This is a genomic window from Blautia sp. ZXY-1-B12, assembly GCF_056339915.1.
On record NZ_JBWJVP010000197.1, the window covers coordinates 1 to 57,671 of the forward strand.

The 57,671-nt window shown below is 41.7% G+C and carries 51 protein-coding genes and 2 pseudogenes (1 of these 53 running past the window's edge); 9 read left to right on the forward strand and 44 right to left on the reverse strand.

Translation table 11 applies throughout. The features are described from left to right. The 12 genes and pseudogenes from AC075L_RS11765 to AC075L_RS11820 form a co-directional block, all read right to left on the reverse strand. Positions 1–824: pseudogene (locus AC075L_RS11765) on the reverse strand (aldo/keto reductase); the annotation flags it as partial. A gap of 231 nt (positions 825–1,055) precedes the next feature. Then, positions 1,056–1,439 (reverse strand): beta-galactosidase small subunit-related protein, encoded by a 384-nt coding sequence (locus AC075L_RS11770; protein WP_476387706.1) that lies wholly within the window; start codon positions 1,437–1,439, stop codon positions 1,056–1,058. Continuing rightward, positions 1,393–4,239: a beta-galactosidase, LacZ type gene (gene lacZ / locus AC075L_RS11775; protein WP_476387707.1), complete on the reverse strand. Its 2,847-nt coding sequence runs from the start codon at positions 4,237–4,239 to the stop codon at positions 1,393–1,395. Before lacZ ends, AC075L_RS11770 begins: the two co-directional genes overlap by 47 nt. 396 nt (positions 4,240–4,635) lie before the next feature. Beyond that, entirely contained in the window at positions 4,636–4,941 is a 306-nt protein-coding gene (locus AC075L_RS11780; protein ID WP_008706557.1) for a YerC/YecD family TrpR-related protein, read from the reverse strand. Positions 4,942–5,178: 237 nt separating this feature from the next. Then, a complete protein-coding gene (locus AC075L_RS11785) occupies positions 5,179–5,901 on the reverse strand; it encodes a phosphatase (RefSeq protein ID WP_173697565.1) in 723 nt (240 codons plus the stop codon). Between the two features lie 479 nt (positions 5,902–6,380). Beyond that, positions 6,381–7,553, reverse strand: coding sequence for a multiple monosaccharide ABC transporter permease (mmsB, locus tag AC075L_RS11790; protein ID WP_025578094.1), 1,173 nt, complete (start codon positions 7,551–7,553; stop codon positions 6,381–6,383). Positions 7,554–7,558: 5 nt separating this feature from the next. Beyond that, complete coding sequence (gene mmsA, locus AC075L_RS11795) at positions 7,559–9,097, reverse strand: multiple monosaccharide ABC transporter ATP-binding protein (protein WP_025578092.1); 1,539 nt, start codon at positions 9,095–9,097, stop codon at positions 7,559–7,561. 143 nt (positions 9,098–9,240) lie between these two features. Beyond that, the gene (chvE, locus tag AC075L_RS11800; RefSeq protein ID WP_420313643.1) at positions 9,241–10,257 is read right to left on the reverse strand and encodes a multiple monosaccharide ABC transporter substrate-binding protein; all 1,017 of its coding nucleotides are present in this window, start codon (positions 10,255–10,257) and stop codon (positions 9,241–9,243) included. A gap of 268 nt (positions 10,258–10,525) precedes the next feature. Then, a complete protein-coding gene (locus AC075L_RS11805; RefSeq protein WP_020993603.1) occupies positions 10,526–11,623 on the reverse strand; it encodes a sugar ABC transporter substrate-binding protein in 1,098 nt (365 codons plus the stop codon). Beyond that, the gene (locus AC075L_RS11810; RefSeq protein ID WP_055052672.1) at positions 11,623–13,218 is read right to left on the reverse strand and encodes a helix-turn-helix domain-containing protein; all 1,596 of its coding nucleotides are present in this window, start codon (positions 13,216–13,218) and stop codon (positions 11,623–11,625) included. Before AC075L_RS11810 ends, AC075L_RS11805 begins: the two co-directional genes overlap by 1 nt. A gap of 26 nt (positions 13,219–13,244) precedes the next feature. Continuing rightward, the gene (locus AC075L_RS11815; RefSeq protein ID WP_055059352.1) at positions 13,245–14,726 is read right to left on the reverse strand and encodes a sensor histidine kinase; all 1,482 of its coding nucleotides are present in this window, start codon (positions 14,724–14,726) and stop codon (positions 13,245–13,247) included. Continuing rightward, positions 14,723–15,874 (reverse strand): sugar ABC transporter substrate-binding protein, encoded by a 1,152-nt coding sequence (locus AC075L_RS11820; RefSeq protein WP_476387708.1) that lies wholly within the window; start codon positions 15,872–15,874, stop codon positions 14,723–14,725. Before AC075L_RS11820 ends, AC075L_RS11815 begins: the two co-directional genes overlap by 4 nt. Positions 15,875–15,933: 59 nt before the next feature. On the opposite strand from AC075L_RS11820, the gene AC075L_RS11825 reads away from it, so the two are divergent. The 6 genes from AC075L_RS11825 to AC075L_RS11850 all read left to right on the forward strand — a co-directional run bounded on the left by AC075L_RS11825 (position 15,934) and on the right by AC075L_RS11850 (position 20,511). Next, positions 15,934–16,236 carry a hypothetical protein gene (locus AC075L_RS11825; protein WP_476387709.1) on the forward strand — a complete coding sequence of 101 codons (303 nt, stop codon included), beginning with the start codon at positions 15,934–15,936 and terminating at the stop codon, positions 16,234–16,236. Then, a complete protein-coding gene (locus tag AC075L_RS11830) occupies positions 16,236–16,334 on the forward strand; it encodes a polysaccharide deacetylase family protein (RefSeq protein ID WP_476387713.1) in 99 nt (32 codons plus the stop codon). The genes AC075L_RS11825 and AC075L_RS11830 overlap by 1 nt, the downstream gene beginning before the upstream one ends. Positions 16,335–16,810: 476 nt before the next feature. After that, positions 16,811–17,518 (forward strand): YesL family protein, encoded by a 708-nt coding sequence (locus AC075L_RS11835; protein WP_055052675.1) that lies wholly within the window; start codon positions 16,811–16,813, stop codon positions 17,516–17,518. After that, entirely contained in the window at positions 17,515–18,441 is a 927-nt protein-coding gene (gene mnmL, locus AC075L_RS11840) for a tRNA modification radical SAM protein MnmL/YtqA (RefSeq protein WP_118408387.1), read from the forward strand. Before AC075L_RS11835 ends, mnmL begins: the two co-directional genes overlap by 4 nt. Positions 18,442–18,477: 36 nt before the next feature. Continuing rightward, the gene (locus tag AC075L_RS11845) at positions 18,478–18,990 is read left to right on the forward strand and encodes a DUF4364 family protein (protein ID WP_008706534.1); all 513 of its coding nucleotides are present in this window, start codon (positions 18,478–18,480) and stop codon (positions 18,988–18,990) included. A 201-nt stretch (positions 18,991–19,191) separates the two neighbouring features. Further along, positions 19,192–20,511 (forward strand): replication-associated recombination protein A, encoded by a 1,320-nt coding sequence (locus tag AC075L_RS11850; RefSeq protein ID WP_368222182.1) that lies wholly within the window; start codon positions 19,192–19,194, stop codon positions 20,509–20,511. 41 nt (positions 20,512–20,552) lie between these two features. Here AC075L_RS11850 and AC075L_RS11855 read toward each other — a convergent pair whose 3' ends face one another. From AC075L_RS11855 to infC, 9 genes are all read right to left on the reverse strand, one after another. Continuing rightward, positions 20,553–21,176 (reverse strand): cytidylate kinase-like family protein, encoded by a 624-nt coding sequence (locus AC075L_RS11855; RefSeq protein ID WP_008706532.1) that lies wholly within the window; start codon positions 21,174–21,176, stop codon positions 20,553–20,555. Between the two features lie 14 nt (positions 21,177–21,190). After that, a complete protein-coding gene (locus AC075L_RS11860) occupies positions 21,191–21,901 on the reverse strand; it encodes an ABC transporter ATP-binding protein (RefSeq protein ID WP_020993607.1) in 711 nt (236 codons plus the stop codon). Positions 21,902–21,913: 12 nt separating this feature from the next. Continuing rightward, a complete protein-coding gene (locus tag AC075L_RS11865; protein ID WP_020993608.1) occupies positions 21,914–22,672 on the reverse strand; it encodes an ABC transporter ATP-binding protein in 759 nt (252 codons plus the stop codon). A 3-nt stretch (positions 22,673–22,675) separates the two neighbouring features. Continuing rightward, positions 22,676–23,731, reverse strand: a complete 1,056-nt coding sequence (locus AC075L_RS11870) for a branched-chain amino acid ABC transporter permease (RefSeq protein ID WP_020993609.1) — start codon at positions 23,729–23,731, stop codon at positions 22,676–22,678. A gap of 10 nt (positions 23,732–23,741) precedes the next feature. Further along, entirely contained in the window at positions 23,742–24,629 is an 888-nt protein-coding gene (locus AC075L_RS11875) for a branched-chain amino acid ABC transporter permease (RefSeq protein WP_008706530.1), read from the reverse strand. A 248-nt stretch (positions 24,630–24,877) separates the two neighbouring features. After that, positions 24,878–26,032 carry an ABC transporter substrate-binding protein gene (locus tag AC075L_RS11880; RefSeq protein WP_025578071.1) on the reverse strand — a complete coding sequence of 385 codons (1,155 nt, stop codon included), beginning with the start codon at positions 26,030–26,032 and terminating at the stop codon, positions 24,878–24,880. A 429-nt stretch (positions 26,033–26,461) separates the two neighbouring features. Beyond that, positions 26,462–26,818: a 50S ribosomal protein L20 gene (gene rplT, locus AC075L_RS11885; protein WP_022380175.1), complete on the reverse strand. Its 357-nt coding sequence runs from the start codon at positions 26,816–26,818 to the stop codon at positions 26,462–26,464. A gap of 47 nt (positions 26,819–26,865) precedes the next feature. After that, positions 26,866–27,063, reverse strand: coding sequence for a 50S ribosomal protein L35 (gene rpmI, locus AC075L_RS11890; protein ID WP_008706525.1), 198 nt, complete (start codon positions 27,061–27,063; stop codon positions 26,866–26,868). A gap of 35 nt (positions 27,064–27,098) precedes the next feature. Further along, on the reverse strand, positions 27,099–27,593 hold the full coding sequence (gene infC / locus AC075L_RS11895; RefSeq protein ID WP_008706524.1) for a translation initiation factor IF-3: 495 nt from the start codon (positions 27,591–27,593) through the stop codon (positions 27,099–27,101). A 604-nt stretch (positions 27,594–28,197) separates the two neighbouring features. On the opposite strand from infC, the gene AC075L_RS11900 reads away from it, so the two are divergent. Then, positions 28,198–28,527 (forward strand): DUF1540 domain-containing protein, encoded by a 330-nt coding sequence (locus tag AC075L_RS11900; RefSeq protein WP_008706523.1) that lies wholly within the window; start codon positions 28,198–28,200, stop codon positions 28,525–28,527. 146 nt (positions 28,528–28,673) lie between these two features. Here AC075L_RS11900 and ftsZ read toward each other — a convergent pair whose 3' ends face one another. From ftsZ to AC075L_RS12005, 21 genes and pseudogenes are all read right to left on the reverse strand, one after another. Next, the gene (ftsZ, locus tag AC075L_RS11905; protein ID WP_008706522.1) at positions 28,674–29,852 is read right to left on the reverse strand and encodes a cell division protein FtsZ; all 1,179 of its coding nucleotides are present in this window, start codon (positions 29,850–29,852) and stop codon (positions 28,674–28,676) included. A 217-nt stretch (positions 29,853–30,069) separates the two neighbouring features. Continuing rightward, complete coding sequence (locus tag AC075L_RS11910; protein WP_026648241.1) at positions 30,070–31,209, reverse strand: cell division protein FtsQ/DivIB; 1,140 nt, start codon at positions 31,207–31,209, stop codon at positions 30,070–30,072. A gap of 19 nt (positions 31,210–31,228) precedes the next feature. Then, positions 31,229–32,512 carry a UDP-N-acetylglucosamine 1-carboxyvinyltransferase gene (murA, locus tag AC075L_RS11915; RefSeq protein ID WP_020993613.1) on the reverse strand — a complete coding sequence of 428 codons (1,284 nt, stop codon included), beginning with the start codon at positions 32,510–32,512 and terminating at the stop codon, positions 31,229–31,231. 80 nt (positions 32,513–32,592) lie between these two features. After that, positions 32,593–33,690, reverse strand: coding sequence for an FtsW/RodA/SpoVE family cell cycle protein (locus tag AC075L_RS11920; protein WP_118330168.1), 1,098 nt, complete (start codon positions 33,688–33,690; stop codon positions 32,593–32,595). A gap of 86 nt (positions 33,691–33,776) precedes the next feature. Further along, positions 33,777–35,132 carry a UDP-N-acetylmuramoyl-L-alanine--D-glutamate ligase gene (murD, locus tag AC075L_RS11925; RefSeq protein ID WP_118616765.1) on the reverse strand — a complete coding sequence of 452 codons (1,356 nt, stop codon included), beginning with the start codon at positions 35,130–35,132 and terminating at the stop codon, positions 33,777–33,779. A gap of 54 nt (positions 35,133–35,186) precedes the next feature. Next, a complete protein-coding gene (gene mraY, locus AC075L_RS11930; protein WP_025578129.1) occupies positions 35,187–36,143 on the reverse strand; it encodes a phospho-N-acetylmuramoyl-pentapeptide-transferase in 957 nt (318 codons plus the stop codon). Between the two features lie 108 nt (positions 36,144–36,251). Further along, positions 36,252–38,087: a peptidoglycan D,D-transpeptidase FtsI family protein gene (locus AC075L_RS11935; RefSeq protein WP_118616766.1), complete on the reverse strand. Its 1,836-nt coding sequence runs from the start codon at positions 38,085–38,087 to the stop codon at positions 36,252–36,254. A 69-nt stretch (positions 38,088–38,156) separates the two neighbouring features. Then, positions 38,157–40,340: a peptidoglycan D,D-transpeptidase FtsI family protein gene (locus AC075L_RS11940; RefSeq protein WP_055149537.1), complete on the reverse strand. Its 2,184-nt coding sequence runs from the start codon at positions 40,338–40,340 to the stop codon at positions 38,157–38,159. Between the two features lie 65 nt (positions 40,341–40,405). Beyond that, positions 40,406–40,984 (reverse strand): FtsB/FtsL family cell division protein, encoded by a 579-nt coding sequence (locus tag AC075L_RS11945; RefSeq protein ID WP_055052683.1) that lies wholly within the window; start codon positions 40,982–40,984, stop codon positions 40,406–40,408. 15 nt (positions 40,985–40,999) lie between these two features. Beyond that, positions 41,000–41,935 (reverse strand): 16S rRNA (cytosine(1402)-N(4))-methyltransferase RsmH, encoded by a 936-nt coding sequence (gene rsmH / locus AC075L_RS11950; protein WP_055058148.1) that lies wholly within the window; start codon positions 41,933–41,935, stop codon positions 41,000–41,002. Positions 41,936–41,985: 50 nt separating this feature from the next. Then, positions 41,986–42,417, reverse strand: coding sequence for a division/cell wall cluster transcriptional repressor MraZ (mraZ, locus tag AC075L_RS11955; protein ID WP_020993618.1), 432 nt, complete (start codon positions 42,415–42,417; stop codon positions 41,986–41,988). Between the two features lie 293 nt (positions 42,418–42,710). Beyond that, entirely contained in the window at positions 42,711–43,739 is a 1,029-nt protein-coding gene (gene lgt, locus AC075L_RS11960) for a prolipoprotein diacylglyceryl transferase (protein WP_118569027.1), read from the reverse strand. A gap of 14 nt (positions 43,740–43,753) precedes the next feature. Continuing rightward, a complete protein-coding gene (gene ychF / locus AC075L_RS11965; RefSeq protein WP_008706507.1) occupies positions 43,754–44,851 on the reverse strand; it encodes a redox-regulated ATPase YchF in 1,098 nt (365 codons plus the stop codon). A 138-nt stretch (positions 44,852–44,989) separates the two neighbouring features. Continuing rightward, a complete protein-coding gene (locus tag AC075L_RS11970; RefSeq protein ID WP_156331169.1) occupies positions 44,990–45,163 on the reverse strand; it encodes a hypothetical protein in 174 nt (57 codons plus the stop codon). 184 nt (positions 45,164–45,347) lie between these two features. After that, on the reverse strand, positions 45,348–45,944 hold the full coding sequence (locus AC075L_RS11975) for a hypothetical protein (RefSeq protein WP_055059339.1): 597 nt from the start codon (positions 45,942–45,944) through the stop codon (positions 45,348–45,350). After that, positions 45,941–48,379 (reverse strand): glycoside hydrolase family 3 C-terminal domain-containing protein, encoded by a 2,439-nt coding sequence (locus tag AC075L_RS11980; protein ID WP_196049191.1) that lies wholly within the window; start codon positions 48,377–48,379, stop codon positions 45,941–45,943. Before AC075L_RS11980 ends, AC075L_RS11975 begins: the two co-directional genes overlap by 4 nt. Before the next feature lie 26 nt (positions 48,380–48,405). After that, positions 48,406–51,268 (reverse strand): annotated as a pseudogene (locus AC075L_RS11985) (glycoside hydrolase family 3 C-terminal domain-containing protein). A 132-nt stretch (positions 51,269–51,400) separates the two neighbouring features. Further along, entirely contained in the window at positions 51,401–52,708 is a 1,308-nt protein-coding gene (locus AC075L_RS11990) for an ATP-binding protein (protein WP_044996326.1), read from the reverse strand. A gap of 23 nt (positions 52,709–52,731) precedes the next feature. Beyond that, positions 52,732–53,436 carry a LytR/AlgR family response regulator transcription factor gene (locus tag AC075L_RS11995; RefSeq protein ID WP_025578142.1) on the reverse strand — a complete coding sequence of 235 codons (705 nt, stop codon included), beginning with the start codon at positions 53,434–53,436 and terminating at the stop codon, positions 52,732–52,734. A gap of 146 nt (positions 53,437–53,582) precedes the next feature. Then, a complete protein-coding gene (locus tag AC075L_RS12000) occupies positions 53,583–53,759 on the reverse strand; it encodes a hypothetical protein (protein ID WP_155512369.1) in 177 nt (58 codons plus the stop codon). A 113-nt stretch (positions 53,760–53,872) separates the two neighbouring features. Next, positions 53,873–54,643, reverse strand: coding sequence for an ATP-binding protein (locus tag AC075L_RS12005; RefSeq protein ID WP_025578143.1), 771 nt, complete (start codon positions 54,641–54,643; stop codon positions 53,873–53,875). 168 nt (positions 54,644–54,811) lie between these two features. On the opposite strand from AC075L_RS12005, the gene AC075L_RS12010 reads away from it, so the two are divergent. Continuing rightward, positions 54,812–55,459: a TetR/AcrR family transcriptional regulator gene (locus tag AC075L_RS12010; RefSeq protein ID WP_025578144.1), complete on the forward strand. Its 648-nt coding sequence runs from the start codon at positions 54,812–54,814 to the stop codon at positions 55,457–55,459. Here AC075L_RS12010 and AC075L_RS12015 read toward each other — a convergent pair. Beyond that, the gene (locus AC075L_RS12015) at positions 55,381–56,007 is read right to left on the reverse strand and encodes a DUF3786 domain-containing protein (RefSeq protein WP_025578146.1); all 627 of its coding nucleotides are present in this window, start codon (positions 56,005–56,007) and stop codon (positions 55,381–55,383) included. The two genes, AC075L_RS12010 and AC075L_RS12015, sit on opposite strands and share 79 nt — an antisense overlap. Before the next feature lie 229 nt (positions 56,008–56,236). Here AC075L_RS12015 and AC075L_RS12020 point away from each other — a divergent pair, with 229 nt between their 5' ends. Beyond that, on the forward strand, positions 56,237–56,686 hold the full coding sequence (locus AC075L_RS12020; protein ID WP_055059332.1) for an Rrf2 family transcriptional regulator: 450 nt from the start codon (positions 56,237–56,239) through the stop codon (positions 56,684–56,686). 263 nt (positions 56,687–56,949) lie between these two features. Here the strand turns inward: AC075L_RS12020 and AC075L_RS12025 are convergent, their stop codons facing one another. Continuing rightward, positions 56,950–57,671, reverse strand: the 3' portion of a protein-coding gene (locus AC075L_RS12025) for a thiamine diphosphokinase (protein WP_195277520.1). Its footprint extends 10 nt past the window's final position; only the last 722 of its 732 coding nucleotides appear in the window; its start codon lies off the right edge, out of view — the gene reads right to left on this strand; it ends in the stop codon at positions 56,950–56,952.

Consider the following 57,671-nt stretch of genomic DNA (forward strand, 5'->3'; position numbering starts at 1 on the left):
CGCCTCTCTCTGCTGCAATTGCATTCAGACTGCGGATACTGTTAAGACGTTCCTCACTGAACTGGTCTGCATGGAGAAAACGTCCGTCTGTGTTGACACGGCTGTCTTTTGGGATTCCATTCAGGTATCGGTCTGTGAGCATTCCCTGCGCCAGAGGACTGAAAGAAATAATCCCCTTTCTCTTCTCTGCAGCAGCCTGCTTCAGACCATTTTTCTCAATCGTTCTGTTAAAAATATTATATGAATTCTGATTAATGATAAACGGACAGTGCAGTTCCTCCAGAATATCTGCGGCGCGTTTCATTGTCTCACCATCATAGTTGGAAATTCCAACATACAATGCCTTTCCGCTTCTGACAATCTGTGCCAGAGCCTCCATGGTCTCCTCAAGAGGAGTCTCCGGATCCATTCTGTGATGATAGAAGATATCTACATAATCCAGACCAAGACGTTTCAGGCTCTGGTCAAGACTGGCGATCAGATACTTACGGCTTCCCCAGTTTCCATAAGGTCCCGGCCACATATCATAGCCTGCCTTTGTGCTGACGATCAGCTCATCTCTGTATGCAGAAAATTCCTCTCTTCAGGATTTTTCCAAAATTTTCCTCCGCACTTCCAGGCTGTGGGCCATAGTTGTTTGCAAGGTCAAAATGTGTAATTCCATTATCAAATGCTGTGAAGCACATCTGCTTCATATTCTCATAAACACCGGTGTCTCCGAAATTATGCCATAAACCCAGAGATAACTCCGGCAGCATCAGTCCACTGGCACCACAACGGTGATATTTCATAGTTTCATAACGTTTTTCATTTGCCTGATACATAAGATAATTTCCCCTTTTCGTACAGTATGTCAAATCTGAATATTATTGTTACTATTCTCTATCTAAATAGCTCGTCTACGCAATTAACACAGTTATTTACGCAACAATGCATTTGATTTATTCTTTCTCTGTAATCATACATCCTGTTCCACTTATTTTCAACAAATGTATCAGCATTATTTAAAAAGCCACTTTCTGACTGAAAATGGCTTTTTTAACAAATAAACTATATTAAATTCCTTTAAAGCTAAAGGAGAACTCCATCTTTCCGTCTGCATTCAGCAGATATTCCTGATGGGTATATGCTCCCCAGCTGTCGTCACCGCCGATTCCCATCTGGCCTTTGGCTACGCGTACTACTGTGTAATGAATCTGTGGGCGTTCATATGGATGCATGGCATTTTCCATCTCATGTGGAGTGTATGGGAGTGCAGAGAACATCATTGATTCTCTATCCATTTCAAAGTACATTCCTCTGCCCTTGCGATCTGTGACTTTCGCCCAGCGTACTTCCTCTTTTGCTCCACATTCCTGCGGTACCATGTATCTTGCTATGTTGTCCACAATTTTATTCTGGTAAATGCCCAGTTTTCGCACCTTTTTTGCGATCTGCATAGGTCTCAGCTTCACCCAGTCCATACCACTGAACATTGTCGTAATCTGCATTGAATTTGAAAATCACCCCAAATTCCGGCATATCACCAAGTTCTTTTACAGGATCATAAGTTAAAGTTGTCTTCACTTTTCCATCGCCGAATACTTCGTAGGTGAGCTGACACTCACTGGCTGGTGTGGTTGGCATCAGATAGGTAAATGTTACTTTTACAGAGTGGTCTGTTTCTTCTGCCTGTGGTAAATTGGATGGGCCATATGCACCTTTTCTGTATTCTTTGTGGCTTAAATACATGCTGGCGACTTTCCACTGTGCGTAGCGCATCTGCATAAGATTTCCACAGTCATTATCTGTTGGTGCACGCCAGAAGTTTGGTTTCGGGATTGCTTCGATCATCTCTTTGCCCGCATATTTGTAAGAAACCAGACCACCATTGAGGACGGAGAACATTACTTCAAAGTGCTCGCCGCGGACACCAATGTTGTGTGTGCTTCGGATGATCTGTGGCTTCTTTACAAACGCATCTGATACACATACATCTTTTTCCGCTGTAATCGCTGTTTCTGCTGAATCTGATTTTCCATCCGGAACATCCTCTTTCACCTGATATACATACTGTCCAAATGCGATCTCATGGCCTGCAGATGCCCACACTTTTTCCTCTTTCAGATGGAAGGAAACAGTGACTGTATATTCTCCGACTGCTTCAGCCTTTCCAAAAGGCAGTTTATATTCTTTCGTACTCAATGGCTCAACTGCTGTTTCCAGTGCTTCTGTACAAATCACTTTTCCATTCTTTGCAAGTATTACCTTACAGTCAAAAGTATTTGTGTTTACAAAGAGGTTCTTGTTAAGCACTTTTACTGTATCAGCTGTCACCTCTGCTGTAATATTCTGATAATTAAATTTCACTTCCTGCATCTTCGGAGATGGCTCTCTGTCACCGCCATATGCGATTCCGTTACCACTGAAATTATAGTCTGTAGGGCGTTCTCCGAAATCGCCGCCGTATGCCTGGAACTCTTTTCCATAGCGGTCTTTCTTATAAATAGACTGGTCAATATAATCCCAGATAAATCCACCCTGATATTTGGGCTCTGTATCTGTCAGGTCAGTATATTTGTGCATGGCACCGCAGGAATTTCCCATGGCATGTGTGTATTCACAGCAGATAAACGGTTTGCTGTCATCCTTTGCCAGGAACTCTTTGATTGCTTCTACCGATGGATACATCTGGCTTTCCATATCACTGGTATCATTATAACTGCGGTCATGGAAAAGTCCTTCATAATGTACCAGACGGGTAGGATCATTCTTACGGAAAAGCTGAGACATTTCATAGATATCTTTTCCGCCAAAAGATTCATTTCCACAGGACCAGATCAGGATTGCCGGATGATTCTTGTCTCTCTGATACATGGAGTTGGCACGGTCAAGCATCATATCCAGCCATTCCGGTTTGTTGTGAGGAACAACATGCGTATAATCCTTTGTAAATTCCGCCACATCCCAGGAACCATGGGATTCCAGGTTTGTCTCATCGATCATATAAATACCATATTCATCACAAAGCTGATAGATCAGTGATGTATCCGGATAATGACAAGTACGGATGGCATTGATATTATTCTGCTTCATAATGCGAAGATCCTTGCGGAGTTCTTCCTCTGATACATGTCTGCCGCTGACAGAACTGAATTCATGACGGTTTACGCCCTTAAACACGATACGCTTTCCGTTCAGAGTCATAATGCCGTTCTTCATCTCGAAACGGCGGAATCCAACCTTCTGAGGAATCACTTCCTGAATATTTCCTGCTTCGTCATAAAGTTCAATTGTAAGATCATAAAGCTGCGGATCTTCTGCACTCCATAATTTGGGATTATTGATTTTCCATGCAAAGCTGTTCTGTACAGTCTTGCTGCTATTTGTTTTCTGAATATAAAATGCCTCTGCATCGGCTTCTTCATTTCCAGCTTCTGTAAGAGATTTTTTCTCTTCCAGCACACATTCTCCATCTTGCTCAAGTCTGAAAGCAATGCTTCCTTTTCCCCATGTCTTTACCTTAATTTCAAGATCTGCTACATCCAGATTCTCTTCCGGGATTGCACGGATTTGGAGATCATATGCATGGGTATCCGGAACTGTATAAAGATACACATCTCTGTAAATTCCGGAGAAACGGAAGAAGTCCTGATCCTCACACCAGCTGCTGGAAGTCCATTTGAATACCTGTGCTGCCAGCTTATTCTGTCCATCTTTAAGATAATCTGTCAGTTCAAATTCAGATGGGGTGAAAGAATCCTCACTGTAGCCAACAAAGGCTCCGTTCAGCCACAGTGCAAGTCCGCTCTCTGCTCCCTGGAAAGAAATAAACAACCTCTTTCCCTTCATATGTTCCGGCACTGTAAAATATTTCACATAGCTTGCAACCGGATTAAATCTCTCCGGAATCTGACCCGGATAAATTTCCTCATGTCCTTCCCATGGATACTGGACATTAGCATACTGGGGTGCATCATATCCTTCCATCTGGATATGTGCAGGTACATGAATGTCATCCCAGTCATAACAGCAGTAGTCCTCTTTCTCAAATCCCTGAACTGCACTTTTGTAATTGCGCGCATAATGAAACTTCCATAAACCGTTCAGACTATAGCGAAAAGAAGTTTCCGTCCCATCCTGCACAGCAGTCTGCATTTCATTCCCATCTCTATAATATACATGATCTGAATGAGCTTCCATTCGGTTATCGCAGAAATACTGTGGATCTTTTACCAGTGAATAATCAAATGCCTTCATACTCTTATGTTCTCCTCATGATTTGTTGTTTTATAACTTTTCTCTCTGCCTGCAATATTACATTTCGCCATGCATTTGTAAAATACTTCCAGCAAAATACTTTATATATGACTTTTTTCATAAAAATATCTTATACGATATTGCCAACAGCCAGTTATCTTTCATAAGCAAAATTATAACATTATACCAATCCGCATAGTTTGCATATTTGACTATATAATATTCATTTTCGACTTTTATAGATTGATCCTTCGCAGCATTTTCTCAGCCTGCACAACACTCTCCCAGAAGAGGAATAATCGGACTTCTCTTTTATCCGAAAACTCCCTATACAAAAAGGCAGGTGATCTTCACCTGCCCCACAATAGCACTGCATTTATTCAGCCTTCCGCTATCTTATTCCCCTTTAGTTTCCTTCTCTGCCATTCTTGAAAAAACCATCTCATATCCGTCATTTCCATAATTCAATGAACGATTCACACGACTGATCGTTGCTGTGGAAGCTCCGGTTTTCTCCGAAATATCAAGATAGGTTCTCTTGTCCATCAGCATCTTGGCAACCTCAAAACGCTGTGATAAGGAAAGAAGTTCATTGATCGTGCATACATCTTCAAAGAAAGTATAACACTCTTCTTTATCCTTCAGACATAAAATCGCTTCAAAAAGCTGATCTACAGCCTCTGTTCTGATTTTTTTACTCATTTTCATGCTCCTTTTAGAACTCTGTACTTCACTGGGCGGACATTTGTCTTTAAAATGTCCGTGTTATATTTCTAACAGTGATATTTTACCACGTTAAATTATAGGAAGCAAGCCTTTAACCTAAAAGAAATTACAGATTTTTTTATTTTCTCACAAAAACCTCTTTCGAAGAGTAAGGCAGATAAAATCATCCTCTTTGTGACGCAGCTCTACACCAAATAACTGCTTCTCAGTTTATCAGAATTTACGATTCACATACTTCCTTATTGCATCCACAGACCGATTAAGAACCAGCTCTTCCGGAAAATCCAGTTTTTCCAGCAGATCTCTCGCCCGATCAAACTCCCCGATCAGAAGATCAAAATGAGCATCACTGTCCATCACCACCGGAACCTGATATTTCTTACACAGATTCAGCATCACAGTATCATTCTCCACAGCATTCTGCCGGTTACAGTCCGGATCCATAGAATGATTATTCAGTTCCAAAACCTTCCCATATTCCTTCGCACCCTGAACCAGTGCCTCATAATCGATTTCATATCTCCCATCATCCGGATGCCCGATAATATTTACATACGGATTCTTCATCACATTCAGATAGCTTTCTGTATTCTCCAGCTTAGATCCCGGCTTCATGCATGGCATATGCAGACTGGCGATCACCACATCCATCCTCTCCAACGTCCGCTGCACCAGATCCACAGTCCCCTGGGCATCCAGAATATTCACCTCAGACCCCAGAAGAAGCTGAATCCCATACATCTCCCTGGGCACAATTTTCAGATTCTCAAAATAATACTTATGACAGGTCCCCGGCATAGCAGGCGCATGCTCCGTAATCCCCAGAACCTCCAGTCCCTTATCTGCAGCCGCTTTCGCCATCTCCCTCAGAGAACAATATGCATGACCACTCACCAAAGTATGTGTATGCAGATCCAACACTGAATTATATCTCATAACAACCCACTCCTCACTTCGTACAATATTCCCCCTCATTATACGACCATCCTTCTACCTCCACAAGCAAATTTTCCGTCCACCCATTTTTATCGTCCATTTTTACTCAATCCAATACCCCAAAAATCGCCAGCAGCCAGCGCAGAAAAATAGTGTGTTTGATGTGCATTTGCAGGTATCTTAGATATTCTTAGGTCAAAAAAATCTGCGTTATGAGCCGGCTGCATCACTGTCTGAGCGGAGTCTGCGACGGAGCGAGTTTGAGAAGCCGGCTCATGCCTTTAGCAGATTTTCTTGGCCTTAGAATATCTTAGATGCCGAAACCGCACATCAAACACACTATTTTTCTGCGCGTCCCCTGTCAAGTCAAACAGATATTCGCAATTAAAGCAGGAGACTTACTTGATTCGGTAAAAAAACAGGGCCTGCACCCTGCAAGCCCTGCAAAAAATTTCCATTTAAGAATGAATATACAATTTTTATTTTACGATAAAAGATTTTCTCTTACTAACAACATCAAAGATAACCGCTGCCAGCAGAACCAGACCTTTAACAACCTTCTGCAGGTTCTGGTCAATACCCATGATACTCATACCTAAGTTCAGAACACCCATCAGCAATGCACCAATGATAACCCCCGGAACTGTACCGGTTCCGCCATAAGCAGAAGCACCACCAATAAAACAAGCACCGATAGCATCCATCTCAAAGTTTGTACCTGCCTGAGGATTGGCCGAATTCAGACGGGCCATAGTAACCATACCTGCAATAGCAGCCAGAAGACCCATATTCAGATAAGCAAGGAAATAAACCTTATTTGTATTAATACCGGAAAGCTTTGTAGCCTTCTCATTACCGCCAACTGCATAGAAATAACGTCCTGTAGTTGTCTTGGAAGCAATATATGTATAGATTGCAATAATCACAGCTACCCAGATCAGAGAATTCGGAATACCTTTATACTGAGCCAGACGGAACATAAAAGCAATAACAACTGCACAAATCAGAATCATCTTAACTGCAACGCCACCAAAAGCATCTACACTGTACCCTTTCTTCACACGATCTGCACGATTCTTCAGAACAAGCAACACATATACAATACAGACAATAATACCAACTACAAAACAGATAAGATTAAATCCCTCTTTCCCAAATGGATCCGGAATATAATTGTTAAACAGTGCCAGGTAAGAATCAGGCATTGGTGCCAGTGTCTGTCCCTGTAAAACTACGTTTGAAAGACCACGGAACGCAAGCATACCAGCCAGAGTTACAATAAACGGTGGGATTCTTACATATGCAATCCAGAATCCCTGCCATGCACCGATGGCAATACCTGTAAGCAACATAACCAGCATTGTAAGATATGGGTTCATACTGTTGAGAACCATCATCTTACCGCCAACTGCTGCTACAAAACATACAACAGAACCAACAGAAAGGTCAATATTACCACCAGTCAGAATACAGAACAACATACCTGTTGCAAGGATAAATACATACGCATTCTGGGCTACAAGGTTATTCACATTCTGAGGAAGAAGCATAACCCCCTTTGTATTTACAGCAAACATGATGACTACCAGAACAAGAACAAGCACCATGGTATATTTCTTTAATATCTCTGAAAAACTAATCTTTTTTTCCATCTTCTTTACGCTCCTTTTCCTGATTTTACGATCTTGGACATGATCAGTTCTGATGTGGCCTCTTCTTTGCCGACCTCACCTACGAACTTGCCCTCATTCATGATATAGATTCTATCTGACATTCCAAGTACTTCCGGAAGTTCAGAAGAAATCATGATAACAGATTTTCCTGCTGCTACCAGATCGTTAATAATACAGTAAATTTCGTATTTCGCACCTACGTCAATACCACGGGTAGGCTCATCAAGGATCAGAATATCCGGTTCTGTAAACATCCATTTTGCAAGAAGGACTTTCTGCTGGTTACCACCACTTAAGTTGCCTACATTCTGCTCGACAGACGGACATTTTGTTTTCAACTTCTTTCTGTAATCCTCTGCCACCGCATATTCTTTATCTGCGTCAATAACCTTTCCATTACTGACTCCCTTCATATTTGCAAGAGAAGTATTCATCTTAATGGATTTGGAAAGTATCAGACCATTTCCTTTTCTGTCCTCTGTAACATAAGCAAGCTTGTTATCGATTGCTTCCTGTACAGTATTCAGCTTCACTTCTTTTCCGTTCATGAATACCTGACCGGAAATCTTAGTTCCATAACTTTTTCCAAAAATACTCATTGCAAGCTCTGTACGTCCTGCACCCATAAGTCCGGAGATACCTACTACTTCTCCCTTATGCACCTTAAATGATACATTATCTACTACTTTTCGCTCTGAGTACAGCGGATGATAGACATTCCAGTTCTTAACTTCCATGGAAACATCCCCGATCTTTACATCCGGACGTTTCGGGAATCGATCTGTCATCTCACGACCTACCATACCCTGAATAATACGCTGCTCGGAAAAGTCATCTTTTTTCTTATCCAGAGTCTCGATAGTAGAACCATCACGGATAACTGTAATCTTATCCGCAACATAAGAAATTTCATTTAATTTATGGGAAATGATAATAGATGTCATTCCCTGTTTTTTGAACTTCAGAAGCAATTCCAGCAGAGCCTGAGAATCATCCTCATTTAAAGATGCTGTCGGCTCGTCCAGGATCAGAAGCTTGGCATTTTTTGCCAGTGCCTTGGCGATTTCTACCAGCTGCTGTTTACCTACACCAATATCCTTGATTAAAGTTCTGGAGGATTCTTCAAGTCCTACTATTTTCAGATATTTATCTGCTTCTCCGTAGGTTTCATTCCAGTTAATAGATAATGAACTTCCTCTTTCATTACCCAGATACATATTTTCACCGATCGTCATATATGGGATCAGCGCCAGTTCCTGGTGAATGATTACAATTCCTTTTTCTTCACTGTCTTTAATTGTATTAAATTTACAGATTTCACCGTTATAAATAATATTACCATCGTATGTTCCATACGGATAAATACCACTTAATACATTCATCAGGGTAGATTTACCGGCTCCATTTTCACCGACCAGAGCGTGGATCTCGCCCTCTTCCACCTGAAGATTAACGTTATCCAGTGCTTTTACACCTGGGAAAGTTTTGGTAATATTTTTCATTTCCAGAAGTATCTTAGCCAATTTTGTTTCCCTCCCTTTTATAAATCATGCCTGCGACGGGCAGCCCTATAGCAATCCCAGGAAATACTGAATTACATTATTTTCTGGGATTGCTATAGATTAACACAGGCGGGTGGTATTCCCGCCTGTATGATCAATTTTTATTACTTAATCTGATCTTCTGTATAGTATCCGGAATCGATCAGCATTTCTTTGTAATTGTCAACCGTGACAACAACCGGATCGCAAAGGTATGTCGGGATAACACCTGTGCCATTATCATAGGATTCTGTATCATTAATTTCCGGTTCTTCACCTTTCATGATGGAATCAACCATTCCAACAACTGCTGTTGCAAGAGCACGTGTATCCTTGAATACGGACATAGCCTGTTTTCCTGCTACAAGGTTCTTAACATTTGGTGTATCACAGTCCTGACCTGTGATGATCGGATATTCTCCTGTGTAGGAAGCTGCAAGAGCATTTTCTACGCCAAGTGCTGTAGAGTCATTGGAGCAGAGAACTGCGTCAAGGTTGGAGCCATCTGAGTAGTTACCTGCAATAATTGTATCCATTCTGTCCTGAGCCTTTGCACTGTCCCAGTTAGCAGTTGCAACCTGCTCAAATTCTGTCTGTCCGGATTTAACTACCAGCTTACCTTCGTCAATATATTTCTGAAGTACATCCATTGCTCCGCCGAAGAAGAAGTTACAGTTATTGTCACCAGGATCACCTGTGAACAGCTCAATATTAAACGGTCCGTCCTGATTGTCGAGATCAAGTGCATCTACTAAATATTCGCCCTGTTTCTGACCTACCTTGTAATTATCAAATGTTGCATAATAAGTAACTGCATCTGAGTTCATAAGCAGACGGTCATAGGAAATAACCGGGATTCCTGCTTCTTTAGCCTGTTTCAGCGGCTCACCAAGACTGCTTCCGTCGATAGATGCCACAACCAGAAGATCACATCCGTTTGCAACCTGATTCTCAAGCTGTGAAACCTGTGTGCTTACATCGTTGGATGCATACTGAAGGTCTACTTCATAGCCGGCTGCTTCCAGCTCTTTCTTCATGTTCTCGCCATCCTGATTCCATCTCTGAAGATCTTTTGTAGGCATTGTAACACCGATCAGTTTCTTGTCATCCGCTTTAACAGCTACTCCCGGGATAACTACCATTCCAGCTACCATTGATGCACAAAGAATTGCAGATACGACTTTCTTTCTCATTGTAAAAATCCTCCATTTCTTTTTACGTTTCTCACGTTTTCTTGATGATGTTACTATAACACAGGGCAATCTGGACATGGTTGGCAAGAAACAAGACATTTTAAGAAAAACAAAAAATGCCCTGCACAGGACAGGACATTTTTGTTGCAAGATAATGCTATATGCTGATTTACTCTTACATCTGCAAAAGCAGCCGGATAATCTCTGAATATTTTATTTAACTGTAATCCGCATTCAGATAAACTTCATCTCTGCGGTGGAAACCTCCTTCAATGATCACCTTATCTATATTCTCTTTTGTCACTGCAGTTGGTTCAAGGATGCAGGAAGGAATCTCATAAGTTCCGTCATTTACTGTTTCTGTCACATCTTCCAGTTCTGCAACTCCCTTTCCACTACCCATTTCCACTGCATATTTCGCTGCTTTTCTTGCCAGATCTTCAATTGGTTTAAAAGCAGTCATATACTGTGTTCCTTCTACTATTCTCTGACAGGCTGCAAGATCTCCATCCTGACCTACAACAACCACATTTCCGGCAAGCTGATTCTCTGCCAGTACCTGTACGACCTGACTGGCAATGTCATCATTTCCGCACATAATTCCCTTAACATGAGGATATTTTTCCAGGGCTTCCTCCACATATCCGGCAGCCAGTTCTGCTGTCCAGCCATCACAGTTAGCTTCATAAACCACATGCAGATCTGTGTCTGCAAGCATATCATCAAACCCCTGTTTCACCATCTGGACATTATTATCTGAAGAGGATCCCTGTATCATAAAGACATCTCCTCCCTGAGGAAGTGCATTGACAAGTGCCTGTGCCATGATCTCACCCACCTTACGGTTATCAAAGGAAATGTACAAATCTGTATTGGCATTATTGACCATTCTGTCATAGGAAATAACCGGAATTCCCGCACTCTGTGCCTTCTGTATGGCATCTGAAAGTGCTCCACAGTCTCTTGCGATCACAACGATCACATCCACCTGCTTATTTATAAAGTATTCAATCTGACTGATCTGCTCTTTGACATCTGCACCTGCATCCTGCACATTTACCTCTGCTCCCAGTTCTCTGGCAGTCGCCACAAATACATCTCTGTCGCGGATCCATCTTTCTATAACAAAAGAATCCACTGTAAGTCCGATCTGAACCTTATCCTCTTCCTTATTCTCTTCTGCTGTTTCTTCATTCTTATTCTGTTTTTGTTCTGAAGAGGAACCACATCCTGTCAGCAGTATCATCCCTGTACAAAATGCCAGTATTCCAAGCAGCAGCTTTCCGCAATTCTTTTTTGTCTTATATAATTTCATCAGCCTAACCTCTCTCTGAACTCACTAGGCGTAACTCCTTCATACTTCTTGAAAATCCTGCTGAAGTAATTGGGATCACTGTATCCTGACTGTGCACATATTTCCTTAATGGAAAGTCTGGAATCCTGCAGAAGTTCTCTGGCATTTTTCAGACGTATTTCTGTAAGATATTCAATAAAGTTCTTACCTGTTTCCTGTTTAAAAAGTTTACTGAAATAATACGGACTGATATCTACCTCTCTTGAAACATCATCCAGAGAAATATCCCTGCGGAAATTTTCATTGATATATTCCTTTGCTCTGTCAATAATACTGCCAGCTTCTTTTTCCTTGGAATTCTCCAGTTTCGTACAGATTTCTCTCGTCTTATCCAGAAACCACTTCTTCAGATTTTCTATATCCGTACAGGACTGAAGCTCCCGGATATAGCTTCTCCTGCTGTTAACATTATATTTCAAAGTTCCTGCAAAGAATGCCCTGCGTTCCGCATTCATCACCATCTCCAGGATTTTAATCTCAATGTCTTCTCTTGTGACGGCCTGCTGACTGTGCATCCATTCAAAAAATCCCTCTGCGCAGTTCATCGCTCCCGCAGCATCCTTCTCAAGGATCCTCTTCTGATATCTGATTTCCAGGTCTCTTGGATATTCCCCGTCATATTTCTGTGCCGCCGGTACATCCTCGATATGCACTACATGACTGATGCTCTCTCTCAGTGCGACCACCGCTTCCTTAAAAGATTCCTTCACGCTTCCAAGTTCTTTGACTCTTCCGATTCCACAGCGGAACATACTGTCGATCCGGTTTTCAAATTTATGTACCATATTTCTGGCTCTTGTGACAATTGCAACTCTGTCTTCGTAATCTTCTTTCGCATTTTCATAAGGAACAAGCAGTACGATCCTGTTTCCCATAATAGGACCTACAAGGCATTCAAAGAATCCCTGTGCGATTTCACGAAAAGTAGAATAAAATTTGTTTGCCTTTACACTTGCACCTACTGCATTACTGAGCACCCCATTTTCCATAGAATCTCCAAATTCTATGACCATCATATAACCGTATTTCTGACGGATATCAAGAAGCTGTGTATAATTATCCTGATAAGTAACAAAATCATCCTGCAGAAGAATATTATTGATATATCCACTCTCAATCATAGGTACCACTGTCTCCAGTTTCTCTCTGATCAGGAGATCATCGCTTCTCTTCTGCCGTATCTGATCTACCTTTGTCATCATCTTCGCGCAGGTTTCCAGAATTACTTTCTTATTTACAGGCTTTGTGAGAAACTCCTGAACTCCCAGGTTCACTGCTTCTTTTGCATAATTAAACTTATCATATGCAGTTATGATCACAAAAACTGCTGAGCTGTTAAATTTCTGAATTTCCCTGATTGCCTGGATTCCGCTTATTCCCGGCATCTGGATATCCATAAAACAGATATCCGGCGGATATGCCTGTGCCATCTCCACCACAACTCTGCCTGACTTTGCACAGTGAATTTCACATTCATTTCCATATTCAGTTTCAATAATTTTCTTTAATGATTCCAGCATGATACCTTCATCATCTGCCAGCAAAATTCTATACATCTTCTCTCACTCCCATAATACTTCTCTTAGTTTTCATGCACAGGTATATAGATTACTGCTTCTGTGCCTTTTCCTTCACCTTCACTGTTAATCTCCATAAGCCCTGATTCCTCATAATAAAGTTCCAGACGACTGATCACATTATTCATACCGATTCCTGTAGAATCACCTTCTTCATTTCTGCGCTCTCTGTTTCCTGACAGAACACCCTCTATCTGTTCCTGCGTCATTCCCTTTCCATTATCTTTCACGCTGATACGTATATAATCTGCATCTCCTGTAACTGTGAGATGTATTTTTCCTTCCCATTCAATGTCACGTATTCCATGATTGACTGCATTTTCCACAACCGGCTGCAAGATCATACTTGGCATACGCACATTCTCCAGTGATTCATCCACCTCCTTGCTGAAATGGATATCTCCGGCGAACCGGACATTCAGAATATAAATATAGTTATCAACAGCCTCCAGTTCTTCTCCCAATGTGGCGTCTTCCTGTCCTTTTTTTACATTATAGCGAAAAAAATCCGCCATTTTCTCTACAAAAATCCCGGTCTGCTCTGCATCCTCCATCATTGCAAGCTGTGCTCCTGCATTCAGGGAATTAAACAGAAAGTGCGGATTGATCTGTGACTGAAGATATTTCAGCTGTGCTTCTTTCAGATGATTTTCCATAAGAAGCTCCCTCTCCATCATCTGCTGCTCTTTCTCCATACTTGCTTTCGTCCTTGCCATATACAGATCAAGATTCTCTACCATTGTATTAAACGCTCTGGTTACTGTTCCCAGTTCATCCTGTGCATCTGTATCGTGCATCTTTACATGGAAATTTCCCTGACCTACCAGTTGTGCTGTCTCTGCCATATTTGAAAGGGGAACAAACATATTTCTGGTGGCCTGGATGAGCAGAAGCATTCCACCGGCTACAATTATGATCATAATAACTGAATTGCTTATCTCCAGATATCTCATCACTGCACGAAGTACTGCATAAGTACTGGAGTTCTCCTGAAACATCAGGTTATTCAGTTCGTCAATAGATGACTGGATATATCTGTAAAGCTTTGTTGCATCATCATATTTACGCTTATACTGCTCAACGTTCCTTCCTCGTTTGGCAGCTACCGTTTCCGCAGTACAGTCCAGATATGTTTCCGACATTTTCCGGATATTCCGTTCCAGAAGCTTTACGGGATCATTGATATTATCTTCATTAAGTTTCTCAAGTTCATTTCTGTATTTTGCCTCATTCTGATAATAATCAAGAAGTGTCTGAGAATTCTTAACCTTAAGATACTTATACATATTATCCTGTACTTTCTCAAATACCTGTGAAAGTTCGGTAAGCTCTGCATTACTGGCATAAACATTATCCATCTTTTGCATGGAATTATTGATCCGCACATAAAAAAGCATATTCATGGCAAAAAGAAGGACAGCGATCATACCCACCTCTATAACGATTTTACTGACCAGTGAAAAATCTTTCCAGCGCAGCTGCTTCATCCGGACACCCCCTTCCTTCTCATTTCCCGTACTGCATTTTTGTCCAGGAAATTAATATCTACATTATAATAGGAATTGGTCCTTCCATCCTTCTGATATGCTGTCAGAGCTTCTATACTGTATCTGCCAAGCTGCTCTGTATCCACATCACAGGTAACAGAGATTACTCCCTTTTCCACTGCTGTAAGAATATCTTCGGAACTGTAATATCCTATGATCGTAACCTTTCCTGCAAGATTAAAGTCCAGTACTGCCTGACGTGCGCATTCTGTAGTTTCCTCATCCATACACACAAGAATATCCGGTACTTTATCTCTCTGCTGAAAAATATCTGTTACCGCTTCTTCTGTCTCAAAAGTCCCTGTTAAGCGAAGATTTTTTCCTGTTATCTGGATATTTTGCGAAGGACCCGCCTTTGCCTGGACTGCGTTGCTAATCTGTGTATATATCTGGCTCTGGTTCATATCATCAATATTTTTCTTCAACAGAATAAGAATACTTTCCGTATCCTCAGTCACATATTCCGCTACCTTTTCGCCATAGACACTTCCAAGCTGATAATCACTGACACCCACGAAACTCTGACGCTTGCTGTGAACTGCATCTCCCATTACAGTAACAACCGGAATTCCTTTCTGAACAGCCTCATTTATCTTCGCTTCCAGTCCCTGCTCCCCACTGTATTGCAGGATGATCCCGTCTGAATTTGAAGCAATACTCATATTCATATAATCAAGCTTACTGTAATCACTCTCCCTTCCACTGCCTCTCAGTTCAAGAATTGCATCATTCTTCTGCGCCCATTCCTGTGCACAATCATAAACTGCTTGCCAGAAAGAAGAATTCGGACTGTCTACGATCATATCGTATTTATATCTACACATAACTTCATTCTTCTCTTTCAGACTACTCCCCCCGGACAGTCCCTCACAATAAGACTCTCCTATCATATAAAAAAGCACTAAAATTCCTGCCAGTGCAAAGAAAATCAGCAGTTTTGTCCGTTTCTTTTTCATCTCAATCTCCGTAAATTCTTTCTTCGATATTTTGCAGAATCTATTATACAATAAATCGGTATGAATTGCTTTCTTTTTTTCATATACTGTAATGATTACATCTGCCACCTGCTGTTTCTTTCGTTCTGACACAGATATTCATACTCTGTGTTCCGGAATCAGAGAGATATTTTTATGAGGAGTATCTTTGCATGAAGCGGACTTTAATATTTTTTGAAATATTATGCATGATTTTTTTTCTGCTTTTTTCTTCTGTTTACAGACGCACACAGTTCCTTACTTCACTGGCAGGTCCCGGTATGCTTTCCCTTGTAAAACAGGCATCTGCAAAAGCTACAGCTTTTGAGGATTTTTCAACTGACACCATTGCCGGGATTCCCGTTGAAGAACCTCCCAGAATCGCATTGACCTTTGATGACGGTCCTAATGCCCGGTATACCCCCATGCTTCTGGATGGATTAAAAAAAGAAACATCAGGGCATCTTTCTTTCTAATAGGCGAGAACATTGAAGGAAACGAAGACATACTCCTGCAAATGCGAAAAGACGGACATCTTATCGGAAATCACACCTGGGATGCATGTACAGCTTGACAAGATACCGGCGGAGAAAGCCAGACTGGAAATTGAAAAAACAAATAACAGAATCTATGAAGCTTCCGGAATTTACCCTTCTTATGTGCGACCGCCTTTCGGCGCATGGATCAAGGATATGGAACTTTCTGTCACCATGCTTCCCGTATTCTGGGATGTAGACACCCTGGACTGGAAAAGCAAAAACATCGATTCTATCCTGTCTATCGCCCAGAAACAGGTGCATGACGGTTCTATCATCCTGATGCATGACGGCTATCAGACATCTGTGGATGCAGCCCTGAAAATCGCTGATCTTTTTACTGAAAAAGGCTATGTTTTTGTCACTGCAGACCAGCTCCTGCTCACATAAAAGATTTGCTTTTTCCTGCCTGATTCGTTATACTGTTATACAAAGCTTGTACAGATTTCTCTGTAGCAGGATTATTCACAGAGTATGCTGTACATCATTATATACAAAAGGAGTAATTAAACGAATGGACAGACTATTTAACATGGACAACAAATTCTTCACCGTCATGGGACGCGTGGCTGATCTTATTATGCTTAATGTGGTCTTTCTGATCTGTTGTCTGCCAATCGTGACTATTGGTGCGTCACTGACTGCACTCCACTATGTCACACTGAAAATGACACGTAACGAAGAATCTTATATTATCAGAAGCTTCTTCAAATCCTTTAAGCAGAACTTCAAACAGGCAACTGTCATCAATCTTATCATGCTTGCAGTTGCAGCTATCCTTTACATGGATCTGCGTATTGTAGGTAATATCGGCGGAACAATGTCTCAGGTATTGTATATCGTTTTCTTTGCATTTGGTATCCTTTATATGATGGTATTTCTGTATATTTATCCGGTGCTTGCCAAATTCTACAACTCCATCAAAAACACCTTCCGCAATGCATTCCTGATGGCTATCCGTCATCTTCCGTATACAGTCCTGATGGCAGTCATCACTCTGTTACCTGCAGGCGTGTTTTTTATCAAAAGTTTCCGCATACAGTCCATGGCCATCATGCTCCTGTGCATGTTTGGATTTGCACTGGAGGCATTTATCAACGGACATTTTCTGGTAAAGATTTTTGATAATTATATTCCGGCTGATGCAGATACCCAGGATACAGACCTTCAGAACGGAAACTCTGCTGAAACTTCATCAACAGAAAATGATCACACAGTATGACCAAATGGGGAGAGAAACCATACCACTCTCTGGACTATATGCTGAGAGAGCGGTTTGGAGAAAAGGTTTATAAGGTCACGCTAAATGGCGGCATGTCCTGTCCCAACAGGGACGGTAAGATTGGAACCCGCGGCTGCATCTTCTGCAGCGCAGGAGGAAGCGGAGATTTCGCTGCAGATGCCGCACTTTCCATCACTGACCAGATAGAAAGCCAGATCAGTATCCTTTCACAGAAACGTCCGATTCATAAATATATTGCCTATTTCCAGGCGTACACAAATACCTACGCACCTGTGGAATATCTGGAGAAAATTTTTACAGGAGCAATCTCTCATCCAAAGATAGTTGCTCTTTCCATCGGCACCAGACCAGACTGCCTCAGTCCTGAAATCGTGGCACTTTTGTCCCGGTTAAATAAACAGAAACCTGTCTGGATTGAACTTGGACTTCAGACGATCCATGAGTCCACTGCCAGGTATATCCGAAGGGGATATCCTCTCTGCGTTTTTGATGATGCCGTAAAACGCCTGCGAAAAGAAAATATCGAAGTAATCGTGCATACAATCCTCGGATTGCCCGGTGAAAACACAGCAGATATTCTGGACACTATGAAATACCTCAACCATATGGATATTCAGGGAATCAAACTGCAGTTACTTCATGTGCTTCGCGGCACTGATCTAGCAGCAGATTACGAGAAAGGACTGTTTCAGACTTACGAACGGGATGAATACATCTCTCTCCTTATAAACTGTCTGGAACATCTCAGACCGGATATGGTTATACACCGCATCACAGGCGACGGCCCCAAAGATCTGCTGATCGCACCACTGTGGGCAAGCCGTAAACGTGAGGTATTAAATATGCTGCATCACAGGATGAAAGAAGAACAAAGCTACCAGGGAAGACTGTTTTCACACTAAAAGATTCTCTGCTACTCTATGCAAAGGAGGGATAAAATGGCAACACCATTCACAGTTTACAAATTAATCGTATTATACATGCTTCAGAATACCGAAAATACCCTGACAAATTCGCAGATTTCGGAATTTATCCTGGACCGGGAATATACAAACTATTTCCATCTCCAGCAGGCAATCTCAGAACTGGTAGAAGCAGAACTGATCACCATGGACACCCGTTCCAATGTCTCCCATTACCGGATTACCGAAGATGGCATAAAGACTCTCTCCTTTTTCCAGAAAGATCTCTCTCCTGAGATCAAACAGGAAGTCAGGGAATACCTGAAATCCACCGGCTTCAAAGCCCAGGAGCGAATCGTCACTCCTGCCGATTATTACATCACCAAACAGGGAACCTATTCTGTAAGATGCCAGCTCATCGAAAAGGGCAACTCCCTCATCGACCTGAACATCGCAGCTCCTAACCTTGAGGCAGCACAGTCGATCTGTAAAAAATGGTCCACACATTACCAGGAAATATACGGTAAAATAATGGAAGAGCTCTTATAATGCTCTTCCTTTTTATTTCCTAATCTTTACAAAAAAACAGGGATACGTTATACTAAAACAAATATACGTTCTATAGCACTCCTCGTAAATAATGTATATTGATTAAGAGACTTGCTATAATTTGTCAGAAATACTTTATGTTACTATAAACACGAAATGAAATGTGACTGTTTTATCATCATATTCTATGGAGAAAAAACTATGGATTTATTTGAATACGCCAAATCAAAAACTCTGGACCGGGAATCCCCTCTGGCATCCAGACTGCGCCCCTCAACCCTGGATGAAGTTGTAGGGCAGCAACACATCATCGGAAAAAATACCTTATTATACAGGGCTATCAAAGCTGACAAGCTGACCTCCGTCATCTTCTACGGTCCTCCCGGAACCGGCAAGACCACCCTGGCAAAAGTAATCGCCAACACTACCAGTGCAGAATTCACCCAGATCAACGCCACTGTAGCAGGCAAAAAAGATATGGAAGCAGTTGTAAAAGAAGCCCAGCAAAACCTGGGTATGTACGGCAAAAAAACAATCCTCTTCATAGACGAGATCCACCGCTTCAACAAAGGCCAGCAGGACTATCTCCTCCCATTCGTAGAAGACGGAACCATCATCCTCATCGGTGCCACAACAGAGAATCCATACTTCGAAGTCAACGCTGCTTTAATCTCCCGTTCCATCATCTTCGAACTGAAATCCCTGGAGATCTCCGAAGTCAAAGAACTCATCCTTCGCGCAGTCAACGACAAAACAAAAGGAATGGGAAACTATAAAGCCCGGATAGATGAAGACGCCCTCGACTTCCTTGCAGACATGGCAGGCGGCGACGCCAGAAATGCCCTCAATGCCATCGAACTGGGCATCCTCACTACCCCCCGTAGCGAAGACGGTCTCATCCACATCACCCTGGATGTGGCATCTCAGTGCATCCAGAAACGCGTCGTCCGCTACGACAAAAACGGAGACAACCACTACGACATCATCTCCGCCTTCATCAAAAGCATGCGTGGCTCAGACCCTGACGCAGCAGTCTACTACCTTGCAAAAATGCTCTACGCCGGAGAAGACGTCAAATTCATAGCCCGAAGAATCATGATCCTCGCCTCCGAAGACATCGGAAACGCCGATCCACAGGCCCTCTGCGTAGCAGTCGCCGCAGCCCAGGCAGTAGAACGCGTAGGAATGCCCGAGTCCCAGATCATCCTCTCCCAGGCAGTCACCTACATGGCCTGCGCCCCCAAAAGCAACTCCGCAGTCAACGCCATCTTCGCTGCCATGGACTCCGTCAAACGCACAAAAACCACAGTCCCGCCACACCTCCAGGACGCCCACTACGGCGGCCACGAAAAACTGGGCCACGGCATCGGCTACAAATACGCCCACGACTACCCAAACCACTACGTACACCAACAATACCTCCCCACCGAAATCCAGGGAGAACACTTCTATGAACTCTCAGAAATGGGCTACGAGAAAACCTTAAAAGAATACCAGAACAAAATCAAATCCCAGTCTTAATCCAAAAAAGGGCAGCCTCCAAAGAGAGACTGCCCTTTTCATCATTTAATTCCCATAACGTTCATCTGCGCCAAAATCGCATCCACACATTTCTCAAATCCAAGCTTTCCTGCATTCAGACACAGATCATAATTCGTCGCATCACTCCAGTCCCCACCGGCAAATTTGCGATAATAATCCTGCTTTCTCTTATCATCCCTGCGAAGAAACTTCTCAATCTCCTCATCACTGCCGCTGATCTTCTCTCTGGACTTCTCCACACGAAACTCCCAGGGTGCATGAACAAACACTCTCAAAGTATTCGGTCTGTCCTTAAACACATAATTCACACAACGCCCAACGATCACACAGGATTCCTTCTCTGCCAGATCCGTTGCAATCTTCGCCTGATAATTAAAAATATTCTCATCAGAAACAAACCCCTTCTGATCCGGTGCGATCAGATCTCCTTTATATAACCCTGTCTTATTAAACAGAGATGCCTTCACACTGGAGCCTTCTTCCACCTGTCCAAAAAGCTTCACATCAATCCCGCTCTCATCAGAAGCCATCTGAATGATCTGCTTGTCATAGAAAGAAACTCCCAGTTTCTCTGCCAGCATCTTACCGACGGTACGTCCGCCGCTTCCATACTGTCTCGCAATGGTAATTACAAAATTCTCCATAAAATCCCTCCTGTTTACTCTCCAAGATAAGCTTTCTGAACAGATTCATCATGAAGAAGATCACTTGCCTTACCTTCCAGTGTAATCCTTCCGGTCTCAAGGACATAAGCTCTGTCAGCAATAGAAAGAGCCTTCTTCGCATTCTGCTCAACCAGAAGAACCGTTGTTCCACTCTCACTTACCTCTTTAATGATATCAAAGATCTCATTTACAAAGATCGGTGAAAGGCCCATGGACGGCTCGTCCATCAGAATGATCTTCGGCTGGCTCATCAGCGCACGTCCCATGGCGAGCATCTGCTGCTCACCACCACTTAAGGTACCTGCAGTCTGATTCTGACGTTCCTTCAGACGCGGAAAACGTTTATATACTTTCTCAATGGTCGCATCAATCTCATTTTTATCAGATCTTGTAAAAGCACCCATCTTCAGATTCTGAAGAACCGTCATATTTGCAAACACACGTCTTCCTTCCGGAACATGTGCCATACCCATTGTTACGATCTTGTGAGGCGGAACCTTTGTGATATCCTGTCCGTCATAAATAATATGTCCTGATTTTGCACGAAGAAGCCCTGTCACTGTATGCAGAGTAGTAGTTTTACCGGCACCATTGGCACCGATCAGAGCAATAACTTCACCTTCATTTACAGAGAAAGAAACACCCTTCAATGCCTGAATCATTCCATAATAAACCTGTATGTCCTGTACTTCCAGTAATGCCATCTGTCTCTCCTCCTATTCTCCAAGATATGCCTTGATAACTTCCGGATCATGGAGCACCTCTGAAGTCTTGCCCTGTCTCAGAACATGACCGAAGTTCAGTACAGTCAGCTCCTCACAGATACCTGAAACCAGCTTCATATCATGCTCGATCAGAAGAATGGTCATATCAAAGTTATCACGAACAAAACGAATGGTATCCATCAGTTCCTCAGTTTCATTGGGGTTCATACCTGCAGCCGGCTCATCCAGAAGAAGAAGCTTCGGCTTTGTTGCCAGTGCTCTGGCAATCTCCAGCTTTCTCTGTTTACCATAAGGAAGGTTGGATGCAAGGATATCTGCCTCTTTGTCCAGATCAAACACTTTAAGAAGCTTCATTGCTTCCTCATTCATGGTTTTCTCAACCTTAAAGTATTTCGGAGTATGTACAATACTTGTAAAAAGGTTGTATTTATCATGATTGTGAAGTCCTGCCTTTACATTGTCCAGCACACTCATCTGATGGAACAGACGGATATTCTGGAATGTTCTGGCGATTCCTGCCTTGTTGATATCAATGGTACTCTTTCCGGTGATATCCTGTCCGTCCAGATTGATGATTCCCTCGTCCGGCTTATACACACCTGTAAGAAGGTTAAAGATTGTAGTCTTACCGGCACCATTCGGACCGATCAGACCATAAAGCTGTCCTTTCTCGATGGAGACATGGAAATCATCCACTGCATGAAGACCGCCGAATGAAATATTTAAATGATTTACTTCCAGCAATGCCATAGCTTATGCCTCCTTTTTCTTAAATTTACTGAAAAGACGCTCTCTCATCTCGATTGCCTTAGGTGCCCAGTTGATCAGCATCATTACGATCAGCACGATTGCATAGAACAGCATACGGTAATCACTGAGTCCACGCAGAAGCTCAGGAAGAAGGTTCAGAATCACTGCCGCAATAATAGAACCACGCATATTTCCAATTCCACCGAGAACTACGAATACCAGGAACATGATAGACATGTTATAACCGAAGTTCTTCGGAAGTGCTGTTAAAGTTGCAAGATTATGAGCATAAAGCACACCGCCGATACCGGCTAATGCTGCTGAGATTGCAAATGCTTTCAGTTTATACTTTGTGATATCAATACCAATTGATTCCGCTGCAATACGGTTATCACGGATTGCCATGATCGCACGTCCGTCTCTGGAATTGATCAGGTTCAGAACTACGAATAAAGTAACCAGGATCAGAATCACACCTATAGTAAAGGTTGACTGTCTCGGTGTACCTGTGATACCCATGGCACCACTGATGATCATTTTTCCACCAGGCTCCATTCCAAGAGACATCTGGTCTTTCATGGAAAAATGGATTCCGTTGCTGTCAATTCCTACATAAAGCACATTGATGATATTCTTAATGATCTCACCAAATGCCAGTGTTACGATAGCAAGGTAGTCACCTTTCAGACGAAGTACAGGAATACCGATCAGGAATCCAAAGATACCTGCACATACAGCTCCGATGATCAGAGCAACGAAGAAACGAAGTCCTGCATTTGTAAATGTATCCATAGTTGCCTTTGTAAATGCTGCACTGGTGAAAGCACCGATACACATAAATCCGGCATGTCCAAGACTTAACTCACCCAGAATACCAACCGTTAGGTTCAGGGAAAGAGCCAGGATAATATATACACAAAGAGGCACCAGAAGACCCTGCATCAGGTTGGAAAGCAGATTCCCTGCGATCATTCCCTGTACGATCAGATATGCTGCAAGAACCATTCCGTATGTAATGAGATTGCTTTTTGTTGTTTTGTTTAATTTCTTCTTTTCCATGTCTGCCACCTCACACTTTCTCCTGAATGTTCTTACCAAGAATACCGGTAGGTTTCACAACCAGAACTACGATCAGAACACCGAATACAATGGCATCAGCCATCTGTGAAGAGATATAAGCTTTACCAAAAATCTCCAGGATACCCAGAACAACACCTCCGATAAAGGCTCCCGGGATAGATCCGATACCGCCAAATACAGCTGCAACGAATGCTTTGATACCAGGCATAGCACCTGTATATGGTGTCAAAGACGGGTATGCAGAGCAGAGAAGCACACCTGCGATTGCTGCAAGTCCGGAACCGATTGCAAAAGTAATGGAGATTGTTTTGTTTACGTTAATACCCATTAACTGGGCAGCGCCTTTATCCTCAGATACGGCAAGCATTGCCTGCCCTGTTTTTGTCTTGCTGATAAAGAGCATCAGACCTGCCATAATCAGGATACCACCGATAATGGTTACGATGGTTACACCAGTGATCACGATAGAACCACCTGCAAGTTTCAGGGATGGAAGACTGATCACGTTACTGAATGATTTGGTATCTGCTCCCCAGATCAGAAGGGCCACGTTCTGAAGCAGGTAGCTGACACCAATTGCTGTGATCAGAACAGCCAGAGGTGAAGCTGCATTACGCAGTGGTCGATACGCAACGCCTTCGATCACAACGCCCATGAGTGTACAGATGATAATGGACAGCAGGATGGCTAAAATCGGATTTAATCCCATGCCGCTGACTGCGACATAAACTACATAAGAGCCGACCATGATAACATCTCCATGAGCGAAGTTCAGCATTTTAGCGATTCCGTATACCATGGTATAACCAAGAGCGATGATCGCATATACACTTCCGAGGCTGATACCACTGATAAGATATGATATAAAACTACTCATAGAAGTCTTTCCTTTCTTATATTTAAATAATTTTATTGTGTGTAAAACTGGCAGATTTGCCTTTAGCGAAATCTGTCTTGTTTATTTTGCCAAAAGTAAATCTGTCATTAACGCATTAATGTAATAACGTATTAGGCAACAGGGCTGTCTGCATAATTCAGACAGCCCCGTTGGCATGCAACCATTGTCCACTCCAGGAACAATCGCATTTTATTTCTTATGAAATCTTTTCAGTTATTTCAATTTCATTATTCCATTGCTGCGTAAGCACCATCTTTGATTTCTACAGCTTTCGGAGCTTTGTTCGGCTCACCGTCTTCTGTCCATGTGATCTCGTCACCTGTAACACCTTCAAGTGTGATCTCGGTCATGCCTTTTTCAAGTGCTGCACAGATATCTGCAACATCCATGTCTGCTTTTACATCTTCTTTTTCTGCTGCTGCTTTGACTGCGTATACTGCATCATAAGCATCTGCTGCGAACTGGTTTGGTGTGTCTTTGTAAGCATCTTTGTATGCTTTTACAAAGTTCTGGGTTTTCTCATCTGTAGAATCTGCTGCAAATGGTGTAAGAAGCATCAGCCCCTCTGCAAGAGATGTATCAAAGTTTTCTACACCAAGGATACCGTCCATACCGTCGCATCCGAAGAATTTAGTTTCAAATCCCATGCTGTCTGCCTGTGCAAGGATCAGGGAAGCTTCTGTATAATAAATCGGAAGGAATACTAATTCAGCACCACCGTCTTTTGCTTTCTGAAGCTGTACGGAGAAGTCTTTATTGTTATCAGCAGTAAATGCTTCGGAAGATACGATTTCAATACCCTGATTAGCTGCTTCTGCTGTGAAGTTCTGTGTGATACCTGATGAATATACATCAGAGCTATCGTAGATAATAGCTACTTTTGTAGCAAGTTTATGCTCTCCAATGTACTGAGCTGCTGCAGTACCCTGGTTCGGGTCAGAGAAGCATACACGGAATACGTTCGGATTAGCAACACACTCTGTTGCAGATCCGGATGGAGTAAGCTGGAACATATTGTCTGCTGCTGTTTCATTTGCTACAGCTACACAAGGTGTAGAAGTAACTGTACCAACCAGGACGTTCATTCCCCAGTCTTTTAATGCGTTGTAAGCGTTCAGGGTTTTCTCAGCATCGTTTTCATCATCTTCAAATTTGAACTCTACCTGATATCCGTTGATTCCGCCGTCTTCGTTTACTTCATTGATTGCAAGCTCTGTTGCATTCTTTACAGCCTGTCCATAGATTGCTGCTGCTCCGGTTACAGGTCCGATTCCACCGATCTTAAATGTAGCATCGTCTGCAAATACAGATACAGGTGCAACTGTTGACATTACCATTGCTGCTGCCGCAGTAACACTGATGATTTTTTTCAGGTTTTTCATAATAAATCCTCCTTATATTTTGTCAGTCCTTTCGTCCCTCTTACGGCTCATAAGATTAGCTTCCGTTACCATTCATTCCACCCGGTATATCATTTTCACCAGATTCCGCAAGTTCATTTATTATGTAGAGGAACTGAAAAGTAACAAAAAGCCAACTGGGTTCCCAGCCGGCTTTGGCTTCCACTGACACTTTAATATGTTGCTGTTTTGAATTATATCACCATATATTTGACCATGCAAGAAAAACTTTATGGAAATTTAAGATTTTTCCGTCTTTCATGGACACTTGACCGTACCGCGCACGCAATTTTATCCCATTCATCGAAAAATGCATTAAAAAAGGTACACATAGAAACCGTAACAATTTCTATGTGTACCTCAAAATTCTGATTTAATTTATCAAATCTTATGTCTCTCTAAAACCGACAATTATGCAATTGCTTTTTTAGCGATCTCAGCAAGTGCTGTAAATCCTTCTGCATCGTTTACTGCAAGTTCAGCAAGCATCTTTCTGTTGATGTCGATGTTTGCAACTTTCAGTCCGTGCATCAGTTTGCTGTAGGATAATCCGTTCATTCTTGCTGCTGCGTTGATACGAGCGATCCAGAGCTGTCTGAACTGACGTTTTTTCTGCTTTCTTCCTGCATAGGAGCTAGCAAGTGCTCTCATTACAGACTGTTTAGCAACTCTATACTGTTTGGAACGGGCTCCTCTGTAGCCTTTTGCCAGTTTTAATGTACGATTATGTTTTTTCTTTGCGTTTAATCCGCCTTTAATTCTTGCCATTTCTTAAATTTCCTCCTGTTTGTCTATCTTCAATGAATAAATGCTTCTTATAAATATGGTAATGCTTTCTTCATGCTCTTAACATTAGTAGCATCAACAACAGTAGATTTTCTCAGATTTCTTTTTCTTTTCTGAGATTTCTTTGTTAAGATATGGCTCTTATAAGCTTTATTTCTTACTAATTTTCCTGTACCTGTTTTTTTGAAACGCTTTGCTGCTGCTCTGCAAGTTTTAATTTTTGGCATTGTTAATTCCTCCTTAAACTGTATCTCTATTATATTTAACGTTTTTCCGTTAAAAACATGGTCATGCTTCTGCCTTCAACCTTCGGTGCCTTCTCCACTGTTGCCACATCTGCAAGCTGCTTTGCAAAATCATCAAGCACATGTCTGCTGCTTGCCATATGTGCCATTTCTCTTCCGCGGAAACGTAATGTTACCTTTACTCTGTCACCCTTGGAGAGGAACTTTCTGGCGGCGTTGACTTTCGTATTCAGGTCATTGGTATCAATGTTTGGAGAAAGTCGCACTTCTTTGACATCGATGGTCTTCTGCTTCTTCTTGGCTTCTTTTTCTTTTCTTGCAAGCTCATAACGGTATTTACCATAATCGATGATCTTACATACCGGCGGTTTCGCCTGCGGGGCAATTTTTACCAGGTCAAGCCCTGCCTCCTGAGCTTTGAACATTGCTTCTTTCGCGGACATGATTCCAAGCTGTTCTCCGTCCGAACCGATTAAGCGTACCTCTTTGTCTCTGATCTGTTCGTTAATCATTAAATTGCTAATTGTAGTGCACCTCCATACCTGTTAGATAGATTCTAATGACTTCTCGTCGCCCTCATTTACATAAAAAAAGCGTGGACAAAATCCACACTCCGCTATCACACTGCTGATATCTTTTCTTCTTAATCTGCGGAACAATCTCCTTATTCCTGCCAACCTTAAATATCAGCCTTCTCTGTGCAATATAAACCCAAGCCGCTAAACTAAATGCGCTGAGGTGAGAGTGGAACTCTGCTTTGTTTTCTTACGTACTTGTATAAGATACCATGTTCAGTCTGCTATGTCAAGTACTTTTTACATTTTCTTTATTTTTTTAGATCTCATGTTACTGTTCACACACCACTATTCCGCGAGGTGTTTTGGCATGAATATGCCAAAATCCCGAGACATACAAGCCAAAATTCCATTGCCGCAGGCAATCTGGAATGAATTTTGGCTACGTTACTGTGAACGGAGTGAACAGTAACGATCTCATGTATATTTTCTCTCAAACTGCACATCCTATCTCCGAAACTTATTCAATGTAACTGTTCAGTACTCTTGCACTACAGCAGTATTGAATAGTTATCTCAGATTTTTTCAGGAGGGTAACTCTATGACAATTCTTAAATGTTCAGCAATGACCTGTGTTTACAACAAAGAACAGCTCTGTTCAAAGGGTGATATTGACGTGACAGGCGAAAATGCTACTTCTGCAAATGAGACAAGCTGCGGCAGTTTCCGAGAGAGAACCGGCAGTTCCATGAAAGACAGCTATACAGATGACTGTGGCTGCGACAAAATCCAGATCGACTGCAAAGCCCATAACTGTACCTATAATGATAACTGCAAATGTACAGCATCCTCCATTCAGGTAGACGGCTCTAATGCACATGCATCTTCCGATACAAGATGTGACACCTTCCAGTGCCATTGTGGCGCATAATATCAACACCATGGCAACAGGATTTTCACCCGTATATCAGGGATAATGAACTTCCCTGATCCGATCAAAAAAAGAGACATGTCCATCTATATGGAATATGTCTCTTTTGTCTGTCTGTAAATTATTTCACTGCAAAACAGATAATCCTATCTGTTTCTTAAGAAATCCGGAATCTGGATATCCTTCTTCTGAACAGTGCTTGACGGAGTCTTAGATGCTCCAAATGGTGTGGCATTCATAGTTGGAAGGCTGAAGCTAGGCATGTTCATACCGCTTCCTGCTGCAGTTCCGGCTGTTGCTGTACCTGTCGTTGCTGTGGAAGAAGGTCTTCTTGCACCAAAGGAAGAAGCTGTGCTTCTTTTTCCGAAAGGGGTCTGCTGAAGGTTATCATCATTCAGACCTGTTGCGATCACTGTGATTCTGCAGTAGTCAGCAACTGTATCATCATACATGGCACCAAAGATGATGTTTGCTTCCTCACCTGTAAGCTCCTGTACATAGCTTGCAGCATCATTGGCATCCATAAGAGAAATATCTCCGGAAATATTAATGATAACATGTGTAGCACCTTTGATGGTTGTCTCAAGAAGTGGAGAAGATACGGCCTGCTGTACAGCTTCCATAGCTTTGTCGTCTCCTCTTGCTTCACCGATACCGATATGGGCAATTCCCTTGTCTGTCATTACAGTCTGAACGTCTGCAAAGTCAAGGTTAATCAAAGCCGGCAGATTGATCAGGTCTGTAATGCCCTGTACTGCCTGCTGCAGAACTTCATCAGCCTTCTTCAGAGCTTCCGGCATGGTTGTTCTGCGATCTACAACTTCCAGTAATTTATCATTCGGGATAACGATTAATGTATCCACTGCTTTCTTCAGATTCTCAATGCCTGCAAGTGCATTATTCATACGAGTTCTTGCTTCAAAACGGAAAGGTTTTGTAACAACGCCAACTGTAAGGATACCCATTTCTTTCGCTGCTGCTGCGATAACAGGTGCAGCTCCGGTTCCGGTTCCGCCTCCCATACCACAGGTAACGAATACCATATCCGCACCTTCCATTAACTGTTTTACTTCTTCAATGCTCTCCTCTGCTGCTTTCTGTCCAACCTCAGGCTGGGCTCCTGCACCAAGACCTTTGGTAATCTTCTCGCCAATCTGAAGTACAGTTGGAGCTTTGCACAGAGTTAAAGCCTGCTTATCAGTATTAACACCTACAAACTCTACTCCGCCGATGGCCTCTTCCACCATTCTGTTTACTGCATTATTTCCGGCTCCACCTACACCGATCACTATGATCTTGGCAGATGATTCAGCCTCGTTTGACATAATCTCTAACAACGTACTTCCTCCTTTATTTATACCTGATATCCTTTTCAGTGATTTATATCAAAGTTACATATAGATATATCATATATTTTTTTTGAGAATTAATCAACCATTAATTTTGTTTTTTTATACTTTTTTCACTCTTTTTCGGCAATTCCGGTAAATATGTTGTATCAGTGTACGGAGCCTTCTCTGATCTCAAAGTTTCCATATACTATCAATATCCCTCAGAATCATCCCCCTGATAATCACTGTTATCTTCTGTATAATCACCATATCCATCTGAATCATCTGAGTTTCCGTCGTCATATGATGAATCACTTTCTCCATCTTCTGAAGTTTCAGAACTCTGGTCATCTGCGGAACTTTCATCTCCTGAACCGTCTCCCGACTCATCAGATGCCGCATCCAGAGATTCCTGTGTAGGCTTCGGTCCCACATAATTACCGGATTCGTCATACTCACCTGCTCCGGTATAATCCCCTTCCTCATCATAACCGCCATTCCAGTTCTCAATTGCTTCCTCAAGAGCAGTCTTCGGTTTTGCACCTACATAATTACCATCCTCGTCATACTCGCCGTCTCCGGTATAATTGCCATCTTCATCATAACCGCCATTCCAGTTCTCAGCAGTAACTTCTTCCTGTTCCAGTTCTTCTTCAAAGGTATTGGACTCCGTAGCCACACTCTCCATATGAAGAATGCCTTTTTTTCCCTGAATTTTGGGCAGAATCGCTATCACTCGGTTCATCTTCTCTTCCAGATCAGCATCTTTTCCAAGCTGAACAGTTATATCCCCATAGATGAGGCTGATAGAATAGCTGCTGTCAAACTGGATATGATCGGGGATCATATCATTTTTCTGAAAGATTGTAGACAATGCTACAGCTGTATTCAGTACAGTATCTCCTTTAATATCCAGTTTCTCATCCATCACGATGCTGTTCACCTGAATTCCGTCAAAATACGGAACCGTCTCATCTCTGTTCTGAGAACCCTCCACAAAAATGCCATTTCTGTCAAAATAAATGTAACTGTCAAGATATCGGATGCATCCGACTGTTTTTTTCTCTTTTACGCTGATACAGATGGTATTTCGGTTCAGCTGGGTAACTTTAAATGCATCTACATATGCAATGTCCTCTGTATTTGTAGTGCTGTAGAGCAGTGGTGCAAGGACCGAATTGGAAGCCATCGGTCCCCGAAGCACCATATTCTTTACTTCTTCGTCTGTATAATGGGAAGTTCCCCTCACCTCAACAGTATCTACTTTATAATAGGAAAAAAATACTATCACAGCGACCATAACTCCGGCGCCTATCATACCTGCCAGCATCTTCTTCGTCCTTTTACTCATAGGAGGTCTTTTCCCATAATTACTTTCTCTCATAAATCCTCAAATCCTCTGTCCCCGGCTGCCAGATTCTGCAGCCCAAAGTCCGTAAATCTTCACAGATATGCTCATAGCCCCTGCTGATAAACCCGGCTCCTGTAACACAGGTTTCTCCCTCTGCCATAAGTGCGGCAATGAGCAGGGCTGCACCACCTCTGAGATCTCCTGCCTGTACCTGTGTTCCCTTAAGAGTTTTTCCCCCTCTTATGATTGCCTGGTTTCCGCTTACGGAAATATCTGCGCCCATTTTTTTCATCTGAAAAGCACTGCCAAATCTCCGGTCAAAAATATTTTCCCGTATGGTACTCTGTCCCTGCGCACCTGTCAGCACCGCCATCAACGGAGCCTGCAGATCTGTGGGAAAACCCGGATAAATTTCTGTTTCTACTAAAACAGCCGGTCTGACAGCATTCTTTCCATTGACCTCTAGTGTACCACCATTTACTTGATATTGTCCACCTATTTTCCGATATACTTCCATAAACGACTGCAACTCCTCCACAGGTACATCATGAAGAATAATCTTACTTCTTGCTGCCGCAGCCGCACACAGATAGGTACCTGCAACAATACGATCCGGAGGAATACGGTAGTCTCCGCCTTTCAGTTCATCCACTCCTCTGATCGTAATTTCACCGGTTTCTTCTCCTTCTATCAGTGCTCCCATTGTTTTCAGATATCTGCAGAGCCAGAAAACCTCCGGTTCTTTCGCACAATTATAAAGATGTGTTACACCTTTTGCAAGAACTGCTGCCAGTATTGCCTGTTGAGCAGCTCCCACACTCGATTTCGGAAACACAATATCCTGCCCTTCAAATCTGACACATTCTCCATCCAGGCCTGATGCATTTTCCCGGACATCCGCGCCAAGTGCTCTCAGTGCCATAAGATGGAAATCTATTGGTCTTTTCCCGATCGTACATCCGCCCGGATACCCTATCCTGCATTTTCTATTTCTTGCAAGCACCGCACCTGCCAGAATGATCGAAGAACGCATTCTGCCTGTATAGACTGCAGGAATTTCTGTTCCGTCTGCGCAGGAACAATCCAGATAAAGATCATGATCGTCCCACCAGGTCACTGCACCAAGACTTTTCAAAATCTCTTCCATACAGAAAACATCTGAAATTCTGGGGCATCCCCTCAGAATGCTTAGTCCTCTGTGCATCAGAGATGCGGCTATCATTGGAAGTGCTGCATTTTTAGATCCCTGTATAAAAATCTCTCCGCTGAGAGAAGCTTTACCTGTTACATGGATTTCATCCAACCTTTTGCTCCCAAAGAGTCTCTTACTTTACAGTTTATGGCTTTTTCTATTATATGTTACGTCATTCTGAAACCTGTAATTCAATTTATCCTGTCACATTTCCCAACATTCATCGCAAGTCCCATTTCCCCAAGAAGAAACACTGCCGAAGTTCCTCCATAGCTGATAAAAGGCAGCGTAATGCCTGTATTGGGGATTGTATTGGTCACCACTGCAATATTCAAAATAACCTGAAGAGCCAGATGCCCCATAATCCCGCAACAGATAAGAGCTCCGGCCAGATCTTTTGCATGCATGGCAGCCACACCCAGCCGCCACAGAAGCATTGCAAACAGAAAAATCAGAAAGATAGCTCCGGCTGCTCCCATTTCCTCACATATAATCGAAAAAATCATATCATTCTGCGCTTCCGGAACAAATCCAAGTTTCTGCAGACTGTTTCCAAATCCTCTGCCGAATATTCCGCCGCTGCCGATGGCATACAGTCCCTGGATCGTCTGAAATCCTTTTTCATATTTCTCCGGATTTCTCCAGATTGCAAGACGTTCCAGACGATAACTCTCTGCAGCAAGAAAAACAGCTATGAAACCTGCACCTGCGCTGCCAAGCCCGATAAATTCCAGATATCCCGGATTGGATACAAAAATCAGAATTCCACCGATACCCAGAATAATGATCGCTGTACTCAGATTATTTGAACCTACAAGACCAATGATCGGCAGCAGGGTCAATATTGTCCTGCACATAAATCCAAAGCCCTTGGTTGCTTTTTTTGTACGCTCGATCTGCCATGCAAGAAAAAGGATTACAGCAACTTTCGCAAACTCTGAAGGCTGAAAAGATAAAGGTCCAAGATTCAGCCATCTTTTTGAGCCGTTGATCTCCTGACCTACAAAAAGTACTGCGCCGGACAAAAACATTGAAATCAGATATGCCACTGGTCCCAGCCTCAGAAAAAAATGATAATCAATGGAAGAAACCATATACATCACTCCCATACCCAATGCTGTTGCAAATAACTGTTTCTTAAAATAACAGGCAGAGTCGCCGAAACGTACTCTGCCATTATATTCACTGGAGCTGAATAATACTGCCAGGCCAAAAATCACAAGCAGTACAATCAGTACCAGCATCGTCATATCTGTTTTTGATAAATCTGTCGCTCTTTTTCGCGCCATCTGTTTCTCCGCAAAATTATCTATAGCCGGTCACTGCAGCTTCGTCTTTCTCTGCCGGACAGCTATAATTCTTACTTATAGATATTCTACAGATTTCTTACATATTCCTTGAACATATCTCCACGCTGTTCATAGTTATCAAACTGTCCCCAGCTTGCACATGCGGGAGAAAGCAAAACAGCATCTCCAGGCTGTGCTTTCTCCTCACATACCTTTACTGCCTCTTTCAGATCTTCGCAGAGGATGATGTCATGGAAACCATGTTTCTCAGCAGCTTCTTTGATTTTCTCCTTTGTCTGACCGATCAGCACCAGATAACGTACCTTTCCGTCAAATGCCTCAATCCATTCATCATAACCGGACTGTTTATCATAACCGCCGCCGATCAGAAGTGTCGGACGGTTCATTGCCTGGATTCCTTTAATTGCCGCATCCGGGTTAGTTCCTTTGGAATCATTATAATATACAACGCCTTTTTTCTCTGTCACATATTCGATTCTGTGTGCAACAGCTGTAAATTCACAGATGCTCTTACGGATGCTGTCCAAGGATACTCCATCGTAGTAAGCCATTGCAACTGCGGCCATAACATTCTCAAAATTGTGTTTTCCAAGAAGCTTCAGATCTTCTGTTTTAACTACTTCGATTTCTTTTTCTCCGTCCTTCAGGATGATTTTGTTTCCATCCAGATAAATTCCCTCATCCAGTTTACGTCCGCTGGAGAAATATACCACTCGTGGAGTCAGATGTTTTCCAAACTCACGCAAAACCTCATCTTCATAATTCAGCACGCATACATCTTCTGTGCCCTGATTCTCAGTGATCAGTTCTTTCACACGTATATACTCTTCCATTGTATGATGACGGTTCAGATGGTCCTCTGTAATATTCAGGATTGCAGATACCTTTGGTGCAAACTCATCAATCGTTTCCAGCTGAAAACTGCTGATTTCTGCAACAGTTACAGAGTTTTGCTTCATCTCCAGTGCTTTGGAAGTATATGGGGTTCCGATATTGCCGACTACAAAAACAGACTCACGTGCATCCTGCATAATTTTTCCAAGAAGTGCTGTTGTAGTAGTTTTTCCGTTTGTTCCTGTGATGGCAAGTACTTCGCCGTCACCTACTCTGTATGCCAGTTCTACCTCTCCCCATACCGGAAGCCCCTGCTCATAAAAACTCTTTACAAGTGGAAGATCTGTCGGCACTCCGGGGCTTAAAACTACCAGATCAAGACTGTCCTGTACTTCTTTCGGAAGTTCTCCTGCATATACAGTGACCGGATATGTCCCATCTGTTTTATGTACAACTGCGTCTTTATCTGTTTCGGCATTTCCGTCATAGATAACCGGAAATGCTCCTACCTTTGCCAGAAGGTCAGATGCTCCGATTCCGCTTTTTCCGGAACCGAATACAAGTACCTTTTTTCCCTGTAATTCCATAATAATTTTCCTCCCTTTTATCAGCATAACGCTGAAATCTGCTTAGCCAAAATCTTACAGTGCCAGCAATGCGACCATACACATAACCGCTGTAATAACCGAGAATACCGCAACTACACGTGTTTCAGACCATCCGCATAACTCAAAATGATGATGGATCGGTGCCATCTTAAAGATACGCTTTCCATGTGTTGCCTTGAAATAAGTTACCTGAATGATAACGGAAAGTACTTCGATCAGATAGATCAGACCCACGATCAGGATAAATAACGGCATCTGCATCACATAAGCCGTACCTGCAACAAAACCACCCAGTGCCAGAGAACCTGTGTCTCCCATAAACACTTTTGCCGGATATACATTAAACAACAGAAATCCCATCAGACCTCCCACAACTGCACCTGTGATCGGCTCGATCCCGGATTTCATTCCAATAGAAACCACTGTAAAAAATACTGCAACGATCAGAGTTACACTGGAAGCAAGACCATCCAGACCATCCGTAAAGTTAACTCCATTCACAGTACCGATCACAGCAAAGAAAAGGACCGGAACTGCCAGCCATCCAAGATTCAGGAAATGTCCGCTCCAGAATGGGATCCTCATAGTCAGTGAGATGTCTGTATACTTAACAATATAAAATACAAAAATTGCAGTCAGAACTACCTGAAGTAAAAATTTCTGCCATGGCAGCAGTCCGTCTGAGCGTTTCAGCACAACCTTCAGATAATCATCCAGAAATCCGATAATTCCAAATCCAAGAGTCAGGAACAGTACCGGAATGATCTTCGGATAATCCCCTACATAAAATAATGCAGTTATCGCTGTGGCGATCAGAAAGATCACTCCACCCATTGTAGGTGTTCCTGCTTTCTTTAAATGGGACTGTACGCCCTCTGTTCTTTCTGTCTGGCCCATCTTCAGTCTCCGGAGAAAAGGAATGATGACCGGTCCTAATACAACGCTGATTGCAAAAGAAATCAGCACAGGGATTACAACTTGAAATTCCATCTTACACCTCGTTCATTCTTTCGTTTTTTCCTGAAAGTTTTTTACTTTCAGATTTCTTTTAGTATAAGGCTTTTTTGCTTATTTATCAACCCTGCCTGCGGAATTTCCCTAATTGCCTTCTGCAGAAAAATCAGAAATATTACTTTTTTCAATTCCAAGATATGGCAGGATATTCTCAAAGATACCACGTATCACAGGTGCAGCTACTGTCCCACCATAATAGATTCCTTTCGGATCATGAATAATGCACAGTCCCAGTATCTGCGGATTTTCTGCAGGTGCAAATCCCAAAAAAGAGGAAATATAACGGTTTGCACTTCTTGGCAGTGTCTGAGAAGTGGCAGTTTTCCCTCCGATGGCATATCCTTCAATTTTTGCATTTTTTCCGGAGCCCTGAGATACTACTGTTTCCAGGATTTCTCTTATTTCCTTCGAAGTTTCTTCAGAAACAATTCCTTCCTTTACCGGAAAAGTCAGTTTCTCACCCTCTGTTCTGTCAGGATTTAACACTGCGACTCCAAAATGCGGTGTCACCCGTCTACCTCCGTTTATAAGTGAACTTACTGTTGCAGCCAGCTGAACAGGCGTAATCTGAAAAGACTGTCCAAAAGAAACCGTTGCCAGTTCCACTTCTCCCATATTTTTCTTCTGATGCATAATAGTTCCTGCCTCTCCCGGAAGATCTGTCCCGGTTTTATCCAGAAGTCCAAACTGTCTGAAATACTTATAATAACGTTCTATCCCAAGGCGAAGCCCCACCTCTATAAACACAGGATTACAGGAATTCTGTGCACCTTCCACAAAATTCTGGGATCCATGTCCTGTTCTTTTTGCACAGTGGATTCTGCGATCCTCCACCACTTTATATCCAGGACAATAAAAACGGTCCCCAGGTGAAACAACACCAGCCTCCAGTCCGGCTGCCATGGTGATGATTTTAAATGTGGAGCCCGGTTCATAAGTATCATTCAGGCAGGGATTTCTCCACATCTGATTCAGTAATTCCTGCTTTCTTTCTGTATTTGTTTTTCCTGATGCTGTCTGCACTGCCAGTTCACTTTGTTCATTGTGATCTTCCGACGGTATTGTTATCCCGGATTCATTTAACTGCATATTCAGATCATCTGTCAGGGTAAAAGGATCATTCAGGTCAAATTCCGGCACATTGACACATGCATATATTTCGCCGTTCTGTGGATTCATCAGCAGGATAGATACACGTTCTGCCTGCTTTTCCTCCATTACTTTCAAAGCTGACTGCTGCGCAAATTCCTGAATATTTACATCAAGGCTGATTATCAGGCTTTTCCCCTCTATCGGTTTTTCCCTTGTCTCACCCAATTTATCAATTTCCACACCCCTGGCATCTGTTGTTGTCAGGATTTTACCCGGCTGTCCCCTCAGGATTTCTTCATATTTCACTTCCAGACCGATAATTCCCTGATTATCACCTCCCGTAAAGCCAATGACTTTTGAAGCCAGACTTCCACATGGATAGTAACGCTTATAATCCTCATCAACTTTCACCCCTGCCAGACTGCACTCTCTTATCTCATCACCTGTACTTTTTTCCACATTTGTCTTTACTATTTCTATGGAAGAGATTTTCTCCACTCTTTTTCTCACTTCTGCCTCATCTATTTTCAGTTTTTCAGACAGCAGGGCGATTACTTTTTCAGGTTCTTTAATCTGACTGTGGATCACAGAGATTGTACATACCGTCCTGTTTGATGCCAGAACTTTTCCCCTTGCATCCAGAATCTCCCCTCTGGCCGCTTTGATCTCTCTCTCTCTTTCGTGAAGTTCTTTTGCTTTCTTATAATAATAGTCTGATCTGAAACACATAAGATATACCAGTCTTCCGATAAGGCCTGTCATCATTAAAATACAGCAGAGTAATACCACCCATATTTTTCTCTTGTGAAACGTCATATTTTTTTTCATAAAAAAAGCTCCGCAGAGATTGTCATAACAATATATGACCATTCTCTGCGGAGCTATAACTATACGTTTTTATTCCAGACCTGCTTCTTCATTGGTAATACCGTCTGTCTCTTCGTCATTATCCTCAGTCGTCTCAGCTTCATCATCCTCCAGAGGTGCAGGTGCATCAGGATTGGATACTGCATCTCCTGAAGAATCTGCATCCGTACTTCCCGAAGCACTGACAAGATTTGTAGACATCTTATAATTGCCTTCCTCATCCAATATGTGATCTCCATTGGCATCCAGCAGATATCCGTTTTCATCAATCCGGTTTCCATCCCAGTCTATCAGATTGCCATCTGCATCCACCAGATTACCGTCACTGTCAAGTTCGCTGTCCGATATGGAAGTACTCTTTAAATGTCCCTTAAACCCTTCCCACAATTCTGTCTCCGGCACTGTTCCATCTTCAGATTCATCCGGCACTACATTCAGATACGGAAGAAGCTCCGAAAGGATTCCCTGTGCAATATACTGCGGATAAGTACTGTTTGCCTGATCCTCTACATTCGGTTCATCTACAACTACATAAATTACCACAGCCGGGTCATCTACAGGAGCAAATCCAATAAAAGAAACCAGATATTTTCCGTTTCCTCGCGGGTATTTCTCCGCTGTACCTGTTTTACCGCCTGAACTGTAACCCTGCACTTTGGAATGACGGCTGGTACCCTGCTGTACACTCAATGCCATATAGCTTCTGATATCACTGGAAATCCTGGAGGAAATCGTCTGCTTCAGAAGTATCGGCGAGATTGTTTTTACAGTTCCGCCATTACTGTCAAGAACCTTTGTCACAAGATGCGGCTGATAATAATATCCGCCATTGATAACGGAACTCATCGCATTGATTTCCTGGATCATGGTACAGGTAAAACCCTGTCCAAAAGCAGAACATGCAAGTTCTGTTTCCCCCATACTGTCCTTAGTATGGATAATACCTGCGCCTTCATTCGGCAGGTCAATCCCTGTCCTTGTTCCGAAATTAAACAGACTCTGTGCTTTGATAAACTGAGTAGCTCCCATCTTGGCACCAATCTGCATCATTGCATCATTACAGGAGTTTGCAATTACCTCTCCCAGTGTCTCTGTGCCATGTGCGCTCGGATAAACCGCACACTTGATCATAGTATCTCCAAAAGTCTGCGATCCATCGCATACAAATGTATCTGTTTCCTGTATCGCACCCTTTTCCAATGCAGAAGCCATGACGATCGGCTTTACAACAGATCCCGGCTCATAGGCATCTGTGACGCAGAAATTACTCCACATACCATTCAGAGCCTCCACTGTTTCCACATCATTCATCGCTTTGATTTCATCTTCTGTATATACAGCGGAAAGATCTCTCGGATTATTCAGATCATAACGGTCACCACCATCCATGGCAATAATCTCACCGGTGGACGGATTTTCAACAATGACACCTATATTCTTGGCCCCCATTGCCTCTTTAAATCCATTAACATATTTCTCAACAATCTGCTGTGCACCGATGTCAATGCTGGTCTGAATGCTTTTTCCATTCACCGCAGCAATAATGGTCTGCTCCACATCTGAATCATCATTGATATACCCATACTGTCTTCCGTCTACGCCTGTCAGTGTGCTGTTATAGTACCCTTCCAGTCCGATATCTGCCACATCTCTGTCCAGTGCAAAACCAATTGTATCGCATGCTGTTTCATTAAACGGGTAACTTCTCAGATAATCCTCTTCAAACCAGACGCCTTTGATATTTGCCCGTTCCTTTGCCTGCGCTTTAGTAAGACCGGAATCTTCATCCTCTGCCTTATATTTTTCAAATTCTTTCTTTTTGTCCATAGACAGCTGTTTTGTCAGTACCTGATACTGACTCTGGCTGGTTCTTGAATCGGCCAAAAGAGAACGCACTGTTTCTTCATCAATCCCCAACACCTCATTTAAGGCACGTATTGTTGGCTCTACATAGTCCTCATCTGAATTTACAGTTTTACAGTCCAGGATCACATTATAAACTTTATTGCTGGTAGCCAGTATATTTCCGTTCTTGTCATAAATATCGCCTCTCTTTGCCGGCAGTACCTGGCTCTCATATTTCTGCTGTGCCTGACTTAACACCTGTTTTTTGTATTTGCTTCCACTGGTAGCATTAATATAAGTAATTCTCAGCACTAATATTACCAGAAGCAGTAACACAATTCCAAACAATATCAGCAGCTTTTCTTTCATGTTTTGATTTATTTTTCTCTGTGGTCTTCTTCGACTCTTTCTTCCCGTATTGCTCAATTAATCACCTACTTTGAATCTGGTATATCCTGATACTGTCTTACATAGCTGTTACCCGATGTAGAATAGGTTACTGTCTGATCATCTGACGGATATTTCATTCCCAGTCTCCCCAATGCGATCTGCTTGATCTTATTCAGATCCACATTTGATGTCACCTGGCTGTAATATGCATCATTGTCTTCTTTTAAATCTGCCAGTTCCTCCTCAAGAGATGCAACTGTACTCATCTTTGCGGTAATCTCTGATTTGTAACGAAGATATTTCACAGAGCAGAATAATATCGCCACACATACAACTGCCAGAAACGCTACAAATCCCCAGTTCATTGCAGTCGCCTTCTGCCTGTTCTTCTGTGCTTCTTTACTCAACTGATGTTTCTGCCTTGGTACCTGCGCAGGACTCGCCTGCACTCTTCGGTTTCGATTGATCTGCTGCCTTCCCGGATTCTGTCTTCCCGGCTGCCTCTTTCTCTCCGGAACTTCTGCAAGACGTCTGACCGTATTTCCGTCAACATACATTCCTCTGTTTGTTCTGGCACTGGTTCTGCTTCTTCTTGCTGTTTCACTCCTGGTCGTTCTCGCCATTTCATGCCTCTCTAATTATAATACTCTCTCAAAAATCCGAAGCTTTGCACTTTTGGAACGCGGATTCTCTTCCATCTCTGTCTCCCCCGGAAGAATCGGCTTTCTTGTGATCACTTTTCCTTTAGATTTCTTCCCGCATACGCATACAGGAAAATCTGAAGGGCAGGTACACGGATTCTCATTTTTTCTGAAAATCGTCTTTACAATTCTGTCCTCCAGAGAATGAAACGTGATAATGCAAAGTCTTCCGCCATCATCAAGGATATCGATCATTCCATCCAGAGAATCCCGCAGCACATCGAGCTCTCTGTTAAGCTCAATACGGATTGCCTGAAAAGTTCTCTTGGCCGGATGTCCTGACTTCACCTGCATCTTCATGGGAATGGATTCTCTGATGATTTCTGTCAGTTCTCCGGTGGTTGTGATCGGTTTCACCTGTCTGGCGGCAACAATATGTTTTGCAATATTTTTTGCAAATTTATCTTCACCGTAATCACGAATAATACGGTATAATTCTTTTTCTTCATAGCCATTGACAATATCGCCGGCTGTCTGCGTCTGGCGCTGATCCATGCGCATATCGAGCGGTGCATCTACCCTGTAGGTAAAACCGCGTTCTTCATTGTCAAGCTGATAGGAAGATACTCCAAGATCAAGGAGAATCCCGTCGACTTTATAGATGCCTCTTGCTGCCAGTTCCTGTACCATGTAACAATAATTGCTGCGAATGATCGTCGCCTGTTTATAGGGGGCTAACCTCTCACTCGCAGCAATTATCGCATCCTGGTCTTGATCTATGCCAATAAATCTCCCCTTGGCAGAAAGTTTCCTGCATACCTCACCGGCATGCCCTGCACCTCCTAAAGTACCATCCACGTAGATTCCGTCCGGTTTGATATTCAAACCTTCAATGGTCTCTTCCAGTAATACAGATTTGTGTTTAAATTCCATCTCCGTCTCCTGTCTGGATTTACTTTGCAAGATACTTCAAACGAGACCTGTCAGATTGTAATTCCCATGTCCTGCATGCTCTCCGCAATGCTGTCCATGTCATCATAATCACAGATCTCATTCCATTTTTCTTTGCTCCAAACTTCAATTCTGTTCAGATTACCTGTCAGAACCACATCTTTCTCCAGACCGGCAAATTCGCGCAGTGTCTGCGGTACAAGGATTCGTCCCTGCCTGTCCAGTTCACATGTAGTTGCTCCAGCTACAAAGAATCGTGAAAAAGTTCTGGCATTTTTATTTGTAAGTGGTAAAGATCTGAGCTTCATTTCAAAGGATTCCCATTCATCCATCGGATAAATGTAAAGACAGCCATCAAGCCCTCTTGTCAGAACAAACTCTTCCCCTAAGAGTTCCCTGAATTTAGAAGGAATGATCAGACGCCCCTTCGCGTCGATCGTGTGGTTATACTCTCCCATGAACATGTTACTCACCTACTCTCGCAAAATCTGAATCTCCCCTTCAGATTTCTCAGGTGGTAATGGACTCTGCCGTTATTCCCCACTCACCACCACTATTCACCACTTTCTACCACTTATGTGCTTATTCTAAACTATTTAGGCTGAAAAAACAAGGGGGAGAAAAAGATTTTTAAAATTTAGAACTCTGTTAACATTTATGAAACAACCTTATTTTTACGAGAAAAATGGGCTTTTATACACAAAAAGTGGGCTGAATTTCCACTTTCAACCCACTTATCTTTCAGATATATGTTTTTTTACTGTTCTTCTTTTGAATTTGTGGGAGAATTTCCCACATCTGGCTTTACCTGTTCATCCATCTCCGGCCGGATTTCCGGTTCCGGTTTCATTTCAGAAGTCTCAGGAAACATCTGTTTTTCTTTCACTGACTCATCCAGAAATCTTTTTTTCCTCTGCTGGCGTATAGTATCTCTTTTCTGTGCCATCACTCTGCGTACGATCACTACAGGCATAAAAACAGCAAATAACATAGCGGAAATCACCAGCGAAATCCCCACTTTTGTCCCCGGAATATAAAGCTTATCTGTTCTGAGCCATTCAAAGAAAAACCTTCCCAGACCATAACCTGCCAGATAGATCATAAACAATTCGCCTTCATATTTCTTTTTTCGGCGCATGGTCATCAACAGCAGAAATAACAGCAGACACCACAGACTTTCATAAAGAAAAACCGGCTGAACCTGAATATATGAAATCCCATTTATGGTCAGCAGATTATCTCTCATTGCTCCCGAAACTTCTCCTGACCGTACAGCTGAAACCGGTATCTGCATTGCCCATGGCAGATTTGTATATTCTCCGAAAGACTCTCTGTTAAAAAAGTTGCCCCAGCGTCCTATAGCCTGTCCCAGAAGTATTCCGGGACACGCAATATCGGCACTCTGCCAGAATGACGTTTGGGTAATCCTGCAAAATACCGCTGCCGCAAGAAATCCAAAGAGCAGACCACCATATAAAGCGTAACCGCCATTTCGAAAGTCCAGTATGGCATTCAGATTTTCTTTATAAAATCCCCATGAAAAAGCCACATAAAATAATCTGGAACCTGCCACTGAAACTAGCAGGGAGATAAGCATCATATCGAGATACCTGTTCTGATCTTCCCCATTTCGTTTCGCTTCAAGTGTCACAAGTCCCATTCCAAGAAGAGCACCCACAGCAATCAGTACTCCATATATGGTGAATTCCATTCCAAATATCTGAAATGAGCGCGGCACATAATCAAAGACCAGGCCAAGTCCCGGAAAACGTATCGACATTTCCATAAATCACCTGTTCATCATACATTGAATCGGAATAAGATCACATCTCCATCCTGTACAACGTATTCTTTACCTTCCATTCTTACAAGACCTTTCTCTCTGGCACCTGCATAGGAACCACAGTCCAGAAGATCCTGATAATTTACAACCTCAGCTTTGATAAATCCTCTTTCAAAATCTGTATGGATCTTACCTGCTGCCTGCGGAGCCTTTGTTCCGATTTTAATCGTCCATGCTCTTGTCTCATCCTCACCTGAAGTAAGGAAACTCATCAGTCCAAGGAGATGATAGCTTGCTTTTACAAGTTTCTCAAGTCCTGATTCTGTCAGTCCCAGATCCTCCAGGAACATTTTCTTCTCATCATCATCCAGTTCAGAGATCTCTTCTTCGATTTCTGCACAGATAACGAAAATCTCACTGTTCTGCTCTGCCGCATATTTGCGCACTGCCTGTACATGGCTGTTGCTTTCACCGTCATCAGCCAGATCTCCTTCTGCTACGTTTGCTGCATAGATCACAGGCTTCCAGGTAAGCAGATTATAAGTAGACATCCAGGCTTCTTCATCTTCATTTTCCATTTCCATAGTGATTGCCATCTTGCCATCTTCCAGATGTGTTTTTACCTTCTGAAGGAAATCAAGCTCCTTGGCAGCCTCTTTGTCCATGCGTGCTGTTTTTGTAACTTTTGCAATTCTTCTCTCAAGGATCTCAAGGTCTGAGAAGATCAGCTCCAGATTAATAGTTTCAATATCACGGATAGGATCAATACTTCCATCTACATGGATAACATTGGAATCTTCAAAGCAGCGGACTACATGAACGATTGCATCTACCTCACGGATATTTGCAAGGAACTGGTTTCCAAGGCCTTCTCCTTTGGATGCTCCCTTTACAAGTCCTGCAATATCTACGAATTCAATTACAGCAGGTGTCACTTTCTTAGAATGATAAAAGTCTCCGAGAAGCTTCAGTCTCTCATCCGGCACTGTAACAACACCTACATTAGGGTCAATGGTACAGAACGGATAATTTGCAGATTCTGCGCCTGCCTTTGTCAATGAATTAAATAATGTACTTTTTCCAACATTGGGTAATCCGACGATTCCTAATTTCATTTTTTATATTTCCTCCTATAAATCCTTTGATTTTATCCCAGTCCAATAGCTAAATCTTTGATTGACCAACATATCAAATGACAATCAAGTGGATATTCACAATCCAAGCTCTTTGCCTTTTAAATCTTTTCCCATATTTCAGCTTCTCTCATCAGAAGTCCTAATACAGTACTTTGTATTATACCATAGCATCTTATCTTTGTGAATATTCATTTTCATCTCATCTCCTGCTAATATTTCCACACTTTTCGAAATGAATTTTTCAAATTCTTCTCTCGCCTCATTTCTATTTCTAATTATTGTAAAAATCATTTTTATGCCGGCTCAAAAAATGTCCTTACACATATTCAAAAGATGAAGGGCATAAATACAGCCTCTTATAGAATACTTGAAAACAAAAAAGCACTCACCTATTTCAGGTAAATGCCTTAGTCAAGCGGATATTCACAATCCGCTTTGCTACTTGCTCATAACCGAATAACTGCTCCGCAGTTTATCAGAAAGATTCAGCCTTCCCCTCCGGGAAAATAATTTTAAACACAAAGAAGAAAATCACCATGGAAACTCCACCTGTGATAATTGTCACAAGCATGTTATAGACTGCCGGTGCCACATATGCAGATGCAACTGGCATCCACAGATTATTAAATCCATTACAAATCAGTGAAATTACCACCCATGCTATAAAATACCAGATTGCCTGATATACAGGATTTCCATGGCTTTTAAAAGTAATATTTCTCTGAAGCGGAAAATTGATACACTGTGCAAGAAATGACCCCAATTCATAACTGATAAAATAGCCAAGTCCACCACCGATCAGTATATTCCCCGTTGCATCACGCAATACATTATACCCCAGTAAACTCCATGTAAATTTTACTCCAAACAGATTCATGGAAACCTTTGGCCACATAAATTCTGTACCAGCCAGACCAATTCCCAAAATCCCTGGTAAAAATGTAAATACAAGATACTGGAATACTGTCACGCCCATACTGAATATAACAAAATAGAATATCTGATAAAGCCATTTTGCAAAAGTAGCATGTTTCTCTTCAAAACATTTCCATATATTTTTTATATGATTCATCTGCACTTCCCTCCGGCTCCTTTTAATAATTTTTCATATTTCTTATTATTTCTTCTGTTTCTGAAATATCCGCCAACTACTTTTTTTACTCCAAGCATAAAATGGCCATTCACAGCATCGACAATTCCATATACCATTTCCATACTGACGGCCCCGCCGGTCATCTTGGCAATCCCCCGAAACGGCATATTGTAAATAAAAAGAATATTCAGATCTGGCTTTCCCTGTGCCTCACTCTTCTTTTTCATTTTTGTGAGATATCTATATATCAGCCTTGCAAGTCGGCTTTTTGCATAATACATCTGACAGATTGCATCATTGATTTCCAGATTTCCACTCCATCTCCCGTTCGGTATCTCATGGCCAAGAAGTTCACGAAATTCCTCATCTGATATTTTCTGCACGATTCCTGTATAATAGTAAGGCATTTTTGCCGGATTATACGGATACCCTTTACTATTTCCTGTTCTCTCAGTCATACCTGTTAAACGAATATCTGCAACACTGGCTCCTACCATAATCTGATAAGTTCCTGTTTCTATTTCCCACTGTCCCGTTTTTATATTCCAATAACGGAATGTCTTATCATCAAAGGGAATCCTGAGCTGTCTGCTTTCTCCTGCCTTTAGATAAACTTTTGCAAAACCTTTCAGTTCTTTTTCCGGTCGGAACACGATTGCATTAGGAAGTCCTACATACATCTGAACAACCTCTGCTCCATCTCTGTCACCTGTATTGGTAACCGAAACTTTGATTCCATCCTCTTCTATGATAAGATCAGAATATGTAAATTCCGTATAGGAAAGCCCAAAGCCAAATGGATATTGCACCCGAACTTTTGAAGTATCATAATAGCGATATCCCACATAAACACTCTCTCGGTATTCCGATGTTTTCTCATTACTTGGATAATATCGGAATGCCGGTATCTGTTCATAAGATATGGGATATGTTTCTGCCAGTCTTCCTGATGGATTCACTTTTCCGGTCAGAATATCCAATGTTGCAGAAGCGCCTGCCTGTCCATTCAGATAGCCATGCAAAATCGCTTTGCAGCAGGTGTGCCATGGCATTTCTATCGCAGATCCTGCACTCAGTATTCCAATAATATTTTCATTCACTTTACTGATATCCTGCAGAAGATCTATCTGATTCTGCGGAATACGCATATGGGTTCTATCCAGTCCTTCTGATTCACTGATCTCATCAAGACCAAAGCAGAAAATCACAATATCTGCGTTCATGGCCAAATTTAATGCAAACTTTCTATCATTCTCATCTACATCTCCATTTCTCTGATAGCCTCTTGTCATCCCCAGAATATTCAGATCATATTGTTGCAAAATCGATGACATATCTTCTACTTTTGTTGGATTGACCATAGAAGACCCTGCCCCCTGATATCTGGGTGAAAAAGCAAAATCTCCAATAACAGCGATGGATTTTTTTGTATCCAGCGGAAGAATCTGTTTTTCATTTTTCAGAAGAATCATGCTTTCTGCTGCTGCTTTCCTTGCCAGTTGATGATGTGCATTTCTGTCAAAGTTTTTATCTGAAAGCTTCTTCCCTGATGTCAGTTCCATCACTGCATCCACCAGTTCTCCAACTCTTTCATCCAAATCCGCTTCCTTCAGCGTTCCATTTCGGACAGCAGCAATCACTTCTCTTGCAGAATCGTACCCACAGGACGGCATCTCCAGATTTGAGCCGGCAGCAACACCTTTCACATGGTCATTGCTTCCGCCCCAGTCTGTTACTACAATTCCATCAAATCCCCATTCTTTGCGCAAGATATCTGTCAAAAGATGTTTGTCCTCATTAGCATAAATCCCATTAATCTGGTTGTAACTGCTCATGATTGCTTTTGCGTGTCCTTCTTTAACAGCTATCTCAAAACCGGTCAGATAAATTTCTCTTAATGTCCGTTCGTCAACAACTGCGTCCATTGCCATTCTCCGAAGTTCCTGACTGTTAACCGCCAGATGCTTCGGGCAGGCATAAACGCCTTTACTCTGTATTCCACGAATATATGACGCTGCCATCTTCCCGGAAAGATATGGATCTTCTGAAAAATATTCAAAATTTCTTCCACATAATGGGCTTCTTTTAATATTTAATCCCGGACCAAGCAGGATATTTACATCCATACTTGCTGCTTCCTCTCCAAGAGCCTGTCCAATCTCTTCCCCCAGATCCTGATTCCAGCTGTTTGCTATCGTCGCTGCTGTGGGAAAACAAGTTGCATTCAAGGATGCATTCAATCCCAGATGGTCTCCTGCTCCTGCCTGTTTTCTGATTCCATGCGGTCCATCTGAAAGAAAGATGGACGGGATGGAAAGCCTGTCAATTTCTCTGGTCTGCCAGACAGTTTTTCCACTGAGTATCGCTGCCTTTTCTTCTATTGTCATCTTTTCAACCAATTTTTGCTGTTTCATAACTGTTTTCCATCCCACTTTCATCCTTATTCAACATTCTTTCTTTTCTTATATCCTCTGATTACCAGTACTTCCATTCCGGCCATGAAAAGTGCTATTACAATGTCGATTCCAATTCCTGCTTTTTTCCAGTTTTCCATACCTGTTTCTTCGTGTTCTCCATCATAAGCCCAGCTGCTTACAACTGTATACATGACATTTTTGCAGGCATTCCTCATCTGAAGTACAGCTGTTGGATGCTCCGGATTGGCTACATTGTTCTCTTCTCCGTTGAATGTGGACAACATTGCATCTACTCCATTCGCCAAAGCTGCATCTGCATTCATAAATCCATGACCATTGTTTCGGAAGAAGTCTGTAAGCGCCATTCCCCTGAATCCCCATTCATCTCTGAGAACTGTATTCATAAGGTTACTGCTTTCTCCAGTCCATTTATCTCCAAGGAAACTCCAGGAAACCATAACCGCATTTGCGCCACCCTGTTTTACAGAAATTTCAAATGGTTTCAGATAGATTTCCCGGATTGCCTGCTCATTTGACCAGACACTTACCATCTTTGCATTTCCCTCATACAGAGCAAAATGTTTGATATAAGAATAAACCCCATACTTTCTTGCTCCTTCTACTGCTTTTGCTCCCATATTTCCTGCAAGAACTCCATCTTCTGAAAAGTATTCATAGTTTCTTGCTCCAAATGCGGTTCTATGAGTATTCATACCTGGTGCATACCAGCCTTCTGCACCCATTTCCTGACTGATCTTGCCCATGCATTCACCCCAGGCCTGTGCAAGTTCCTTATTCCATGTGGAAGCAACCACAACTTCAATTGGAAATCCAATAGAACCAACTCCTGTAAAGTTGTTATTAATTGCTGCTGGTCCATCGAAATCAAGTGTAGCCACTTTTCCCACAGAATCCATGGCTGGCAGTCTGATAACCTGCCATTGCAATCATATTTGCCATTTCATCAACAGTAAGCTGATCCAGAAGTTTTTCCCAACGAGGATCGTCATAATCAGCATCACGCATATCAGCTAATGTAAGTCCATTATCTGCTCCCGTTGTCGGCATTACATCCTCATCATTGAGATATGTAGTCTTATCAAAGTTGCTGTTCAGATGATATTCAGAAACATATGGCTCACCCAGCTCTGCAGATGCCGGTGCTGCTGTAGCCTCTTCATAATTTGCAAAATGATCTGCTCGTGATAAATATGTCACATCGCCTTTTGCATCTTCAAATACATTTGTTGCTGCAGTATCATCTGAAGTTCTTTTATTTTCTCCCTTATATACTACATCTTTATCTGCAGTATAAGTTTTCTGATCCAGCACAGTATGTGAATCGCTGTTGATAGAAATCACATAATCGCCTTTTTCAAGAACATATGCTTTTGCATTATTCTCATCATAAGAGGCCATATCTTCTATACTGAATGTGACTGTAACAGTCTGAGATTCTCCCGGCTGAAGCAGATCTGTTTTTGCAAACTCGATCAGATTTGCAGAAGATTTCTCAATTCCGCCATTTGTATATGGCGGTTTATAATACACTTCTACTACATCTTTTCCGGCAACATCTCCTGTGTTGGTTACTTCTACATCTACAGAAATCTGTCCGTCTTTTTCCTCCAGTTCACCCATTTTCTGTTCAAATTCCGTATAACTCAGACCATATCCAAATGGATACTGTACAGTCTTATCGTAATCAATCGCACCTTCCTGTGCAGCTGTTTCATAGTACTTGTATCCTACATAAATACCTTCCACATAATTGGTAAATGCCGGAGCATACACCTGCGCAGTTCCTGCATTCATTCCTTCAACGGCCATATCTGCCAGATTTGTATACTCCGTTTTTTCTGCATTATTCCACCACGGAGCAGTCGTCATATCATAAATAAATGTATCCGGTGTTTTTCCGGAAGGATTGACTTCACCTGAAAATACTTTACCAAGTGCATTAAATCCCACATTTCCCGTTCCGGGACACCATACAACAGATTTAATCTGAGGATATTCATCTGCGAAACCAAATTCAAACTGATTTGCTCCATTATAAACCACAATCACATTATCAAAGTTTGAGCAAACCATATCCACCATATCTCTCTCAGTTTGTGAAAGCTGTAAATAATGCTCTCCCTCAGGAAAATCATCATATTCATCTGAATTATTATCATATGCTGCTTTTCTTACATCCATAGGAATATCATTATGACCTTCACCTGCTTTTCTGGAAAGAACCACAACTGCCACATCAGAATACTCTTTCGCACTTTTAATAAGCTCATCACTGTAAGTATCTACAGGTGGCTCCGGTAATGTCCAGCTCTGTTTCTGGATAGACATTTCCGGATTATCTGCACCATAATTGTTATAAAAATCAACCAGCTCCTGGTTAATAGAAAATCCGGCATTTTCAAGTCCCTGATTCAGACTGACAATATCATACAGATCATTAATTCCACCGGAACCAGCTCCGCCGTAAGCCGGATTAATAGATTCCCAGCCAAAAATATTCAGTTTTTTTGTTTCATTTAAAGGAAGCAGGCTTTCATTCTTCAGAAGAACAATTCCGTCTTCCATAATTTCTTCTGCTACTTCCGCAGCTTCTTCATTTGTTTCATCGCTTAAAGTTCCATTTCCCGTTGCCAGTCCAATCAACGTAGACATTGGTCCAAAACAGATCATATTCACGCAGACAACAACTGCAAGAACCATTGCGATCGCAGCTTCTCCTCTTATCAGAAATCTTTTGCCCCTGGACATCCTGCGGCATACGATCATAATTACGATTCCAATTACAAGTGCAGCAATAATACCGATAATATACGGTTTGCATAATTGTAATACCGCCAGAACATCTTCCATTTCAACACTGATCATTCTCTTTTTCCTCCTTTGACTCTCTCGTCTTTTTCAGGTATCATTTCCTGTTGGCATTACTATAACATGGTTATTATTTCGTGCCGTTTTTGGCACAAGATGCAGCAAATATGGCACAAAATACCCAGAGCATTACAATACTCTGGGTAAAAGAATCTTTAATTCAAACCAGTTCTGCTGTACTCCAAATACTACAGAACCATCATATTTTTCTACAGCTTTACGAATACTCTTCAATCCAAAACCATGGTTTTTACTATCCTTTTTTGTTGTTGTAATCAGATCCTCTTCATTTTTGGAAATTTCTGCTTCACAATAATTCTCTATCTTGATGAACACAAATCCTTTTTGAGCGGATACTGTCAGATGGATCAGTCTTTTTTCCGGATCTGGAATTAAAATTACATGTTCAATCGCATTATCCAAAGCATTTCCAAATATAGAACATATATCTGTTACATGCATATGATCCAATAATTTTCCATCTGCCACACAGGTAATCTGTATATGATTTTTTCGACAATGGAAAATCTTAGCTGCCAAAATCGTATCAAGTACCTGATTCCCCGTTCTGCTTATATTCTCAAAAGCAGCGATTTCCTTTTCCATGGAATCAATCCATTTTTTTCGTTTCTCTTCATCTGATTCCGCACGAAGTCCCGTTATCTGGTGTTTCAGATCATGGTATTTCATTTGTATGAGATCCAGGCTGTCCTGATAATTTCGGTATTGATCATACTGGCTTTTCAGCATCACGTTCATTACTGAAAGTTCTTTCTCGGCAACATACTCACTGATCCTGCTCTGATAAGCATGCAGGATTGCAATTCCTCCAAAATCGATCAGTGTTCTGATAGAAAAAATATCTGCACGTTCTCTGCTCGCAAATGGTGCATTTTCATTTAAAAAGCTCAGATTACTAAAAGCAAAGATTGCAACAGCCATGATTGCCGCCGCTACTACTTCCTTTACTGTCATCTGTTCAAGATAATTCTGCTTCAGAAGATCTTTTTCTAAATAAATATCAATAGTAAAGCAGCCTCCAAAAACAACCATCGTGATCAGAATTTCAACCCCGAGGCTCTGATTCCCCCATGCCTGTACAATAGATACCATCTGCCACTGCAGCGAAGCTGCAAACTCAGCAAGAACAAATGCACGGGCACAGCAATAAGCCGCTCCCAGAGGCTTCATATTTCCTCCGACCATAAGAAATCCATACATCATACCTGCAGCGATCATCATACAGGGAATCCACAAAATTTCAGTTACGCTGCCTGTCAAAGTCAGAAAAATACTCTGCATTGCCAACATGAAAAGACTGCCTATAAGAAAATGTACAGATTTCATGTTTTCTTTTTTTAGGATATAAAGATAAACCAGACATGATCCCCACTCTGCTATTGCCGTATAAATTCTTGGAATATCCTGATATAACATAGTATCCTCCATTTCGCATGAAATCATTCCATATTGAGGTTTTGCAGAAGCAGATTCATGAATTCTTTTTTTCTGGTTCTGCTGACAGGTATATGTACATTATGGATCACACAATCAGAACCAACAAATCCCTCTACATGATTCATATTTACCAGATATCCCTTTGCACATCGAAAAAAATTATGTACCGCAAGTTTTTCTTCGAGTTCTTTCATCGTAATTCTTGAACAGTAATCTCCTCTCGAAGTATGATAAATTACATTATGTCTCTGCCCCTCAATAAAATAGATATCTGCTATATCTATCTTTACAACTCCTTCCCCAATCGGAATCGTAAGAAATTCTTTAACCTCAGAACGCATACGACCAACTGCTTTATCCAGTTTCTGCGAAAAAGAAAAATACTCAACTGGTTTTACTACATAATCCATTGCATCAACTTCGTATCCACGTACTGCATATTGAATCATATTTGTAATAAACATGATAATTACTTTCTGATCCATCTGACGGATTTTTTCTGCTGCTGTCATACCATCCATGAACCGCATCTGAATATCCATCAGAATAATGTCAAAACCGCCATTGTAATTTTCAGTGATATCTTCTCCATCACCAAATACTGTAACCTTTATTGATCTTCCCCTTTCCGTTTGATATTTCCGGATATACTCTGTTAATTGTTTTACGTAAATTTCTTCATCTTCCACAATTGCAATCTGTATCATCCTATACCCTCCACAAGAATTGCATTTTTTGTAACTGTTCAAGCCCGCACAATATAGTTCCAGGTTTTTACTGTTATTTTATAAATAACTTTTGTTTTAGTATATCACTGCTTCATTCCTGAGTCAAGTGGATGTAATATTACAAATTACACCTGTATAATCTGGTTTTCTTTTATCGTATATCCACAGTTATCGCATACACTGTCGCCAACTGTTTTTCCATCTCTCACAAATACTTCTATATCTGCACTACATTTCGGACATTTAACTTCTTCAATTGAAGTCATGTTTCTGGCGTCCATACATCCTGAAAAAAATCCCATCTTTTCACCTTTTTCCTGTATATATTCTATTATTTTCTTAACCTAATTTTTCTTTTATTTTTTTATCTCATCTACTGCTGTCTGGCTGAAATCATAAAGAGAACCTCCCTCTCTCACAGTCCTAGCTTCTTTACAATTTCTCCCAGTGCACTTCTGACCGGAGAATCTTTCGGAAGCTGTATAATCGGCTTTCCATCACAGTCATACTGATAAACCTGGTTATCATGAGGCACCACTCCCAGCAGCTCCAGTCCCTGATTCCGGATTTCTTCCAGAGTTCCGACGTCCAGTTTTCCATCCGGAACACGATTCACGATTAATCCAGTTTTCTGTGGTTTAAAGTTTAACTCCTTCATCAGCTTTGCAATACGTCCGGCTGCCTGAACACCTCTTCTGGAACAGTCACTTACAAGAATAGCAACTTCCATCATTGGCAGGATTCCTCTGCTGATATGTTCCATACCTGCTTCGTTATCAACCACAATATATGGATAATGACTTTGCAGTTTCTGAACCTGGGTCTGCACAAGGCCATTTACAAAACAATAGCAGCCCTGTCCCTGGGTTCGTCCCATTACCATCAAATCATAATCGTCTTCTTCTGCAATCGCATCAGAAAGACGCATTTCCAGATATGCCTGTTTTGTCATACCGGAGGGAATCTGATATCGTGGGTCTATGCCTGCCCGCTCAATTTCTTCTCTCAGCTCCCCAAGTGTGACCTCCGGCTCAACACCGAGCACTTCGTTCAAATTTGCATTTGCATCTGCATCCACCGCCAGGACCGGACGTTTTCCGCTTTCACATAAATACTGGATCAACAATCCACAAAGAGTTGTTTTTCCTACGCCACCTTTTCCTGATACTGCAATTACATGTCCCATGTTTTTCCTCCTAAAATTCTGAACAATCTGTTGACTTTTTCTTTAAACCTCATTATAGTTGTTACTATATAAATTACAATAATCAGTCTGTGAGATTTGTATGGTTACTCAACACATCAGAAAAATTGTTGAGAAATCATATGATACTAACTAATACAGGAGTATATAATGTCAGAAAAAACGAGAAAACAAGATCGCCGTACCCGCTATACCAGGCAAACCATAAAAGATACGTTCTTAGAATTGTTAAATCAGAAAAGTTTTACGAAAATTACAGTTACAGAGGTCTGCAAAAATGCTGAAATCAACCGTGGCACTTTTTATCTTCATTACTACGATATCTATGATGTATTATCAGATATTTTTAATGATATGACTCAGGATATGTTAACAACTGTAGATCATTTATTCTGTCTAAATCAAAAAAGCTGTTCCTATCCGTTCTGTCAGAAAATACAGATGGAATCACAATACAGGGCACTGTTTCTGGATGATGCAATTGCCCCTATTCTTCTGGAAAAAATAGCAGAAAATACAAAAGAAGGCTATGTGACCTGGCTTATGTCACACAGCCTCCTGACCTTTGAACAGGCAGAATCGGTTTTTTATTTTCAAATGAATGGCTGCCTTTCCATCAACAGACTGATGCTCCGCAATCACTGTAATGACTGGAAACAGATTCAGACAACAATTGACAAATTTATCAAATCCGGGCTGGAAAGTTTTCTGATTCATGATCAGAGAGAAGAAAATGCTTCCGATAATTTTTGCAGCAAAATTTCTCCAACTGTTACCGCATCTTCTACACTCAGATAATGATCGGCATGATCCTGAAGAAATATTTTGCCAGATGCAGGAAATTCTTCATCTGCAAACCATATCTTTAAAGTTACCGGATATCTTGGCAGAACTGGAAAAACAGCACACAGATCCGCCTTTGTCTCTGTGAATTCTGCACCCAGGTTTTTACATGCTTTCTGAATTTTCTCAGGATCTTTATCCTGCAAAAGCTTTTCCAGTTTCTGCTCTGCAGTCCGGTCGAACTTGGTTCCTCGAATCAATCCATCTTTCAGGTTACCAAAAGTAATGAGTTTCTGTGAACCTTCTGTTCCATCGGCCATATCCAGATAATGCAGCAATGTCAGATAATGCCATTCGTCCATGTCTGAGTTAATACAAAATTCAGGGAGTTGAATTTCAATCGTTTCATAAAAACTCAGTACTTCAAGCACATTTCGGCTGCTATGAAAAACAGCCCCACTTTTTGCAGCAATATCCTCTCCGGAACGATTTTGCAGCCGTTTTACTGCTGCCTGCAACATTTCCTGAAATGCACGATTTTCTGTTTGATTTTTGTATTCCATAAGTTCTCCTTTGTGAATATTTATAGTATCTGTGTTGACTTTTCCTTTAAATTTCATTATAGTTGTAATTATATTATTTACAATCATCAAAATAATAAATATGCACCGTTTCTCAACACATTGAAAAGAACTGTTGAGAACTTGAAATGTTTTAGACAAACCAGAAATATTTTTGTCTCAAAAATGTGAAAGCAAAATCATTATATCATACTACAAGGAGTTTCTTATCATGAAATATTCAACGAAATTAAGTGATACTGTTCATGTGATGGTTCTGATTGCTATCAACCAGGAAAAATCTCTCTCCAGCGCCTCAATTGCAGAAAGTGTCCATACAAATCCCGGCTTTGTACGCCAGCTTATGTTAAAACTAAAAAAAGCCGGACTTATGACCAGTGTAGCCGGACATGCCCGTCCTTCTCTTTCAAAACCAGCAGACCAGATTACATTGCTGGATATTTATAAAGCAGTTGAAGGTGATAAACCATTGCTTCATTTAGATACTCATACCAATCCAGATTGTGGCGTTGGCATTAACATTCAGTTATCTTTGCAGGGATTCTATAATGAAATTCAAAAAAACGCTGAAGAAAAGATGAATACGATTACTTTACAGGATATCATAAATACTTATTACCAGAGAACATCCATGCAAAATGATTTACAGAATATTATATAGCAGGAGAAACGAAAAAGGACTTCCAGATATGGATTATCTTCTAAATGATGACAAATCTGATAACGATTTGGCGAGGAAAATTTTTATATTTTCTAATCCAGGGCTTTTCTTGTTATCATGCCCGCCTCCGTGCGGGCATTTTTAAATTCAACAGAGCACCGCAGGCGGTCTTTCCTATAAAGTAAAAAAAGCGGTAAATTCAGCTCATCTGCAAGCTCCAGTGCCTCCCTGGGAAACTCATCAAAAAAAACGTGTCTTGTATTTTAGTCTCTTGACATTATCATAAGCAACACCCCTGAGCTAAATGTAACTCTGGCATGTTCGCTGATGATCTCATTGCTTACAGTAAGTCCACTGTCTGCTGCTGTCAGACAATAGTTACTCAGGGGATATTTAAATCCTTCCAGAGTCAGATCTGTCACATTTCCTCCAAATGGAAAAAATGACACATATTTTCCAAACTGTTCTGACTTTTTCAGAACTGTTCCGTCTGAAATAAGTTTCATATAATTATACTGATCCACAAGTGTTACTTCTGCCCCCTGGTTTTGTGCCAGGACGAGGAGTCCGAAATTCGCCATCAGATGGTCTACTCTGTTTCCTGTCACACCAAAGATCACTATCTTTTTCGCACCGGTCCTGATCGCATAATTCATGGCAGACTGTGTATCTGAGTCATCTTTTTCCGGTCTCAGGCGGATAACTTTTATTTCTTTTTTTTCATTTCCAAAGCCTTTTTGCAATTTCCACTCAGTCATTCCACCATAGGGAATTTCACTGTCCATACTTCTTTCTTCATGAATTTCCAGGAATTTTTTTCCATCTTCAGACAGACTGTCAAAATCTCCAATAACTGCATCCGGCAAAAGCTGATGCTCCAGAAAGAATTCCAGCCCTTTATCAGCTGCGATCAGACAGGCTTCATTCTTTTTTAAAAAATCGAGGGCAAAATCACTGTGGATATTGCCCCCGCTTACAATTATCG

Bases quoted from the DNA above. Each gene is read 5' to 3' on its own strand.
- AC075L_RS11770 (WP_476387706.1), bottom strand. From the start codon at position 1,439: ATGCAGATCGCAAAAAAGGTGCGAAAACTGGGCATTTACCAGAATAAA.
- lacZ (WP_476387707.1), bottom strand. From the start codon at position 4,239: ATGAAGGCATTTGATTATTCACTGGTAAAAGATCCACAGTATTTCTGC.
- AC075L_RS11780 (WP_008706557.1), bottom strand. From the start codon at position 4,941: ATGAGTAAAAAAATCAGAACAGAGGCTGTAGATCAGCTTTTTGAAGCG.
- AC075L_RS11785 (WP_173697565.1), bottom strand. From the start codon at position 5,901: ATGAGATATAATTCAGTGTTGGATCTGCATACACATACTTTGGTGAGT.
- mmsB (WP_025578094.1), bottom strand. From the start codon at position 7,553: ATGGAAAAAAAGATTAGTTTTTCAGAGATATTAAAGAAATATACCATG.
- chvE (WP_420313643.1), bottom strand. From the start codon at position 10,257: ATGGTAGTTATCCCGGGAGTAGCTGTTAAAGCGGATGACAAGAAACTG.
- AC075L_RS11805 (WP_020993603.1), bottom strand. From the start codon at position 11,623: ATGAAATTATATAAGACAAAAAAGAATTGCGGAAAGCTGCTGCTTGGA.
- AC075L_RS11810 (WP_055052672.1), bottom strand. From the start codon at position 13,218: ATGTATAGAATTTTGCTGGCAGATGATGAAGGTATCATGCTGGAATCA.
- AC075L_RS11815 (WP_055059352.1), bottom strand. From the start codon at position 14,726: ATGAAGCAGCTGCGCTGGAAAGATTTTTCACTGGTCAGTAAAATCGTT.
- AC075L_RS11825 (WP_476387709.1), top strand. From the start codon at position 15,934: ATGAAGCGGACTTTAATATTTTTTGAAATATTATGCATGATTTTTTTT.
- AC075L_RS11835 (WP_055052675.1), top strand. From the start codon at position 16,811: ATGGACAGACTATTTAACATGGACAACAAATTCTTCACCGTCATGGGA.
- mnmL (WP_118408387.1), top strand. From the start codon at position 17,515: ATGACCAAATGGGGAGAGAAACCATACCACTCTCTGGACTATATGCTG.
- AC075L_RS11845 (WP_008706534.1), top strand. From the start codon at position 18,478: ATGGCAACACCATTCACAGTTTACAAATTAATCGTATTATACATGCTT.
- AC075L_RS11850 (WP_368222182.1), top strand. From the start codon at position 19,192: ATGGATTTATTTGAATACGCCAAATCAAAAACTCTGGACCGGGAATCC.
- AC075L_RS11855 (WP_008706532.1), bottom strand. From the start codon at position 21,176: ATGGAGAATTTTGTAATTACCATTGCGAGACAGTATGGAAGCGGCGGA.
- AC075L_RS11860 (WP_020993607.1), bottom strand. From the start codon at position 21,901: ATGGCATTACTGGAAGTACAGGACATACAGGTTTATTATGGAATGATT.
- AC075L_RS11865 (WP_020993608.1), bottom strand. From the start codon at position 22,672: ATGGCATTGCTGGAAGTAAATCATTTAAATATTTCATTCGGCGGTCTT.
- AC075L_RS11870 (WP_020993609.1), bottom strand. From the start codon at position 23,731: ATGGAAAAGAAGAAATTAAACAAAACAACAAAAAGCAATCTCATTACA.
- AC075L_RS11875 (WP_008706530.1), bottom strand. From the start codon at position 24,629: ATGAGTAGTTTTATATCATATCTTATCAGTGGTATCAGCCTCGGAAGT.
- AC075L_RS11880 (WP_025578071.1), bottom strand. From the start codon at position 26,032: ATGAAAAACCTGAAAAAAATCATCAGTGTTACTGCGGCAGCAGCAATG.
- rplT (WP_022380175.1), bottom strand. From the start codon at position 26,818: ATGGCAAGAATTAAAGGCGGATTAAACGCAAAGAAAAAACATAATCGT.
- rpmI (WP_008706525.1), bottom strand. From the start codon at position 27,063: ATGCCAAAAATTAAAACTTGCAGAGCAGCAGCAAAGCGTTTCAAAAAA.
- infC (WP_008706524.1), bottom strand. From the start codon at position 27,593: ATGATTAACGAACAGATCAGAGACAAAGAGGTACGCTTAATCGGTTCG.
- AC075L_RS11900 (WP_008706523.1), top strand. From the start codon at position 28,198: ATGACAATTCTTAAATGTTCAGCAATGACCTGTGTTTACAACAAAGAA.
- ftsZ (WP_008706522.1), bottom strand. From the start codon at position 29,852: ATGTCAAACGAGGCTGAATCATCTGCCAAGATCATAGTGATCGGTGTA.
- AC075L_RS11910 (WP_026648241.1), bottom strand. From the start codon at position 31,209: ATGAGTAAAAGGACGAAGAAGATGCTGGCAGGTATGATAGGCGCCGGA.
- AC075L_RS11920 (WP_118330168.1), bottom strand. From the start codon at position 33,690: ATGGCGCGAAAAAGAGCGACAGATTTATCAAAAACAGATATGACGATG.
- murD (WP_118616765.1), bottom strand. From the start codon at position 35,132: ATGGAATTACAGGGAAAAAAGGTACTTGTATTCGGTTCCGGAAAAAGC.
- mraY (WP_025578129.1), bottom strand. From the start codon at position 36,143: ATGGAATTTCAAGTTGTAATCCCTGTGCTGATTTCTTTTGCAATCAGC.
- AC075L_RS11935 (WP_118616766.1), bottom strand. From the start codon at position 38,087: ATGAAAAAAAATATGACGTTTCACAAGAGAAAAATATGGGTGGTATTA.
- AC075L_RS11940 (WP_055149537.1), bottom strand. From the start codon at position 40,340: ATGAAAGAAAAGCTGCTGATATTGTTTGGAATTGTGTTACTGCTTCTG.
- AC075L_RS11945 (WP_055052683.1), bottom strand. From the start codon at position 40,984: ATGGCGAGAACGACCAGGAGTGAAACAGCAAGAAGAAGCAGAACCAGT.
- rsmH (WP_055058148.1), bottom strand. From the start codon at position 41,935: ATGGAATTTAAACACAAATCTGTATTACTGGAAGAGACCATTGAAGGT.
- mraZ (WP_020993618.1), bottom strand. From the start codon at position 42,417: ATGTTCATGGGAGAGTATAACCACACGATCGACGCGAAGGGGCGTCTG.
- lgt (WP_118569027.1), bottom strand. From the start codon at position 43,739: ATGGAAATGTCGATACGTTTTCCGGGACTTGGCCTGGTCTTTGATTAT.
- ychF (WP_008706507.1), bottom strand. From the start codon at position 44,851: ATGAAATTAGGAATCGTCGGATTACCCAATGTTGGAAAAAGTACATTA.
- AC075L_RS11970 (WP_156331169.1), bottom strand. From the start codon at position 45,163: ATGATTTTTACAATAATTAGAAATAGAAATGAGGCGAGAGAAGAATTT.
- AC075L_RS11975 (WP_055059339.1), bottom strand. From the start codon at position 45,944: ATGAATCATATAAAAAATATATGGAAATGTTTTGAAGAGAAACATGCT.
- AC075L_RS11980 (WP_196049191.1), bottom strand. From the start codon at position 48,379: ATGAAACAGCAAAAATTGGTTGAAAAGATGACAATAGAAGAAAAGGCA.
- AC075L_RS11990 (WP_044996326.1), bottom strand. From the start codon at position 52,708: ATGTTATATCAGGATATTCCAAGAATTTATACGGCAATAGCAGAGTGG.
- AC075L_RS11995 (WP_025578142.1), bottom strand. From the start codon at position 53,436: ATGATACAGATTGCAATTGTGGAAGATGAAGAAATTTACGTAAAACAA.
- AC075L_RS12000 (WP_155512369.1), bottom strand. From the start codon at position 53,759: ATGGGATTTTTTTCAGGATGTATGGACGCCAGAAACATGACTTCAATT.
- AC075L_RS12005 (WP_025578143.1), bottom strand. From the start codon at position 54,643: ATGGGACATGTAATTGCAGTATCAGGAAAAGGTGGCGTAGGAAAAACA.
- AC075L_RS12010 (WP_025578144.1), top strand. From the start codon at position 54,812: ATGTCAGAAAAAACGAGAAAACAAGATCGCCGTACCCGCTATACCAGG.
- AC075L_RS12015 (WP_025578146.1), bottom strand. From the start codon at position 56,007: ATGGAATACAAAAATCAAACAGAAAATCGTGCATTTCAGGAAATGTTG.
- AC075L_RS12020 (WP_055059332.1), top strand. From the start codon at position 56,237: ATGAAATATTCAACGAAATTAAGTGATACTGTTCATGTGATGGTTCTG.